Annotated in this window: 56 protein-coding genes and 2 pseudogenes (2 of these 58 only partly in view); 16 read left to right on the top strand and 42 right to left on the bottom strand. The window is 62.7% G+C overall.

Annotated elements, in window-relative coordinates:
- Positions 1-417, top strand: partial view of an IS21 family transposase gene (istA, locus tag ACVMB1_RS08175; RefSeq protein ID WP_083715045.1) — the end only. It extends 1,122 nt beyond the left edge of the window; the window shows 417 of its 1,539 coding nt (coding positions 1,123-1,539); the start codon falls outside the window, past its left edge; the stop codon is at positions 415-417.
- An 11-nt stretch (positions 418-428) separates the two neighbouring features.
- Positions 429-1,172, top strand: coding sequence for an IS21-like element helper ATPase IstB (gene istB / locus ACVMB1_RS08170; protein ID WP_076828398.1), 744 nt, complete (start codon positions 429-431; stop codon positions 1,170-1,172).
- A gap of 247 nt (positions 1,173-1,419) precedes the next feature.
- Here istB and ACVMB1_RS08165 read toward each other — a convergent pair whose 3' ends face one another.
- Positions 1,420-2,178 (bottom strand): competence protein CoiA family protein, encoded by a 759-nt coding sequence (locus ACVMB1_RS08165; RefSeq protein WP_456849888.1) that lies wholly within the window; start codon positions 2,176-2,178, stop codon positions 1,420-1,422.
- A 171-nt stretch (positions 2,179-2,349) separates the two neighbouring features.
- Complete coding sequence (locus ACVMB1_RS08160; RefSeq protein ID WP_456848427.1) at positions 2,350-3,804, bottom strand: P-loop ATPase, Sll1717 family; 1,455 nt, start codon at positions 3,802-3,804, stop codon at positions 2,350-2,352.
- Positions 3,805-3,839: 35 nt separating this feature from the next.
- Here ACVMB1_RS08160 and ACVMB1_RS08155 point away from each other — a divergent pair, with 35 nt between their 5' ends.
- Positions 3,840-4,931, top strand: a complete 1,092-nt coding sequence (locus ACVMB1_RS08155) for an IS5 family transposase (protein ID WP_069276043.1) — start codon at positions 3,840-3,842, stop codon at positions 4,929-4,931.
- Complete coding sequence (locus ACVMB1_RS08150; protein WP_057019377.1) at positions 4,931-5,275, top strand: hypothetical protein; 345 nt, start codon at positions 4,931-4,933, stop codon at positions 5,273-5,275. The genes ACVMB1_RS08155 and ACVMB1_RS08150 overlap by 1 nt, the downstream gene beginning before the upstream one ends.
- 5 nt (positions 5,276-5,280) lie before the next feature.
- Here ACVMB1_RS08150 and ACVMB1_RS08145 read toward each other — a convergent pair whose 3' ends face one another.
- The 5 genes and pseudogenes from ACVMB1_RS08145 to ACVMB1_RS08125 all read right to left on the bottom strand — a co-directional run bounded on the left by ACVMB1_RS08145 (position 5,281) and on the right by ACVMB1_RS08125 (position 10,999).
- Entirely contained in the window at positions 5,281-6,165 is an 885-nt protein-coding gene (locus tag ACVMB1_RS08145; protein WP_456848425.1) for a hypothetical protein, read from the bottom strand.
- Between the two features lie 684 nt (positions 6,166-6,849).
- Entirely contained in the window at positions 6,850-7,530 is a 681-nt protein-coding gene (locus tag ACVMB1_RS08140; RefSeq protein WP_168856805.1) for a cupin domain-containing protein, read from the bottom strand.
- Positions 7,531-7,619: 89 nt separating this feature from the next.
- Positions 7,620-8,930 (bottom strand): tetratricopeptide repeat protein, encoded by a 1,311-nt coding sequence (locus ACVMB1_RS08135; RefSeq protein ID WP_168856806.1) that lies wholly within the window; start codon positions 8,928-8,930, stop codon positions 7,620-7,622.
- Positions 8,931-9,087: 157 nt separating this feature from the next.
- On the bottom strand, positions 9,088-9,606 hold the full coding sequence (locus ACVMB1_RS08130) for a hypothetical protein (protein ID WP_156436194.1): 519 nt from the start codon (positions 9,604-9,606) through the stop codon (positions 9,088-9,090).
- 219 nt (positions 9,607-9,825) lie between these two features.
- A pseudogene (locus tag ACVMB1_RS08125) lies at positions 9,826-10,999 on the bottom strand (MFS transporter).
- Between the two features lie 184 nt (positions 11,000-11,183).
- On the opposite strand from ACVMB1_RS08125, the gene ACVMB1_RS08120 reads away from it, so the two are divergent.
- Positions 11,184-12,059, top strand: a complete 876-nt coding sequence (locus ACVMB1_RS08120; protein ID WP_168856807.1) for an AraC family transcriptional regulator — start codon at positions 11,184-11,186, stop codon at positions 12,057-12,059.
- Between the two features lie 134 nt (positions 12,060-12,193).
- On the opposite strand, the gene aspT (ACVMB1_RS08115) is transcribed toward ACVMB1_RS08120, so the two are convergent.
- Both aspT (ACVMB1_RS08115) and aspT (ACVMB1_RS08110) read right to left on the bottom strand, forming a co-directional pair.
- The gene (gene aspT / locus ACVMB1_RS08115) at positions 12,194-13,888 is read right to left on the bottom strand and encodes an aspartate-alanine antiporter (RefSeq protein ID WP_456849886.1); all 1,695 of its coding nucleotides are present in this window, start codon (positions 13,886-13,888) and stop codon (positions 12,194-12,196) included.
- Positions 13,889-13,914: 26 nt separating this feature from the next.
- Complete coding sequence (gene aspT, locus ACVMB1_RS08110; RefSeq protein WP_456848422.1) at positions 13,915-15,606, bottom strand: aspartate-alanine antiporter; 1,692 nt, start codon at positions 15,604-15,606, stop codon at positions 13,915-13,917.
- Between the two features lie 363 nt (positions 15,607-15,969).
- On the opposite strand from aspT (ACVMB1_RS08110), the gene aspD reads away from it, so the two are divergent.
- A complete protein-coding gene (gene aspD, locus ACVMB1_RS08105; RefSeq protein WP_168856808.1) occupies positions 15,970-17,595 on the top strand; it encodes an aspartate 4-decarboxylase in 1,626 nt (541 codons plus the stop codon).
- 105 nt (positions 17,596-17,700) lie between these two features.
- On the opposite strand, the gene ACVMB1_RS08100 is transcribed toward aspD, so the two are convergent.
- The 12 genes and pseudogenes from ACVMB1_RS08100 to ACVMB1_RS08045 all read right to left on the bottom strand — a co-directional run bounded on the left by ACVMB1_RS08100 (position 17,701) and on the right by ACVMB1_RS08045 (position 27,114).
- Positions 17,701-18,438 carry an outer membrane protein gene (locus ACVMB1_RS08100; RefSeq protein WP_456848420.1) on the bottom strand — a complete coding sequence of 246 codons (738 nt, stop codon included), beginning with the start codon at positions 18,436-18,438 and terminating at the stop codon, positions 17,701-17,703.
- Between the two features lie 214 nt (positions 18,439-18,652).
- Positions 18,653-18,883: a hypothetical protein gene (locus tag ACVMB1_RS08095; RefSeq protein ID WP_168856871.1), complete on the bottom strand. Its 231-nt coding sequence runs from the start codon at positions 18,881-18,883 to the stop codon at positions 18,653-18,655.
- Between the two features lie 233 nt (positions 18,884-19,116).
- Positions 19,117-19,410, bottom strand: coding sequence for an HdeA/HdeB family chaperone (locus ACVMB1_RS08090; protein ID WP_076826336.1), 294 nt, complete (start codon positions 19,408-19,410; stop codon positions 19,117-19,119).
- A gap of 23 nt (positions 19,411-19,433) precedes the next feature.
- Complete coding sequence (locus ACVMB1_RS08085; RefSeq protein ID WP_168856810.1) at positions 19,434-19,730, bottom strand: HdeA/HdeB family chaperone; 297 nt, start codon at positions 19,728-19,730, stop codon at positions 19,434-19,436.
- A 52-nt stretch (positions 19,731-19,782) separates the two neighbouring features.
- The gene (locus tag ACVMB1_RS08080; protein ID WP_456848418.1) at positions 19,783-20,211 is read right to left on the bottom strand and encodes a universal stress protein; all 429 of its coding nucleotides are present in this window, start codon (positions 20,209-20,211) and stop codon (positions 19,783-19,785) included.
- Between the two features lie 187 nt (positions 20,212-20,398).
- Positions 20,399-20,821, bottom strand: a complete 423-nt coding sequence (locus tag ACVMB1_RS08075; RefSeq protein ID WP_233475530.1) for a hypothetical protein — start codon at positions 20,819-20,821, stop codon at positions 20,399-20,401.
- 29 nt (positions 20,822-20,850) lie between these two features.
- Positions 20,851-21,783, bottom strand: a complete 933-nt coding sequence (locus ACVMB1_RS08070; RefSeq protein WP_253587207.1) for a DUF2950 domain-containing protein — start codon at positions 21,781-21,783, stop codon at positions 20,851-20,853.
- A pseudogene (locus tag ACVMB1_RS08065) lies at positions 21,780-23,512 on the bottom strand (DUF3300 domain-containing protein). Before ACVMB1_RS08065 ends, ACVMB1_RS08070 begins: the two are co-directional and overlap by 4 nt.
- Before the next feature lie 87 nt (positions 23,513-23,599).
- A complete protein-coding gene (locus ACVMB1_RS08060; RefSeq protein ID WP_210262741.1) occupies positions 23,600-24,910 on the bottom strand; it encodes a TAXI family TRAP transporter solute-binding subunit in 1,311 nt (436 codons plus the stop codon).
- A 103-nt stretch (positions 24,911-25,013) separates the two neighbouring features.
- Positions 25,014-25,427, bottom strand: a complete 414-nt coding sequence (locus ACVMB1_RS08055) for a hypothetical protein (RefSeq protein ID WP_229189524.1) — start codon at positions 25,425-25,427, stop codon at positions 25,014-25,016.
- A gap of 24 nt (positions 25,428-25,451) precedes the next feature.
- Positions 25,452-26,684, bottom strand: a complete 1,233-nt coding sequence (locus tag ACVMB1_RS08050) for an HlyD family secretion protein (protein ID WP_057017152.1) — start codon at positions 26,682-26,684, stop codon at positions 25,452-25,454.
- On the bottom strand, positions 26,677-27,114 hold the full coding sequence (locus ACVMB1_RS08045) for a hypothetical protein (RefSeq protein ID WP_194295332.1): 438 nt from the start codon (positions 27,112-27,114) through the stop codon (positions 26,677-26,679). The genes ACVMB1_RS08050 and ACVMB1_RS08045 overlap by 8 nt, the downstream gene beginning before the upstream one ends.
- Before the next feature lie 155 nt (positions 27,115-27,269).
- Here ACVMB1_RS08045 and ACVMB1_RS08040 point away from each other — a divergent pair, with 155 nt between their 5' ends.
- Positions 27,270-27,725 (top strand): hypothetical protein, encoded by a 456-nt coding sequence (locus tag ACVMB1_RS08040; protein WP_057017151.1) that lies wholly within the window; start codon positions 27,270-27,272, stop codon positions 27,723-27,725.
- A gap of 22 nt (positions 27,726-27,747) precedes the next feature.
- Positions 27,748-28,548, top strand: coding sequence for a polyphosphate kinase 2 (gene ppk2, locus ACVMB1_RS08035; protein WP_456780915.1), 801 nt, complete (start codon positions 27,748-27,750; stop codon positions 28,546-28,548).
- A 42-nt stretch (positions 28,549-28,590) separates the two neighbouring features.
- On the opposite strand, the gene ACVMB1_RS08030 is transcribed toward ppk2, so the two are convergent.
- The 3 genes from ACVMB1_RS08030 to ACVMB1_RS08020 all read right to left on the bottom strand — a co-directional run bounded on the left by ACVMB1_RS08030 (position 28,591) and on the right by ACVMB1_RS08020 (position 33,745).
- The gene (locus ACVMB1_RS08030; protein ID WP_057017289.1) at positions 28,591-29,025 is read right to left on the bottom strand and encodes a hypothetical protein; all 435 of its coding nucleotides are present in this window, start codon (positions 29,023-29,025) and stop codon (positions 28,591-28,593) included.
- 91 nt (positions 29,026-29,116) lie between these two features.
- A complete protein-coding gene (locus ACVMB1_RS08025; RefSeq protein ID WP_456848415.1) occupies positions 29,117-31,867 on the bottom strand; it encodes a decarboxylase in 2,751 nt (916 codons plus the stop codon).
- Positions 31,868-32,050: 183 nt separating this feature from the next.
- Positions 32,051-33,745: a SulP family inorganic anion transporter gene (locus ACVMB1_RS08020; RefSeq protein WP_076826321.1), complete on the bottom strand. Its 1,695-nt coding sequence runs from the start codon at positions 33,743-33,745 to the stop codon at positions 32,051-32,053.
- Positions 33,746-33,908: 163 nt separating this feature from the next.
- Here ACVMB1_RS08020 and ACVMB1_RS08015 point away from each other — a divergent pair, with 163 nt between their 5' ends.
- The gene (locus ACVMB1_RS08015; protein WP_456848413.1) at positions 33,909-34,796 is read left to right on the top strand and encodes an alpha/beta hydrolase family protein; all 888 of its coding nucleotides are present in this window, start codon (positions 33,909-33,911) and stop codon (positions 34,794-34,796) included.
- A gap of 27 nt (positions 34,797-34,823) precedes the next feature.
- Positions 34,824-35,405, top strand: coding sequence for an invasion associated locus B family protein (locus ACVMB1_RS08010; RefSeq protein WP_076826317.1), 582 nt, complete (start codon positions 34,824-34,826; stop codon positions 35,403-35,405).
- Between the two features lie 16 nt (positions 35,406-35,421).
- Here the strand turns inward: ACVMB1_RS08010 and ACVMB1_RS08005 are convergent, their stop codons facing one another.
- The 3 genes from ACVMB1_RS08005 to ACVMB1_RS07995 all read right to left on the bottom strand — a co-directional run bounded on the left by ACVMB1_RS08005 (position 35,422) and on the right by ACVMB1_RS07995 (position 38,147).
- On the bottom strand, positions 35,422-35,841 hold the full coding sequence (locus tag ACVMB1_RS08005) for a response regulator transcription factor (protein WP_456784541.1): 420 nt from the start codon (positions 35,839-35,841) through the stop codon (positions 35,422-35,424).
- A gap of 124 nt (positions 35,842-35,965) precedes the next feature.
- Complete coding sequence (locus tag ACVMB1_RS08000; protein ID WP_076826313.1) at positions 35,966-36,598, bottom strand: response regulator transcription factor; 633 nt, start codon at positions 36,596-36,598, stop codon at positions 35,966-35,968.
- A gap of 118 nt (positions 36,599-36,716) precedes the next feature.
- Positions 36,717-38,147 carry a sensor histidine kinase gene (locus ACVMB1_RS07995; protein WP_456848411.1) on the bottom strand — a complete coding sequence of 477 codons (1,431 nt, stop codon included), beginning with the start codon at positions 38,145-38,147 and terminating at the stop codon, positions 36,717-36,719.
- Between ACVMB1_RS07995 and ACVMB1_RS07990 the strand changes: the two genes are divergently transcribed.
- The gene (locus tag ACVMB1_RS07990) at positions 38,130-38,405 is read left to right on the top strand and encodes a hypothetical protein (protein ID WP_456848409.1); all 276 of its coding nucleotides are present in this window, start codon (positions 38,130-38,132) and stop codon (positions 38,403-38,405) included. The genes ACVMB1_RS07995 and ACVMB1_RS07990 overlap by 18 nt on opposite strands.
- Before the next feature lie 407 nt (positions 38,406-38,812).
- Positions 38,813-39,481 carry a helix-turn-helix domain-containing protein gene (locus tag ACVMB1_RS07985; protein ID WP_057017143.1) on the top strand — a complete coding sequence of 223 codons (669 nt, stop codon included), beginning with the start codon at positions 38,813-38,815 and terminating at the stop codon, positions 39,479-39,481.
- Positions 39,482-39,487: 6 nt separating this feature from the next.
- Here the strand turns inward: ACVMB1_RS07985 and ACVMB1_RS07980 are convergent, their stop codons facing one another.
- Complete coding sequence (locus ACVMB1_RS07980; protein ID WP_038374727.1) at positions 39,488-39,925, bottom strand: potassium channel family protein; 438 nt, start codon at positions 39,923-39,925, stop codon at positions 39,488-39,490.
- Positions 39,925-41,004 (bottom strand): AI-2E family transporter, encoded by a 1,080-nt coding sequence (locus ACVMB1_RS07975; RefSeq protein ID WP_076826310.1) that lies wholly within the window; start codon positions 41,002-41,004, stop codon positions 39,925-39,927. Before ACVMB1_RS07975 ends, ACVMB1_RS07980 begins: the two co-directional genes overlap by 1 nt.
- Before the next feature lie 404 nt (positions 41,005-41,408).
- On the opposite strand from ACVMB1_RS07975, the gene ACVMB1_RS07970 reads away from it, so the two are divergent.
- Positions 41,409-41,828 (top strand): hypothetical protein, encoded by a 420-nt coding sequence (locus ACVMB1_RS07970; protein ID WP_057017141.1) that lies wholly within the window; start codon positions 41,409-41,411, stop codon positions 41,826-41,828.
- Between the two features lie 36 nt (positions 41,829-41,864).
- Here ACVMB1_RS07970 and ACVMB1_RS07965 read toward each other — a convergent pair whose 3' ends face one another.
- Positions 41,865-42,182 (bottom strand): hypothetical protein, encoded by a 318-nt coding sequence (locus ACVMB1_RS07965; protein WP_456848407.1) that lies wholly within the window; start codon positions 42,180-42,182, stop codon positions 41,865-41,867.
- A gap of 440 nt (positions 42,183-42,622) precedes the next feature.
- Positions 42,623-43,267 carry an ATP-dependent Clp protease proteolytic subunit gene (locus ACVMB1_RS07960; protein WP_141342514.1) on the bottom strand — a complete coding sequence of 215 codons (645 nt, stop codon included), beginning with the start codon at positions 43,265-43,267 and terminating at the stop codon, positions 42,623-42,625.
- 617 nt (positions 43,268-43,884) lie between these two features.
- On the opposite strand from ACVMB1_RS07960, the gene ACVMB1_RS07955 reads away from it, so the two are divergent.
- Positions 43,885-44,007, top strand: a complete 123-nt coding sequence (locus ACVMB1_RS07955) for a hypothetical protein (RefSeq protein ID WP_256520575.1) — start codon at positions 43,885-43,887, stop codon at positions 44,005-44,007.
- Positions 44,008-44,037: 30 nt separating this feature from the next.
- Here ACVMB1_RS07955 and ACVMB1_RS07950 read toward each other — a convergent pair whose 3' ends face one another.
- From ACVMB1_RS07950 to ACVMB1_RS07905, 10 genes are all read right to left on the bottom strand, one after another.
- On the bottom strand, positions 44,038-45,030 hold the full coding sequence (locus tag ACVMB1_RS07950) for a formate dehydrogenase subunit gamma (protein WP_057017138.1): 993 nt from the start codon (positions 45,028-45,030) through the stop codon (positions 44,038-44,040).
- 41 nt (positions 45,031-45,071) lie between these two features.
- On the bottom strand, positions 45,072-45,668 hold the full coding sequence (gene fdh3B, locus ACVMB1_RS07945) for a formate dehydrogenase FDH3 subunit beta (RefSeq protein WP_011088224.1): 597 nt from the start codon (positions 45,666-45,668) through the stop codon (positions 45,072-45,074).
- Between the two features lie 13 nt (positions 45,669-45,681).
- Positions 45,682-48,624: a formate dehydrogenase subunit alpha gene (locus tag ACVMB1_RS07940; RefSeq protein ID WP_200844576.1), complete on the bottom strand. Its 2,943-nt coding sequence runs from the start codon at positions 48,622-48,624 to the stop codon at positions 45,682-45,684.
- Between the two features lie 2 nt (positions 48,625-48,626).
- Entirely contained in the window at positions 48,627-48,845 is a 219-nt protein-coding gene (locus ACVMB1_RS07935) for a twin-arginine translocation signal domain-containing protein (protein ID WP_028345027.1), read from the bottom strand.
- Between the two features lie 29 nt (positions 48,846-48,874).
- Positions 48,875-49,654 (bottom strand): Cro/CI family transcriptional regulator, encoded by a 780-nt coding sequence (locus ACVMB1_RS07930; RefSeq protein WP_141342512.1) that lies wholly within the window; start codon positions 49,652-49,654, stop codon positions 48,875-48,877.
- A gap of 129 nt (positions 49,655-49,783) precedes the next feature.
- Positions 49,784-50,401 (bottom strand): DUF3306 domain-containing protein, encoded by a 618-nt coding sequence (locus tag ACVMB1_RS07925; RefSeq protein ID WP_141342511.1) that lies wholly within the window; start codon positions 50,399-50,401, stop codon positions 49,784-49,786.
- Entirely contained in the window at positions 50,398-50,913 is a 516-nt protein-coding gene (locus ACVMB1_RS07920) for a DUF3305 domain-containing protein (protein WP_141342510.1), read from the bottom strand. The genes ACVMB1_RS07925 and ACVMB1_RS07920 overlap by 4 nt, the downstream gene beginning before the upstream one ends.
- The gene (locus ACVMB1_RS07915) at positions 50,910-51,917 is read right to left on the bottom strand and encodes a DUF6352 family protein (protein ID WP_141342509.1); all 1,008 of its coding nucleotides are present in this window, start codon (positions 51,915-51,917) and stop codon (positions 50,910-50,912) included. Before ACVMB1_RS07915 ends, ACVMB1_RS07920 begins: the two co-directional genes overlap by 4 nt.
- Positions 51,914-52,453, bottom strand: coding sequence for a DUF6505 family protein (locus ACVMB1_RS07910; RefSeq protein WP_456848403.1), 540 nt, complete (start codon positions 52,451-52,453; stop codon positions 51,914-51,916). Before ACVMB1_RS07910 ends, ACVMB1_RS07915 begins: the two co-directional genes overlap by 4 nt.
- On the bottom strand, positions 52,450-53,205 hold the full coding sequence (locus ACVMB1_RS07905) for a biotin/lipoate--protein ligase family protein (protein WP_246786816.1): 756 nt from the start codon (positions 53,203-53,205) through the stop codon (positions 52,450-52,452). The genes ACVMB1_RS07910 and ACVMB1_RS07905 overlap by 4 nt, the downstream gene beginning before the upstream one ends.
- A 152-nt stretch (positions 53,206-53,357) precedes the next feature.
- On the opposite strand from ACVMB1_RS07905, the gene ACVMB1_RS07900 reads away from it, so the two are divergent.
- Together ACVMB1_RS07900 and ACVMB1_RS07895 are read left to right on the top strand one after the other, a co-directional pair.
- A complete protein-coding gene (locus ACVMB1_RS07900; protein ID WP_456848401.1) occupies positions 53,358-55,328 on the top strand; it encodes a 4Fe-4S binding protein in 1,971 nt (656 codons plus the stop codon).
- A gap of 16 nt (positions 55,329-55,344) precedes the next feature.
- Positions 55,345-55,626, top strand: a complete 282-nt coding sequence (locus ACVMB1_RS07895) for a hypothetical protein (RefSeq protein ID WP_057017130.1) — start codon at positions 55,345-55,347, stop codon at positions 55,624-55,626.
- A 64-nt stretch (positions 55,627-55,690) separates the two neighbouring features.
- Here ACVMB1_RS07895 and ACVMB1_RS07890 read toward each other — a convergent pair whose 3' ends face one another.
- On the bottom strand, positions 55,691-55,905 hold the 3' end of the coding sequence (locus ACVMB1_RS07890) for a c-type cytochrome (protein WP_456849884.1). It continues 1,078 nt past the right edge of the window; 215 of the gene's 1,293 nt are visible here — the last part of the coding sequence; the start codon falls outside the window, past its right edge; its stop codon occupies positions 55,691-55,693.

The following is a 55,905-nucleotide window of genomic DNA, read 5'->3' as shown; positions in this document are numbered from 1 at the left end:
GGCGAGCGGATCGCCGCGCATCAGCGCATGAGCGGCAACCACAAGCACACCACCGTGCCGGAACACATGGCGTCCAGTCATCGGCGCTACGCCGGCTGGACCATCGAGCGCATTCGCAAGGAGGCCGCCACGATCGGGCCGGCCACCGCGGCGCTGTGCGACCTGATCCTCGATGAGCGGGCGCACCCGGAGCAGGGCTTCCGCGCTTGCCTCGGCATCATCCGGCTCGGCCAATCCTACGGGCAAGAGCGGCTCGATGCTGCCGCCATGCGGGCGATCGACATCGGCGCGCGCACCTACGGCTCGGTCAAATCGATCCTTGCCAACAACCTCGATCGGCGTCCTTCACCCAAGCGCCCCGCGGACAACGCGCCGGTCCTTCATCCCAACATCCGCGGGCCACGCTACTACAACTAGGAGATCACGCCTTGCTCACGCATCCGACCCTCGATCAACTCCACGCGCTCGGCCTTCATGGCATGGCCAAGGCCTTTGCCGACATCGAAGCCGGCGGCGATGCCGCAAGCCTCGGCCATGCCGAATGGCTCGCGCTGCTGCTCGAACGCGAAGCCTCGCTGCGACGCGACAAGCGGCTATCGAAGCGGCTGCAATACGCCAAGCTGCGCCAACAGGCTTGCGTCGAGGACATCGACTATCGCACCCCGCGCGGCCTCGACCGCAGCCTCCTGACGATGCTGGTCGAAGGCCAATGGATCGACGATCACGCCAACCTGCTGATCTGCGGGCCCTCCGGCGTCGGCAAGAGCTGGCTCGCCTCGGCGCTCGGCAACAAGGCCTGCCGCGACAATCGCTCCGTGCTCTACCAGCGTGTCCCGCGGCTGTTCACCGACCTCGCTTTGGCGCGCGGCGACGGCCGCCACCCGCGGCTCCTGCGGGCGCTCGGCCGCATCGATCTGCTCATCCTCGACGACTGGGGCCTCGAGCCGCTCGACGCCGCAGCCCGCCACGACCTCCTCGAGATCCTCGAGGACCGCTACGGCCGCCGCTCCACCACCGTCACCAGCCAGCTCCCCGTCGATCAATGGCACGCGCTGATCGGCGATCCCACCTACGCCGATGCCGTCCTCGACCGCCTGGTCCACAACGCCCACCGGATCGATCTCAACGGCGAGAGCCTGCGGCGAACCCGCAAACCCGATCGAAAGGCCTGAGCCAGTGGCGCTGTGGACATGCCGCTGCGCTTGGACAACGCAAAGAGCGTTGCCCACATGCCCACAGCAGACCAACAGCAGACGAAGAAGGGCCTCAAGCCGCGATTCAAGGTTGACCCCGCGGCTTCACCGATGCCAGAAACCAAACAGCCAGAACGCCTCGCGCCCCGGGCGACATCAAATCGGAATGGTGGGCGAGATCATCTCGGAATCCTGGGCGAGATCAAATCGGTACACCCGGGCGAGATCATCGGAATCCGCAGTCACAGCTATAACAGCCGTTGCTCATGAATCTTCGCTCTTGCGTTTGACTGTATCGCGACTTGATCATGCCAACGCGAGACCCACCGGGTATATGTTTCACACACAAGGCCAATAGGTCCGGAAAATTTGTTAGGCTGGGGACCTTAAATTCGCACCGATGCGGACCAACAAGCAATTCGATGAAGGTGACGATGCGCGTTCGTGCCCGACAGTTTGGCTTGTAACAGTCGAGCACGCCTGAATGAATGCGAACGGTTGTTCTCGCTCCCAGAGGAATTCCGTATCGAAGCCGTTTTGCAAATGCGGCATCCAAAAACTCGTTGAGGGGCATTGCTTGGTCGGGCAGCCGAGCCTCAAATCCCGTAGCGATGTCTCCACTGACGCAAGCGGCGGGCAAGTCCTTGGAGTTGCGAAATCCGGGGCGCCGAAACAGCCAAAGGCATCGAATGCCCGACTGCCGGTAGCGCTCCTGGCGATATAGGGTTTCCTCGTCCGTTTGACCCGACCATTGGATTTCAATGGCGATCTTGTTTAGTCCTTTCAGCGCCAGCACATCAGCAGTCCATGCCTCGCCTGATGGCGACGAGCCGCGTGCCTCTGTTGAGCAAGTCCATCCTGCTCGGCGAGCCGCCGCTGCCGCCAGCGCTTTCAGGACTAGATGTTCTTCGGTCTCTGGCGCACTCTGACAAGGTCCGCGCGACTTGTGGGCGAAAAAGTTGAGCCCCCGAGCGGATGTCTTCATGATTACTGAGGCATCACAGCAGGGCATTCGCAATAGCCTTGAACGGCTGTTATCCAGCCGCAACGCGGACCACTCTGCGTCGGTCAGGTCGAAAGACTGAATGGGGCCGTCTGGCCCGAAGCAGCGCAGCGGCATGTTGTGAGCTACCTCCGCGACCCAACAACCCTCGACCTAATCGCGCAAGCCCTCCAAGAATGCCGCATTCACGTAATACACTAAACCGTCCCCTAAGCGGTCGCGCTCGGCCTCCAATCGCTTGTAGTCGTAGTCCCGGTTATAGATGAAAACCGGCCGACCACGAGCGTCTGGAATTCCTAGAAACCCGTACCACAACAACAAGTCTATAATTTCTTCTGGTTGAAGGCCGTTCGCTTGCTTTCGAACTATTTCGGCAACTTGCTGGGGCGTTAACCGTTGCCCTTCCCCAATGAAGTCATAGAAGATGCTTTCAGACAGTCCAGAGACGTCCCTTACTTCAAGACCGAAGTCCGTTACCAAGTAGAGGGAATGCTTCTGCAATGCTGTCTTCACATCATCAACGGTGATCATCGGGTGCCCGCGATTTACAGCAATTGATAGCGCCTTCTCGGCAAGATCAATAAGAAATCGCGGACGCATCAATGATGCTCCAATCATCATCTCGACGGCTGTGCGCTTATCGTCCATCACAGGATTGATGGCATTCCACGCAGCATCCTCCTTGCCCTCGGGAACCGACGATATCACTCGCTGATGGAGCAAATGGCTCAATTGTTCAGCGTCCGACCAATCCACTTTAATCGGGTCAAATTTGCCCCGGTCTGCTGTGTTCTCGACCAGCCTTTCGTAAACGTCACCTCGCAAGAAAAGCAGATACTCAAAGTCCAATTGCTTTCTCGCAAGCTCGCGTTGGACCTTATTCATAACATTGATTAAGTGCTGCACCGTCCGCACATCGTGCTCTTCAACCCTTGTTGGCGGCCAGCCCTTGTCTACATTGTCGAACAGCAGGCTGATCGTTTTATAATCGGCGGCAAGTTGCACGACGGCGTCTCGAAGCTTCGAGATTTCATGCTCGAAGAGGACGTTCGTAAGAGTTTCTTTTGCCTTATTCGGATTCGGCGTTTCTCGAATGGCTTTGATGACAAGCTCTACTGCCGTCTCCAATCGGGAAGTAAAGTCGCCATAAACATGTTCGCTTCCCATTTTGAAGCGCTCTTCCACGCTCTCGATCTGCTTCAATTTTGAGAGATTGTATTTTGCTTTTGGTAGAATGGCCTCCCGCAACGAGTAGATGATTTCCATGTAGATGATGTATTGCCAAAAGGCTTCTATAGTGTGGTCAAAAAATCCTGCTGCCTTTACGTCTACCAAGTTCTGCCTCAACTCGGATAGCCGATGAGATACAGGCATTAGCGGGACGGTCAGGTTGCGCTTGTCCGACAGCTTCCTTTCCAGCGTGGCGAAGAAGATCGCTGTTTTTCCCGACCCCTTGCGCCCAACCACTATCCCGCCCTTCGCACGGCAAGCTGAGGTGAACTGGGCCGTGTGGACAAAATACTGATCTAGTCGCGTGGCCTCGTGCTCTGCCGCTGATTTCCCTAGCAGGCTGTTGAAAAAAGGCGGTCGCCGCCGACCGAGGATCATGATTCATTGGCTCCGACGAGATTCGGAGATGGTGCGTGCGCGGCGGCGACAATCGAACGGGCGAGCTGTTCAGCTACGTCGACCTGGAAGCAAGGGTGCGGCGTGATCATCCGCTGCGAGGGATCCGGACGATCGTGAACGAGGCGCTGGCGGCGCTGGAGCACGAGTTCGCCGCCCTTTATTCGCCGATTGGACGGCCGTCGATCCCGCCGGAGAAGCTGCTGCGGGCGATGCTGTTGCAGGCGTTTTATTCGATCCGCTCGGAGCGACTTCTGATGGAGCGGTTGGAATATGATTTGCTGTTCCGCTGGTTCGTCGGAATCGGAGTCGACGATGCAGCCTGGGACCATTCGGTATTCTCGAAGAACCGCGACCGGCTGCTGGAAGGCGACATCGCGGCGAAGTTCCTGGCGGCGGTGCTGGCGCAGCCCAGGGTGAAGAAGCTTCTGTCGAGCGATCACTTCTCGGTCGACGGCACGCTGATCGAGGCCTGGGCCTCGATGAAGAGCGTCAAACCGAAGGATAGCTCCGGCGAGCCGCCGGCCCAAGGCGGCGGGCGCAATGCTGAAGCGAACTTCCATGGCCAGAAGCGCTCCAACGACACCCATGCTTCGACCACCGATCCGGAGGCCAGGCTCTACCGCAAGGGGAAAGGCAAGGAGACGAAGCTGTGCTTCATCGGGCACGGGCTGATGGAGAACCGCCACGGCTTGCTGGTCGACGCCTGCCTGACGCAGGCCGGTGGGCATGCCGAACGGGTGGCCGCGCTGCACATGATCGAGCCTCGTGCCGATCGACCGACAGCGATCACGCTTGGTGCCGACAAAGCCTACGATGCAGAAGACTTCGTCAACGAGCTGCGCTCGATGAACGTGACGCCGCATGTTGCGCAGAATACCGGCGGCCGTAGCTCTGCGATCGACGGGCGTACGACCCGGCACGGCGGTTATGCTGTCAGCCAGCGCATCCGCAAGCGGATTGAGGAGGCATTCGGCTGGATCAAGACGGTCGCCGGGCAAGAGAAGACCAGATTCCGTGGCCGTGATCGGGTCGGATGGGCCTTTACCTTCGCTGCGGCCGCCTACAATCTGGTGCGGCTGCCCAAGTTGATCGCGGAGACCGGTTGATGGCCAAGGTGCCCGGCTTTGCCAAGGCCTTTGCCGGCCGCTGGCGCATCGTCGAAATGGACAACTGGGACAGCGACTTCCTCGATCTTGTCGGAGAGGCGCATCTCACCTTCCGTGGCAAGTCCGATGGCGAAATAGCGTTTGGGGCTCTCAAGGGCTTCCTGGATGCTCGCTACGGCACCCGCGACGGATCGGCCTGCGCCGAGTTCTCATGGGAGGGGCACGACGAGAATGATCCGTCCTGTGGTCGCGGATGGGCCATGATCGGCACTGCGGGCAGGCTCGTTGGCCACTTCTACATCCACAATGGCGACGATTCAGCCTTCGTTTGCGAACGCGGCTGAGTTCTTCAACGGCCTGCTAGGTCCACCTGTTCAAGCAAGGTGGGAGACCTCTTTCGGGCGGGCGGCTTACTTCTTTGGTTCAGGATCAGCGTTTGCTGACAGTAGTCCTCAACCTCTTTCGTTGTTTCCAGTCTCCCGCGAGCAGTCGAGATAAACTCCCTGAAATCGACCGGGGCCGGAACGTCATTGAACTGGATCAGGAGAGGCTCAATGCCCAATCCGTGCGCCATGCCCGCGAGCATGGATGACAACAGATTGTGTTTTAGGTCACCTTCGACATCTGGCCCAATCAAAGGCAGAATGAGGCCTGTCGATGCCGAAACCTCGGCAAAGGCATCATTGATAGACATAAAGTTTGTGTCGGTGGGATCGAACTGCCGCAACTCGACTTTGGAATTGGAAATCGCTGACGAGATGTATTCGATGAAATTCGTCCGCTTGAACGCGCCCAAAAAGAACAGCGGTTGATTGTAATTCCTGGGCTTAGGTGCGATAGGACGCCAATGGCTCAAGTCGATCTTGTCGATCTTTGAACTAAGCTCCTTGAAGTTCTGGTACCTGATTTGACCTGTCGTCGCAAAGAGCCCGGTCAGATCGACGTTGTCTTTCGATCCCTTCAAAGAAAAATCCACGGTAGGGACGACAGACTTGCCAGAGCCTATGCAATATCCGATCTCGTAATAGACATTGAAATTGGGGATCGTTATGTCGGCCAGAAGGAAGTCAGCCGCGTCGATCTGCTCTCGGATGAGATCATCTAACCGATATCCATATGTGTTCATATGCGGCCAAGGCGTAACGTGGACCTCTTGGACCTCACGTACGGCTTCATCGGCTGTCGAGTTGATCGGCTCTGATGACGGATAGGCAAAAAAAGCAGTTTTAGACATGATCAGCTCTCGGCTACCGAGAGTTGCAGCCTTACACGCGCAACCGTTGTTCGGAAAGAAAGGAACTGTAGTTGTCCCCGCATGCTATCGCGCGAATGATTGGGGGAGCCCGGTGAGAACCCGGCCGATGATCGCCTGGAAGGATCAAACCAACGTCAGCCCGCCAAGGATCGACCTGTGCTGACTTTGGGGATCATTTTGGGGACTGACGCCTAATCTGTCTCAGAAAATGCAATAATTGCAATAGAGTGCGCTGAATTGCTGGCGGAGAGAGTGGAAGTCAAACCCACGGTTTTCGACCATTCCGCGTCGAACAGCTGAGACCGCACTTAAGCACTCGCCTCGCCCTGCCCTCGGAAGTTCAGATCCAGGCACATGCGCCACAGGCCTGCGCACGTTGGCTGTGTTGAGATTTTTCTCGATCTCCCGGTGCACACGTCGTGCACACGCCATCATCTAACCGGTTGAAAAGCTTAAACTCTCGCTCCAATCCATCATCGGGGCGACGGAAAATTTCCATGTCATCTCAATTGCCTAGCCGCAACATCGGTTCAATGCAACATGATGTTTCGGAGCGCTGCCCGGCCGAAACAGGCCGGCCCAACCAAAATATCGAAAACAACCCCATGCAAAGTAGCTTCGCCATTGCAGGGAGCTCAACGGAGGCGGTCAGAACTGTACCGGCTACCCGGGAAGTCGACAGACATCCGGATGCAGCAGCGGCGCCTCCTTGACCCAGATTTTCGCGCCCTGCGGGCCCACCGTCGCTTTCAGGTCGACGCCGGCGGGTAGCCGACCCCAGCCCTGCGGCTGCAGCGTCTCGCCCCCGATCGTTAGTCCCCCCGATAGAACAAAGAACTCGAGCCCGCGCGCGTTCGCAAGGCTGACGATTTCACCCGGCCGCCAGTCTTCAAGGCGGACCTCTTCGTGGCCGTCGTCAAATAGCACGCTGACGTTGCTTGCACCGGGGCGCGGCGCAACCTGTTGGCCCTCACCTGGCTGACGCACGACCTGGGTCCGGTCCTCGTCCCGGAACTGCCAGAGCCGCACGAAGATTGTGCAGCCGTCCTTCGAGGCGGGAACATGTGACGTCCCCGGAGGGTTGCGGAAGTAGCTGCCCGCGGGATAGTCGCCATGCTCATCCTGAAAGGTACCTTCAAGGACGACAATCTCTTCTCCACCGCCATGCGTATGACGCGGGAAGGCGCTACCGGGAGCATAGCGCACGATCGAGGTGGCGCGCGCGACCTCGGCGCCAATGCGGAACAGCATGCGCCGATCCACGCCGGCCGACGGACTCGCCACCCAGTCCAGCTTCGAGGCGTGAACGATAACAGGCTTCGACAGATCATCGTTGATGCGCATCGTTACTCTCCCTCAGGCTGCGCTATCCGAAACCACCGCTTCTCCATTTCGGGTCTCTTGACCAGCGCAGGTCCTAAACCAGGACACGTTCAGAACCCCGCGAGCGGAACGCCGCTCGCCGCATTCTGCGGTCGTCGTGACGCGATCAGCCGCCGCGCCTCGTCGGCGCGACCACTGCGCAGCAAGGCGCAAGTCACGGAATATTCCAGCAGGTCGCGCTGCGCGCGGCTGCCTCCAACCCTTTCATGGGTTGCCAGGACGGGCGTTAGCTCATCGACGACGCGTGTCCAGTCGCCCTTGGCCAAACCATCGAACCCGCGCGCGATGGGCACCACCATGTCCGCGGCGGGTCCCTTCGGGTTCTCGATGATCCTGGCCAAGGCCTCCGCATCGCCGGCCATTGCAAAGGCGAGCGCGCTGTGCATGTCGGCAAAGATGATCCCCGAGTTGGGAAACCACTTCGCCGCATACTGGCTGATCTCGCTCCACAGTTCCGGATATCGCGGCTCGCCCGCCATCTCGGCGCGCGCAAGGAACGAGGCGCAATCGGTGAGGACATTGATTTGCGGCCCCCACGAGCCGCCCGGATGCAGCGCCTCACGATAGATCTGCCAGGCTTGATCCCGCCTGCCGGTCTCCAGCGACCACAGGGCAAGATGCCAACTGATATGGCAATGCAGTTGCGCCTCGCGCGGGTAAGCGGCGTTCCATTGCTCGAGATAAGCCAGCCCCTCCTCGCGCTGTCCCTTCTCATAGAACAGATGGGCCTTGATATGCGCAGCGTGAGCGTTGCGGGGACAACCACGAAGTGCGGTCTCGATATTCCTGAAACCACTGTCGAGCCTATGCAGCTCGATTTCGGCAAACGCGAGCACGGTTCGAAACCACCAGTCATCGCCGTAATGGGTTGCAAGCGGCTCCAGCATCGCCAGTTGCTCAACCTCGCGGCCGGACTTGCCCGAGAAGCCGATCAAGCCGAAGACACCGGTGGCCGGTGCCAGCACCATGGCATCGCGCGGCCAGTGCTTGATATGTTCGGCGATCGCCGAAACCGCCGCAGCGCCTTGACCACTCAGGATCTTGGCAAAGATCGCAATATGACCTTGCTCGCGCGAAGTCGTAGCAGGCGCCAGCGCGATCGCACGTTCGAGCGGCGCTTTGACTTCGTTGCCGCGACCGAGCAGTTGCAGGGTTCGCGCAAGCGCAATGTGCGCCAGAGCAAAACCTTCGTCGGCGGCGATCGCGTCGCGGAATGCCTGGTCAATCCCCGACCCAGCCGAGAGCAGCTTGTCGACGCCGGCGACATATGCGTCGCGGGCGGCGGCAGAGCTTGTGCTCAAGGGGTTGCCGTACCGGTCTTCAAGAACGCCCACCCGATTTCCCATCGAACTCTCGGTCATTTTGATGACACTCCCTCCATGGAAACCTGCTTGGCCTTGGCTTGCCGCCGGCGGCGCTCGTCACCCAGCTTGAGCAGCCGCTCGCGATCCTCTGGATTTACTCTTCCATACCGGGGCCGCCAAAGGGAACCCTCCTCCTTCCACGCAAATGGCGCTTTCACAGTCGTTCGCGGCGCCGTCGCCGTGTCAAAAAGGCGAGCGCCTGGCGCATGATTTCGCGCTGCATGTCCGGTCGCCAGGGATGCCCGCAAGGATTGCCCAGCGGGAAATCCGTGAAATAGAACCGTGGCACGCCGCAGTGCTCCACGACATCCTGCGCCGAGCCGACAATGACCGTCGGAATGCCGTTCGCTTCCAGATGCCGGGCCACCAAGCTTACGGTCTGATGACACACGGGGCAAAGGGGGCAAAGGATCGCAGCATCAGCCCCGTCTTTTCGAACCCGTACCAGGATTTCAGGTGCATCCTCCGCGTTCGTTTTCCGTTGGCTATATTCTGTCGGCACGCCGTGAAAGTGCCGGGTCAGTCCGACAAGGGCGCCCTCGCCGACCAATCCAAAAGCGGCTTCTACCGGCAGGAAGCTGCCCGGATCATTGGTGTGGGTCGATTCCTTGTCCCACGCAACGTTGTCGGTAAACAGCTTCCCGGGCGGCGGCGAAACCTCACCCGACCACACCCGTTTGACGCCGTCAAAATCCGGCGGACTGGCCGTGGTAATCAGTGCGATACGCAGGTCCGATGACAGTTTGGCAGGTTTGGTGAAAGGGACATCATCAAACCTCGCCCAGACATTACATAGTCGTTGTCGTAACCAAGGGCACGGTAATATTGGCGCGTTCGCTCCATATATTGAACCGGGGTTTCCGCTACGCTCATGTGGATTCTCCTCGAGACGCTAGCTTGGTCGTGCGGTGGGCCGGTATGAAAAGCCGATGAGTGCCAGCAATGCGGCGACGAGTGGTGCGAACGACAGCATCAGGACGGTCGACCAGCCGAAGGACGACAGCAGCCCGCCCGACAGGAAGGAGCCGACGGTCATCGTGCCGAAGACCACGAAGTCATTGAGCGACTGAACGCGCGCCTTTTCCTCGGGACGATGGCACTCCAGAACCATCGCGGAGGCGCCGATGAAGCCGAAGTTCCAGCCGATCCCGAGCAGGCTCAGCGTCGCCCAGAAATGCACGACATCGATCCCGAGCAGGCCCACCGACGAAGAGGCCGCAATCAATACCAGCCCGACCGCGACGATCGCGGATGCGCCGAAGCGCGTGATCAAGCGGCCGGTCCAGAAACTCGGGGCGTACATCGCAATGACGTGCCACTGCAGACCGAGATTGGCCGATTCCTGAGGCAGCCCGCAGAGCTTCATCGCCAGCGGGGCTGCGGTCATGAGGAAATTCATGAGCGTAGGAGACGACCCCGCAGATCACGGCCAGGATAAAGCGCGGCTGCCGGGCAATGACAGCGAGCGGCCTTCCGGCGTTGAGATGCGTTGCAGTCAGCGGAGGAAGCTCAACGCCCGCCAGAATAACCGCGGAGAGCGTCGCAACCACCGCCTGGCCGACAAACGTCGCGGCAAAGAGGTACGGCGCCCACAGATTCATGGTGTGCGTCACAAGCTGTGGACCGATCACACCGGCGAACACACCGCCAGCCATCACGGCCGAGAGCGCGCGCGGACGCCGTTCAGGTGCTGCGCAATCGGCCGCCGCAAAGCGGAACGAGAGCACCACGGCCGCGTAGACGCCGCCAAAGAAGGTCCCGGCGCAGAATAGCGGGAATGACGCGTTGAGTACCGCCAGGACCGCAATCAAGCCTGCGAGGACGCCGCTGCCTGCACCAAGCAGGAATGTCGTGCGCCGGCCATAGCGCTGCGCGACAACGCCCGCCGAAAGCGTGCACAGAGCCATGCCGACGACAAAAACCGAGACCGGCAGCGTCGCAAGTGCCTTGGTGGGCGCCAGCATGTCGCCGACCACGGCCCCGGTTGCGTAGACGACCGTGGAATTGGCGCCTGCGAGGGCCTGGGCGACGGCAAGCCTTGCGACATTGTTGCGCTCGCGGCGAATGGCGGTCGGCGCCTCATGGCTGGGAACGGAAAAATTGAAGTTCACGCTGCGGCTTGCTCCGCCGTTAGATGTCCGTCGACGGGACGTGGCCAATAGGACCGGTGGCCGGTCCACCGGGCCGTGGATCACCGCGTCGGAGTTAAGGAGAAATCGTTGGACTTTTCCTTCTACAGATTGCCAATTTATGTCGATGAAACGTCACATTTCGCCAGGGAATGCCGGCTGGAAGACGGTCGATGCCCCGCAGGGCATCGGATCACCGAAGCCTTTGATCGTACGGGTGCAGTCTCTTCCTGCGAGGAGCTACTTCGCCGAACACAGTCACAGCTGGAATCAGCTGGTCTACGCGATCTCGGGCGCGCTCACCGTGAAGGCGGATGGACGGAGCGTCGTCATTTCTCCGGAACAGGCCGTCTGGCTGCCGGCCGGTACGAAGCATTCGGTCGGCTCGCTGATGGGAGCGGAATTCCGGAGCCTCTGGGTCGCCGATGCTGCCAGCCAAGGCATGACTTCGCGCACGACCGTCATCCATGTCTCCCCGCTCCTGCGGACGCTCATCGTGGAAGCCGCGTCGCTGAAAAGCGAGGATCGTAGCTACGCCGACCGCGTTATCGCGCTCATCCTCGATCAGTTGCGGCGGGCGACGCCGATCTCGGCAGCGTTACCTTGGCCCACCCACCCGGGCTTGCTGGCCCTCTGTGAAACCCTCTACGCCGATCCTGCGAATCCGCGCCACGCCGAGAGATGGGGGCGTGAGATTGGCATGTCGCCGCGAACCTTGACGCGACACTTCGAGCGCGAAGTCGGCATGAGCTTGCGTGCATGGCGTCAGCGTCTCCGCCTGCTCAAGGCTATCGAATTGTTGGGCAGCGACCTGCCGATCACAGAGATCGCGTTGCGGCTGGGTTACTCATCGGCCTCCGCATTCATATTCATGTTTCGCTCTGAAATGCGCGTTAGTCCCCTGCAACATCGGCGCAGTCTGGGCCACGCGGCCAGCAGAGGGACTTCATCAAGGCATCGATCCGGATCTCGAGATTCGCCCCGCCGGGCGCGCTGACCCTTCAGCCGCAGGGACTCGTTGGAAACCGCGGTTCAGTTCGGAACAGGCGGAATACGGTCGTCCGGACCAGGGGGACGCTCGCTTGTGCGCCGCTCTCAAAGGCGAGGTAGGCGCGAGCCGTCCCTGCCCCGTCATCCAGCGAAAACAACGACCATGATCGATCCCCAGGTCGTCAGCAGAATATTGGAGATCGGATAGGCGGGCGTGTAGCCAAGCACCACCACGGAGCTGCCCGAGCGCTCCTGAATGGCCGCCATCGCGGCCGTGACCGTCTGAGCTCCAGTCAGCGCACCGAGCAGGAGGATCGGGTTCATGCGCAACACGAAATGGCCGAAGCAGAAGCCGACGATCTGCGGCAACAGGGTGACGATCATGCCGCCCAGCAGCAGCCCGATGCCCGACTCGCGTATCGCGGAAAGGAAGATCGGCCCGGCATGGATCCCGGTCAGGCCGACGAACGCAGCCAGTCCGAGCGATGTCATCAGGCTGATGGCGCCGTCGGGGATCCGGCCGAAATACGGCAGACGCGTACGGAGGTAGCCGACAAGAAGTCCGGCGAGCAGCGTACCGACGCTGGTGCTCAGCGAGATCGTGATGCCGCCAATCGAAAAGCTCAGGAGCACGCCAACGAGGCCGCCGAAGAAGATCGCGAGCCCCAGCACCACGAAATCGATCGTGGTGCTGGGCGCGACGATGACGCCGATGCTCTTGGCCGCGTTCTGCACCACGGTTTCAGGACCCACGATGCTCAGCAGATCGCCGCGCTCCAGAACCGTGCCCGCAGCGATCGGAAGCGCTTCACCGCCCCGGCTCACGGAGCGCAGATAAAGGCCGCGCGTCCAGTCTTGTTCAGACGCCTGCTGGAGGCTGCTGCCCGCGAGCTTCGCGTTGATCAGGAACACGTCCGCCGCGACCACGGGGATATCGAGGAGCTCCCGGTCCTCGACCTCCTCCCCGCGCGGTCCGATCAGTTCGACGATGATCTGGCGCGGCGCCGACAGCGCGACGACATCGCCTGCCGCCAGCACCGTTGCAGGCTCCGCCTCGAGGACGCGCTCGCCGCGACGGATGCGGTGGATGAATACACGCTGCCCGGGCACGCGCGTTTCGGCGGCCGCAACTGTCAGTCCGACGATCGCAGCGTGAGCATCCAGCCGGTAGGCGCGCAGTTCGAACTTGCGCCAGGCCGACGCGAGGCCGGGCTTGGCGCGCGTGATGCCCAGGGTCTGCTCCAGCTTGAGCGCCTCCGCCTTCAGATCGATTTTGAGCAGCGCCGGAACGACAATGGTGCAAAACGTGATCACGCCAGCATAGCCGAAGATGTAGCAGACCGCATCCGCGACCGCGATATGCGAGACAAACAACGCGCGCTGTGCCTCGGACACAGGCAGGGAATTGACCGCGTCGGTCGCCGTACCCATTGCAGCGCTCTGGCTGAGCGCGCCCGACAGGAGCCCGGCGGCAAAGCCGGGGTCGAGCCGCAGCACGCGTGCCACGACGATCGCCGCCGCAAGACCGGTGAGGCTCACGACAACGGCCATCAGCATGGGCTTCAGCCCGTCGCGCTTCATCGCCAGCACGAATTGCGGACCGACCGAATAGCCGACCCCGAACAGGAACAGCAGGAACAGGAACGATTTGGTCATGCTCGAGACGGGCACATGCGCGAAATCGCCGACCGCGAGTCCTGCGAACAGCGCGCCCGTCACCGGGCCAAGGCTGAAAGCGCCGATCTTGAAGCTCCCGATCCAGTAGCCCGCCGCGATCACCAGGAACAGCGCGAGCTCCGGATAACGAACGAGAAATTGCGCCAGCCAGCTCAACATCGTCTCAACACGGTCCCGGGCCGCGACTATGTCATCATCATCACCAGCACCATGCCCCAGATCGTCAGCAGCGTGTTTCCGACCGCGTAGGTGACGGTGTAGCCAAGACCGGGAATCTGGCTCTTCGCTCGGTCGTTGATCATGCCCAGCGAAGCGGTCGTGGTGCGCGCGCCGGAGCAGCATCCGAGCAGGATCGCGTCGTGGAAGCGGAACACGTATTTGCCGACAAACATCGCCAGGATCAGCGGCACGGTGGTCACGACGACGCCCCAAAGGAACAGGCTGAAGCCGAGCTTTTGCAGGCCGGCGACAAATCCCGGGCCCGAGGAGATTCCGACCACGGCAATGAAGACGTTCAGGCCGACCGAGTTCATAAACCACACGGTGGGTGACGGGATGCGGCCGAAGGTCGGGTGCACGGACCGGAGCCAGCCGAAGAACAGACCTGAGATCAATGCGCCGCCGGAGGTGGACAACGTCAGCGGCACGCTTCCGATCTTGTAGACGAAGGCGCCGACCAGGGCGCCGATCGCGATCGCAGCCCCGATGAAGGCGACGTCGGCAACATCGGTTGCACGGTCCGGCCGGCCCAGCATCTTTGTGGTGGCAGCGACATCGGACGTGCGGCCGACCAGGGTGAGGATGTCGCCCCGATTGATCTTGGTGTTCGGCAGGATCGGAATCTCGGTCGCGATCGCCCCCCGGACGATCTTGCGCAGGAATACGCCGCGAGCGCCCGGTTCCTTGGCCAGTTGCTCCAGCGTCTTGCCGTCGACGTCCTTGCTGGTCACGTAGACATCGACACCTTCGATCGGCACCGCCAGCAGCTCGCGATCGTCAACTTCCTCGGCCTGCTCGCCGATCAGCTGCACCAGCACATCGCGGCGCCCGGCGACGGCGACGACATCGCCGGCATGTATCACGGTGTCGGAGGTTGCCTCCACGATCTTGCCGGCTTGCCGGAGCCGGAGGACGAAGATTCGATGATCGGGAAGCAGCGCCTCGGCCTGCCCGACGGTCTTGCCGGCGACGGGTCCGCGCTCATGAACGCGATAGGCGCGCACATCGAACTGGTGCCAGGCCGTCCCTGGGCCGCCCAGCTCCTTCTTGCCGCCATGCTCCTCCTCGTATTTCTTGCACGCGGCTTCGAGATCGATCCCGAGCAGCGCCGGTCCGAGCAGCGCCAGCACGATCGCCGACCCAACCGTGCCGAAGATATAGGTCACGGCATAGGCGACCGGCATGGCATCGAGCAGCTTCTTGGCTTCGTCCGCGGGCAGACCAAGGCGATTGATGGCGTCGGTCGCGAGTCCCATCGACGCGGAGATCGTCTGCGAGCCGGCATAGAGCCCGATCGCCGATCCGACGTCGTAACCGGCGACCTTGGCGCCGAGATAGGCGGACAGCAGACAGAAGACGCAGACCACGGCCGCGAAAATCGCCTGCGGGACGCCGTCCTGCGCGATACCGCGCACGAATTGCGGTCCGACACCGTAACCGATTGCAAACAGGAACATCAGAAAGAAGAACGGCTTCAGCGGCCCTGATATGGTGATCCCGATCTGGCCGATGATGACAGCGGCAACCAGTGTCGCGGTGACCGCGCCCAGTCCAAGCCCCTTATAGGTGAAGGAACCGAAATAGTAGCCCAGGGCCAGCGAGAGGAAGATCGCAATTTCGGGATAGGTGCGGAGCGTCTGGAAGAGCCAATCGATCATGATGTCACCCGTTCATGCTGTCCCGGGGCTTCGGCGTGCGACCGCTTCGATCTCGTGCGGGGGGTGCCGAAAAGGGCGAGCAACCGTATCGGTCGACATCAGACGGCGGTTGGCGAGCAGGATGTTGATCTATGTCAACCGCAGCTGCGAGAGCCTCGCGATTTCATGATCTTGCCGACACCACACATGTGCCGCGCACTCGCATCGTGAGCGACTATCCGTCGCAGCATCGCATCGCCTGCGCGTGACCGTTGACATAGATCAAGGCTCGTAACCGGTCGCCGATCATGCTGCGCGCGATTGCGCAGGCAACGGAGCCTGTCGCCTCCATTCCAACAGCACGCATCGCCCCGGGAGTGTCAAATGGCCGATCTTCTGACCCTGAAGAAATTCGAGGCGTTGAGCCCCTTCGAGATCAAGGACGAGCTGATCAACCTCGCCAAGAGCAATTCGAAGCGGAGCCAGATGCCCTTCCTGAACGCCGGGCGGGGCAATCCGAACTGGGTGGCCACGACGCCGCGCGAAGGCTTCTTCCTGCTGGGACAATTCGCCATCACCGAGAGCAAGCGGGTGATGGAGCACCCGGCGGGCATCGGCGGCATGCCCCAGGCAAGCGGCATCGCCGGCCGGTTCGAAGCCTGGCTCAAGCAGCACAAGGACATGCCGGGTGCGAGCTTCCTGACCGAGATGCTGCCCTTTGCGGTCAAGAAATTCGGCTTCGACCCGGACGCCTTCGTCCACGAGCTGGTCGATTCGATCATCGGCGACAATTACCCGGTGCCGGACCGCATGCTGGTGCACAACGAAAAGATCGTGCACGAATACCTGATGTGGGCGGTTTGCGGCGAGCCCCGGCCGGCCGGAAAATTCGACATCTATGCGGTCGAGGGCGGCACGGCGGCGATGTGCTACCTCTTTAAGTCGCTGAAGGCCAACCGGCTGCTGGTGCCCGGCGATACGATCGCGTTGGCGACGCCGATTTTCACGCCCTACATCGAGATGACGCACCTGGAAGACTACGACCTGAAGGTGGTTCAGATCAGGGCTCCGCAGGAGAACAAGTTCCAGTTCACCGACGAGGAGATCAAGAAGCTGGAGGATCCGAAGATCAAGGCCTTCTTCGTGGTCAATCCGTCCAACCCTCCGGGGATGGCGTTGAGCAAGGAGACGGTTGCCAAGCTGGCCAATCTGGTCAGGACCAAGCGCCCCGACTTGATGATCCTCACCGACGACGTCTACGGCACCTTCGTGCACGGGTTCCGTTCGCTGCTGGGCGAGCTGCCGCACAACACCATCGGCGTCTACTCCTATTCGAAGTATTTCGGCTGCACGGGATGGCGGCTCGGCGCGATCGCCATCCACGAGGACAACATCTTCGACAAGATGATCGCCAAGCTCCCGGACGAGGCCGTCAAGGCGCTCGACAAGCGCTACGGGCCGCTCACGCTCGAACCGCGCAAGCTCAAGCTGATCGACCGCATCGTCGCCGACAGCCGCGACGTGGCGCTCAATCACACTGCGGGCCTGTCGTTGCCGCAGCAGGTGATGATGAGCCTGTTCTCGCTCGCGGAGATGATGGACGAAAAGAAGGCCTATCAGGCCGCCTGCATGGAGATCGTCAACAAGCGCCTGTGGTCGCTGCTCGATGGCCTCGGGCTTGCCGACAAGCTGACCCCGAATCCGAGCTATGATGCCTACTACGCCCTGATTGATTTCGAGTTCTGGGCCCGAAAGAATATCGGCGACGAGGCGGTTGAATACCTGAAGAAGAACGTCCATCCGCTGGACCTCGCGTTCAGGCTGGCTGAAGCCCATGGGATCGTGCTGTTGAACGGCGGCGGATTCGATGCGCCCGAATGGTCGCTTCGCGTCTCGCTCGCGAACCTGCCCGACGATGTCTATGACGATATCGGGCGAGGCGTTCGGACCATCGCCAGAGGCTATCGCGACGCCTACGAAGCAGCGAAGGGCGCAGCCGCAAAGCGCTGACAGCGGCGCTTGCCGCGCATCGGGCATTTGGTCCGGTAGCCGCCAAAACTAAAAGAAAGGCCCCGGCAAGAATGCCGGGGCCTAAATTACATCCATCCAGGACGATCAGTATCTGGCGACGACCGGCCCGCCGAACCGATAGTTCAGGCGGATCGTCAGCAGATCCACATCCTGTCCGATCCGGTTGGCGGCGCCGGCCACGATAGGATTGACCACCGAGAACGTGTTGTTGGCATCGCCCATGAAAAGACGGTCATATTCGAGCCCGATGGACCAGTTCGGGGTGAACCCGTACTCGAAGCCCACGCCGACGGTACCGCCCCAACGGGTCGATGTCGCCGACGCGACCCCGATTCCGCCGACCGTGGTAAAGATGTCATAGCGATTGCTGGTGACCGCTGCACCACCCTTCACGTAGAACAGCGCGGCATCCCAGGCCCAGCCGAGCTGGCCGGTGAAAAGGCCCAGTCCGTCGGTCTTCGTTGTCGTCGAGAACCTCGGATCGATCAGGCTGAGGCGCGAGCTCTTCAGGTCCGCCCAGTCACCCTGCCCTTCCAGGCCGAACACGAACTGGCCTGCCTGCCAGCGATAGCCGAGTTGTCCGCCGAAAACGCCACCGGAGCGCGAGCTGCACCCGTCGGCCACGACACCTCCCAGGGCGGGGAGGAAATCCCAGCAGGTGCGGCTCTCACCCCAACCGCCATTCGCACCGATATAGAAGCCGGTCCAGTTGTAGACCGGCGGAGGGACCGGCACAGGCGCCGCCTTGACGGCCATGTCAGCCGACAACGCCGGCGTGGCCATGCCGATAATCGCGGCGACAGAAAGCAAAAATCTCTTCATGGAATGATCTCCGGGTCTCTTCGCGTTAATCGAGAAAAGCAGTCCTTGCGCTCGCCCGATCGGGGCAGTGATCGAAGCCTAGATGTGAGTCACGAAAAGGCGCGTGCCAAAATGGCAACACTCAAGGGCAAACCAACACCGTGCTTGGGCTGTGCTTTCAACATTCGGTGCAGCACGAAGCTCGTGCTGCCGGAGAGGAAGCACCGGAGCCGACTCACTGTTCGACGAGCCAATCGGCGATGTTCTGCGAGGGGATCAATTGCCTGGGGAGGTGCGGATTGATGGTGCCGGCAAACACGACCAGCCCTTCGTCCAGTTTTGACCGTGCGAACGCCTTGGCTTCCGATTCAGTAGCAAATGTCCTGGTCTCGCGAGGGCTGCGCGCCCTTCGAGCCAGCAGACCACGTCGGCGAATTTCATAAGTGACATACCAGATGGCCGACACCGCGACACCGGAGAGAGCGAACAGCCCTAGCGACACACCATCTGGCCAGTGGCCGCGCCTTGACCTCGGTCAAGCGCCCGGACCGTACAAATACGGGAGCCGCGGCCCGCATTGAGGGACAGCCGGTTCGATCGGAAGCGCCAGCGAACCGCGACGAGCCTGCCGACCGTCGGCATTGCCGACGCGAAGGACAAGAATGCCCTCCAAGGCTCGCGCGATCGCAGCGACGATGATCAGCGCCAGTTCTTTTGCATCGCATTCATCACGGTGTCCGCCTTGTGCGACTTGCAGTACTTGCCGATGACCTTGCCGTTTCGCTCGACGTAGCGAAAATCGACGACGGTCAGGTTCTTCGATGCGCTGAAATAGCCTGACATCCAGGAGCTGATCAGCGTTTGTCGTTCCTGATCCGCCTCCAGCAATTGCTTGCAGGTAATGAGGGACAGATCGACGACGACTTGCGCTTTGGCCACGACGCTGGTGGCGAGGAGTGCAACGGTCGCAACGGCAAGGATCGATGGTTTCATTGTTATCTTCCAACCCTGTTTGATCACTGGCCGGCCGTAGAGCGCTCAAGGCCGGCCATCACGGTCTGAGTGGGATTAATCGCGCACCATGCCTTTACGCTTGCGACATTTCGCGCATACGCGTTGAGATCGACAAAGACGTATCCCTTCTTTTGATTGAACCAGCCGCTCATCCAGGCAGAAAATACGGAAGAATCGCCCGGGGACATGGCGAGGTATTGCGAGCAAGTGATCCGCGCCATATCGATGCTGGTCTGCGCTTGCAGCGGACCCGACAACGCCGCACCGGCAAGAGCCAGGCACACAGTGATTTTATTCATTCGATTCTCCCAAGCTCCGTGCACAGTGATTTCTATCCGGCGATCTGCGCCCTCACTGACAGACAAGGACCGGAGTCCTTGCTTGCGTCAGCACCTTGTTTGTCACACTGCCGATGAGCAGCATGGAGAGCCCGCTGCGCCCGTGCGATGACATAACGATGAGATCGCAGCCCTTATCCTCGGCTGCCGCGATGATGGCTTGATGGGGTTGCCCGCTCTCGGCCTGGCTTGTCTCGCAGGGAACGCCGGCCTCCCTGGCCGCGTGTGCGGCACGATCCAGCGCGCTCGTGGCCTCTTCCTTGCGTATCTCGGCAAATCTCGCGAGCAGCTCACGGTACCGTCCTCCGATTTCAGAGAGCGGCTCAACGACGAAGATGACCGATACCTTGGCTCCGACGGATTTCGCCAGCGCCAACCCGTGCTTCACCCCATGCTCCGCCAGTTCCGACCCATCTGTCGGAATGAGAATGTGCCGGTACATGCTTAGACCTCCCGGTTATCTGGATGACGTATCGCGCCCCGTCAGGTGCAAGCTGCACCTGCGCCTCGGACCCGGCCTTGAGATAGATCAATCCATCGCTCGGCGCCGCACCCCGGACGCCGGTCGTCGCTCGGCGGAGGCAGCTTCCACCTGCGGCCATCTGAGGCAGGGCGAATCGAGCCCGAGCTCAGCGCAGCGAAATCGTGAGCCCGCCCAGATTGGCGGCAAATTCCAGCCCTGCCTTCGGCCCTTTGAGCATCAGAACCACGCCGTGTTCATTTCGCAGGCTCACCCCGCCTACGCCACCAGCCCATGCGCCACCTGCTCCGACCAGCGCGTAGCTGCCGGCGAAATCGTTGACGTCCCTGATGCCTGAGGCGGTGCCCTCCAGCCAGGTCACCGACGCACCGGCACTCACGCCGAGGCTGAAGCCGGACGCGATGAACCGATAGTGCCGCCCGCGGTAGGTCAACGTGCCGCTGCCGCCGCCGCCGCCCACGACGAGCGCCGCCTTCACGAACTTGACCTGGACGTGGCCGACGGCCTGCGCGAAGCATGGCGCGACCAAGAGGTCCATCGCGACAAGCGCCAGTACGACGGAACGGATCATGGATCGCGTCAACACAGCCCCCTCCTCGCTCAGGGATTTGCCGGATCCACTTTCTTCCAGGTCTGATCCGGATCGAAAACGATCATGCGCTTGGCGAGGAAATCGGTGCGTGAGCCGAGATCCTTTTGATAGACCGTGCCTGCGTGGTTGACCAGGAAGGTCATGACGCCGGAATTGCCGTATTCGGCGGGATAGGCGACCAGCGCGAATCCACCGATCATCTTGCCCTTCACGACATAGTTCAGCGCGCCGCCCGGGGCGTCGGAGCCCTGTGCCTTCAGAATCCGATAGTAGTAGCCGTGGTACGGCATGCTCTGCTCGCCGACCTTGTAGCCTTCCGCGGCGGCCTGGGCCGCCAGCTCGCCGAGCGGGCTTGGATCCTTGTCGTCGCGCCAGAACAACCCGTCCGTCTTGCCCGGCCTGCTGACGATGCGCTGGGCATAGGCGCCCACACCCTCGCCGCGATCCTTCTCTGCGTATTCGTTCTGTGCGTCGACATAGGCAAGACTGGTCTGGATCGCGGCCAGCTCATTGCGGCCGATCCTGCGGTAGAGGATTTCGCGCCGCCCCGCGGCGGCGTCGAAACTCCAGCCGTCATTGTTGTTGACGAGCGGGATCGGGAACGGGAAATCGTCCCTCCCCAAAATCAAGGTGGCCTTCTTGTTGCCGTCAGCCTTGATCGAATGCTTGGCGTCGTAGGCAGAAAGAAAGCTCTCTCGCGCATTGGCGTCGGCGACATCGTCGCCCGACTCGATGATATCGGCGGCATCGCGGCCCAGCACCTTCAGCATCGCCCGACTGGTGCCGGCCTTGACCGCGGTTGCCAAGGCGGACGCCGCGTCTTCCGGATTGGGGAAGCCTTGCTGGGCGCCTGCCGGAGACAGCAGCAGAGCAAGTACAGTTGCCGTGGCCACGCCGATGGAGGCAACACGATCCAGTCGCGAGTCCGAAGAGCGTGTCATCGTGATGCCTCCGACGGGGATGGAATCTTCGCGCCGGCGGCAAGCCAGTCGTTGTAGCTGCGGAACTTGAGCCCAAGCTTGTCGTAATAGACCCTGAGATAGCCGTCGGCGCCGCGCGTCACCGCCGCCGGCATGACCTGCTCGACCTCCTGCGCCATCACGCCGACATAGGCTTTGCTGCTACCGAGATAGCTGAAGCGATAGTAGCCGAGGCCGTTGGCGAGATGTCCGAGCAGCTCGATATCGTGCTTGAGCGCGATGTCGGAGCGTCGTCCACCGCCGCCGCCGCGGAAGCCGCCACCTCCGCCACCACCGCGGAAGCCGCCTCCGCCGCCCCCGCCACGGCCGGCAAAACTTGCGCCGCCGCCGCCGCGCGTGGCATGCTGGCCATGCTCGATCGCCCGCGCGCCGATGCCGCCGCAGCTGCCCGCCCGGACGATACGTTCATGGCGCCACCGCGACTGCCACCGCCACGATTCGCCGCTGCTGCGCGGTTACCGGCATTGCCGCGGTTGGCGGCCTTGGCGCGATCGCCACCGCCCTTGGCCTTGTTGCCGGCACCGGCGCGGTCGCCGCCCTTGGCGCGATTGGCGGCACCGGCACGGTCACCGCCTTTGCCGCGATCGCCCGCACGGTCTCCGGCGCGGTCGCCTCCACGGTCTCCAGCGCGATCTCCCGCACGATCTCCGGCGCGATCACCCGCACGGTCGCCGCCGCGGTCTCCTGCCCGGTCACCTGCGCGATCTGCACCCTGGCGATCGCCCGGATTGAGAACCTGCTGACCGTCACGGCCGCGAAAGTTCATCCGATCGCTGGCACCGGCGCGATTGGCGTTGCCGCCGAAGCGCTGCTGGACATTGCTGTTGTTGTAGCGAACGCCCTGGCGATGCGCCGGATTGTGCTGCCAGCCATTTGCGATGTTGGTGGTCCGATGATTGACATAGACGTTGCGATTGCCCCAGTTGAAGCCGCCACCCCAATAATTGCCCCAGCGCCCGATCGCCCAGCCGGCGCCGAAAGCAAGACCTGCCGCGACAACACCGGCGCCGATATAGGACGGATAGCCGAAATAGTACGGCGGGTACGCGGCATACGGCCACGCGCCGTAGACCGTGGCGGGATCGTAATAGGGCACATAGACGGTGTTCGGATCGGTCTGCTCGATGACGATGACCTGCTTGTTCTCCTGGGTCTGGACGCTGACCTTCTGCTGCTTGGTCGTCACCAGCTTGTTGTTGGCCTGCGCCTTGCTGCGCAACCGCTGGATCGCATCCATGACGTCGGGCTGCTGCGCCAGCACGGCATCGCCCAGATTCTTCGTCCAATCGATCTTGTCGCTCATCATCGCGAGCACGTCGGCGGTGCTGGTGAGCGCCTTCACGCTGTCATCCCAGGCCTGCTTGTCGACCTCGGCCTTCAGCGCATCCCCTTTCAGGCTCTTGCGCTCCTTGAGCCAGCGATCGGCCTGCACGACCTCGAGCGGATAGGTCGACGCCGCCAGCACGTTGGCGAGCAGCGAGTCCGGGTAGAGCGCGATCGGCGCCACCAGGGCTTCCAGCTGTTCCGGCTTCAGGAGCTGATCGGTCGGCTGGGTTGCCGCAGCCGGCTGGCTAGCCTGGGCGGGCGGGCTGGTCTGGGCGGGCGGCTTGTCAGCCGTCTGCGCGAATGCGGCAACGGACGTCACCGACACCAGCACAACCGCGAGCAGAATCTTGCCCCAACGGAACATCGCGACCTCCATCGACACCAACGGTCGACAGCATCGGCCACGATCCCCTCCCCTCCTTGATCGAGATCAAGGAAACTGTCCTTCGGCTCAGCTTTCGACCTGGCTTCCGGCCTGGCCCGGCTGTCGCGACGCAAGGTGGATGCGGCGGTCGTGAATCAGGTTCTCGAGCCGATGGGCCGCAACGTTCACCGCCGTGACAGCGCGCTCGGCCTTGTCGTCCGCGACCGGCTGCTCGCGCTGCGTACGCAGCACCTGATCGATTTCGCGCTCGATCTCTTCGAGATCCGACACACGCCTGGCCATCCGAATTCGCCCTGCCAGTGCATAAAGCGTGTCGAGCGCCTCCTTCCGGCTCGGTGCCTCGCTCGAGCGGAGAAATTTCCACGCCGCCGCGAGCACCGACGCAAGCCCGCCTGCGATCATCGGCGCCAGGAAGATCGCATTGCCCCATTGATCGAGAAAGCTCTCCCTGGTCCCCTCATAGACCGCAGCCGCCCCGGGATGCACGGGAATGTAGGCGCCCGCGTCGGTATCAGGCGTAGCGATCTGGGAGAGCGCCGGCAGTTCGGCGAGCAACTCTCGCCGCGCGTTCATGATCGACTGCGTCAGGTCGCTGATCACGTCATTCCCAAGCTTCTTCTGTGCCACCAGATAAAACGACGTCTGGAGCGTCGTCAGGTCATCAGCAGGAACAGGCGGCGAGCCGCGCAGGGTTCCCTTGGGTACGTCGAAGCTTTCGTAGGCGCGCTCTTTCTCGGCGATCGCTCCGGCGGACTCGATGGCGATCATCACCGGGCCGGCTCGCGTGGTGCGCGCGAAGACATTGCGCAGCAGCGAAAGATATTTTTCAGTCAAAGGCATGACGAGCAGGATCGCCCGTACCTCCTTGGTGTCGAGCGCCCGGCGCGCATCCGCGGGGGCGAGCGGCTTGAACGTCACGCCCGCGCGCGTCAGATCGTATTCGTCGGTCAGCACCTTGATCAGCTTCTGATTGGCTTCGGCGCCGATCACACCGATCGCGACGCGTTTCAACTCCGCCACGTCAGATATCGCAGCGCCGGGCGGCGCGACCAACAGGACGGTGGCGTGGGCCAACACGATCACGGCCTGGGCCTGCGATAGATCGCCGACGTCTCCACGGACGACCGCGAGGTCCACCTTTCCGGACGCGAATGCCTTGGCGGACTCAAGCGGTCCCGGCGTCTGGACCAGGCTGAGCCGGACTGGTGCTTTCGATTGGGCGAACTTTCCTGCGATCGCCGAGACCAGCCTCCCGGCCTCGCCGTCCAGCGACCCAACCGCGATCGTCAGGGTCGTCGGCCGCTCGTACCAGCGATAGGCAAACAGGCTTGCACCCCCCGCCAAAAGCACAAGGCCGGCCACCAGGGCGATGCGCAATGACCTCGGCAACCTGCTGGGATCCACGGCGCATCACTCGATCGGTTCGGCGCCAGCCGACAACGGTCCGGCGGCGCTGAGCCAGCGCGGGGAGCGGATGCCTCTAGATCTTGCAACGATGATAGTTGACCTCCATCCCCTCGATACCCGGGAATTGGCGCGTAATGGTATCGTCGTCGACGGCCTTAAGGAAGAACTGCACATTCGATACCATGATTCCGGACGCACAACCGACGATGATGTTGATGGTCTGGCCGTCGTCCTTGCGCGATTTGATCTTACAGTTCTCGAACTTGCTCCGGAGGCGATCGGGCTCGGCGATGAATCCGCCGCCATAGACGCCTGAGAAGTTCGTGAAGGTCAGCTGGTTCGCCCTGCCCTTGTGGGCGAACACTTTCCGGCATTGCTCGGCGCTCGTGGCCCAGGCACCCGTGAGATCGAAAGCCTGCGCGTAACCCGGCAATCCGAAGATCATGCCCGTCGCCACGATTGCGCGAAGCTTACGGACCGGTTTCATCTGCTGTCTCCCTGTTCGCACCCGTCAGTGGCCACTAACCACCAGCGTCTTGATCGGCAGCAGCAGAGCCTGGATCCGAAGCAGCAATGCATGAACGAGTGCAGTCGCGTCGACGGCGTGCAGGGCAAAGCCTTTCAACGCCCCGGTTTTCGGATCGGAAATCTCGTCATGGTTGCTGGTGTAGGCATTGACGATGCAAGTGCTGCCCGGCGTCACGCCGTCAAGGCCGCCCTTGTAGAGCGGCTCGAGGAACACGAGGATCGAACCAGGCTGTTGCAGATTCTGCGGGTCGATCAACAGCTCGCTGGCCCGAAACTGGCCGGCGGCGATGAAATCCTGCACGCTGGTGACGACCAGTGGAATGATCACCCAGGGTTTCGACATGCAGGTGGCTTCCGCGACCATGCCGGGCTTCATCACCTGGGCCTCGATCTGCCCGAATCCCGCCTGCAACCTGTTGCGGCCCGCTTCGTCCGGTATCAGGATTCCGGCCGGCCGCATGATCTGGGCGACGAGGTCCCCGGGGCGAACGAGGAATTGCTCGACGCGGCCATCGACGCCGGCACGGACGAAGGTCTTGTCGAGATCCACTTGCGCCTGCGCCCGCGCAGCCTCGGCGCTCGCCTTCTCGGCCGGCAACAGCGTCGAGACGCGCAACGTCGCCGACTCCCTGGCGGCGCTGGCGGCATCGACGCCGGACTGCCGCTGATCAACCAGCACCTGCAGCTTCTCGATGTCACGTTGCGGCACGATGCCGGGATTGCGGCGCTGCAACTCGCTCTTCACCTCCAGCTCGTCCTTGGCCTGCTGCAAGGAGGCCTTCGCCTCCCCGATCTGCGCGTCCGCCTTTACGACGTCGGCCTGCGCCGCGATCAACGACGCATCCACCTCGGCGATCTTTCGCTTGGCGGTCTCGAGCGCGGCCTCCTGCTTCGAACTGTCGAGCCGGAACAGAACGTCCCCCTTCTTCACCGGCGCGGTGAAGCCGACATTGACCTCGACGACACGTCCGGAGCCTTCGGGCAGGATCGGCACGGTCCTGAAGTAGATCGCCGCCGAGGTTGTCGAGGGATGAAAGTAGAAGATCATCGTGATCAGCGAGATCGTGAGCATCAGGCAGCCGGTGATCCCCCATCTCAGTTCATACCAGACAGAGAAGAACGTGATCTCCTTGCCGAACCGCTTGCCTTGCCGATAGCGGCGGTAGAGGTAATCCGGCAGGATCGTCACCAGCGAGCAGATCATCAGCTCAAGCATGGTTGTGCACCTCTTGCTTCGCGGGCGTCCGGACATCGGGACCGCCGCCAGGTCCGGATTCGGCTACCGGTTCGGCAGCGCCCGGCGTGGCGTCGGCTATGCGCTCGACGGAATCTGCGATGCTGCGCATCGGCGTGCCGAAATCCGGCAGGTCGATGAGTGCCAGCAACAGGCCGGCGACCCAGAAGATATGCATGTGGGTGAAAAGCGATATCAAGCCGAGAACGGCGACGATCTCAAACTGAAGTTTCTGGCTCTTGTGCGCCATGCGCTCCGGCAGGCTGTGCAGCTTCCAGTACAGAGTGCCAACCCACAAGACGGTGGCTACGAGGAAAATGCCCATCACCACCATCAGGGTGTCCGACCCGTCGGCGCCGGGAATGAAAAACGGCAGATGATGGGGGGCCGCCGGATGCATCTGTTCGCTCAAGCCAAGTCTCCCGGTCGCAATAACACCGCAGGCGAATCCTGATCGACACTGCTGACGATCCTATCGCGCTTGCTTGATCTGGATCAAGGAAGCCGGTCGGCTCATCCCTACCGTTCCGGGGGCAAGGTGGAAGATCGGGTTAGGAGTCCCCAGCCATGCGAAACAAGATCGATGACCTGATCCCGAAGGCGCACGAGATCCAGAAGCAGGCAGCGCTCAAGGAAGCGGAGAAGGCCGAGGAGCATGCCAAGCGTGCGGCTGCTATCGAAGCCGAGAAGCGCGCGTTGATCGAGCGGCTGAGCAAGCCCTCGGGGCTTACCGAGGACGAGAAGGTCAAGCTGGCGTCGACGGTGATTCAGCGGGCGGTGCGCAATGGCTTGAGCGAGGTCCAGGTCTATCGCTTCCCGAACTCGCTGTGCTCCGACAAGGGGCGAGCGATCAATCAGATGGAGGCCGGCTGGGAGAAGACGCTGACGGGTATACCTAAGGAAATATACCAGCTCTGGGCCGACTACTTGCAGCCGCGCGGCTACCGCATCCGCTATCAGATCGTTGATTACCCCGGCGGCATGCCCGGCGACATCGGCATTGTCATTGCCTGGGGTGATTAGTTGAAACGATGGACGGATATCCATGGCGAAAGACAAGCCGACCGAGAAGATGAAGCGCAAGGACTATGAGGAAGAGCTGCAGAAGCTGCAGGCCCAGCTCTGCCAGCTCCAGGATTGGGTACAGGCGAACAAGCTCAGGGTCATCATCCTGTTCGAGGGACGCGATGCGGCCGGCAAGGGCGGAACGATCAAGGCCCTGACCGAGAAGGTCAGCCCGCGCGTGTTTCGCGTGGTCGCCCTGCCCGCGCCCTCGGATCGTGAGAAGTCCCAGCTCTTCATCCAGCGCTACATGCAGCAGTTTCCGGCGGCCGGCGAGATCGTGATCTTCGATCGCAGCTGGTACAATCGCGCGGGCGTCGAATATGTGATGGGGTTCTGCACGCCGGCGGAGCACAAGCGATTCCTTTCCCTCTGCCCGCAGATGGAGCAATACATCATCGAGGGCGGCATCATCCTGATCAAGCTGTGGCTCGAGGTCGGGATGGAGGAGCAGGAGCGCCGCTTCAGGGCGCGGATCGACGATCCGATGCGGCAATGGAAGCTGAGCCCGATGGACACGGAATCCTATCGCCGCTGGTATGATTACTCCCGCGCGCGCGACCTGATGTTCAAGGCGACGAGCTCGAAGCACGCGCCCTGGAACGTCATCCGTTCCGACGACAAGCGGCGGGCGCGGCTGAATTGCATCTCGTTCCTGCTGAAGACAATTCCTCACGGACGGGTCAGGCGCGACAAGGTCAAGCTCCCCAAGCGCTCCAACAAGGGTCGCTACAACGATCAGGCCGGACTGCGCGGAATGAAGTTCGTGGAGGAACGCTACTGAGAGGACAGGCCGCGCAGGGCGCGCGGCCGGCCTCCCTTGGACCTACTTCAAGCGGATGGAAACCCCGCCCACGGCGGCCGAGACTTCGGCGCCGACCTTCGGGCCGCTGAGCTGCAGGATCACGCCATTGGCGTTCTGAAGCTGCACGCCGCCGGCGCCCGCGGCGATCGCCCCACCGGCGCCTGCCGCGCTGTAGGAGCCTTCGATCGAGGCAGGCCCTCTGAGATTGAGGGCGCGCCCGACCAGCTTGGTGGTCGAGGCGCCGATCGTGAAGCCGACGCTCATGCCCGACACCGTGAACGGATAGTGCTTGCCGCGCAGCGTCAAGACGCCCTCGCCGCCTCCGACACCAACGATGAATCCACCCTTGGTGAAGATGACGGCGACCGAGCCGGTTTCAGCCAGCGACGGCGTGCTGAAGCCGGCCAATCCAATGGCCAGCATTGCGAGAGCTCCGATCAAACTCACTTTCCTCATCATGTCCCTCCAGGAACCGGTTGCGTTACGCCTCGTTGCGCAAGACTCATCGCCGCAAGAATGCGAAGACGCCTTGCGGACTCTCCTTCGTCTATGATGCAGCCTTGAACTTCGGCGCGGCCGCTCGCGGCTTGCCCATCCTGCCCAATGCCTCGGTCGTCACCAGCTTCAGGCCCTCGGCCGCGTCGTAGCCATGGATCTCCTTCACATCCAGCTTGCGCATGAAATCGATGGTCTCCTGCGTGATGACCTGGCCAGGGACCATGATCGGGAAGCCCGGCGGATAGGGAATCACGAAGTTGGCGGAGACGAGAGCGGGCCCGTTCTTCAGACGCCTGTCGATCTCGGGATCGTGCAGGCGAATATATTCGCATCCTGCCGCGTCATAGGCCGAATAGAATCCGCCGCGGATGTCGCCCTCATTCGTCTTCGCGCCGGCATCGCCGCGATAGGCGTCGTGGAAATGCGAGAAGTTCGGCAAGTCGGGGACATCCTTCATCAGGCTGTTGACCCGCATGTCGAAGTCGACCCTGGCGTTCGCGCCGCCCTTGGTCAGGCCGCGATCGATTTCACCGGAGATTTCGGCCAGCACCCGGACGAGATGCGCGACGTCGCTCCGCGTATTGTTGATATTGGACTGGATCAGGACCGAGTTGCGCGAGGTCTTGTTGACCTGGATGTTGTAGCGGCTGGCGAGCAGCCCCTTGAACGACGTTCCGTCGTACCCGGCGGTGCCGCAGACCAGCGTCATGCGGGTCGGATCGAGGCAGAACTCGTCGTCGTTCAGGCTCTTCAGGGCGCTAGCCCAGTTGGTCCCGGCCGCCAGATAGTCGGTGAATCCGCTCTCGCGGTATTGCTTCGGCACCATGGCATCCGCGCCGAGGACGCGGAAATATCTCGAAATCAACGGATTGGTGTTGACCGCGTTGCGGATGGCGAACGCGATCTCCATGGCATTGGCCACCAGTCCATAGCCCTCGAGTTCCATCTGCCGGCGCGAGACGTCGAGGCTGGCGATCAGCTGCTGGTTCGGGCTGGTCGAGGCGTGCGTGAATACGGCCTCCTTGAACTGCGCTTCGACGGTGTGGAATTCGATGTCCTTGACCGCCAGCATCGAGCCCTGGCGGATCGCCGACATCGACTTGTGCGTCGAGTTGGTCTGGTAGACGCGCAGCCGGATCTGGCGCGGATCGGGGATCAGCCTGGTCTTGAGCAGAACCTCGTCGGACGGATTCTTGCCGAGCTCGGCCTGCTGTTTCTCATAGGCGGCGACCGATTTGGGATCACGCATCCAGGCTTCGATCTCGTTCGCCGCGCCCATCGCGGTTCGCCGCCGCAGGAACGGTGAAAACCGCGCGAAGCCGAACCATGCCTCGTCCCAGAGGAAGATCAGGTCAGGCTTGATCGCGAGGCATTCCTCCATCACCCGCCGCGTGTTGTAGATGTGGCCGTCGAAGGTGCAATTGGTCAGGTCGATCATCTTGACCCGATCGAGCCGGCCATCCGCCTTCGCGTTCAGAAGTGCCTGCTTGATCGTCTGCAACGGCACCGCGCCATACATCGAGTATTCCGTCATCGGGAATGCCTCGACGTAGAGCGGCTGCGCGCCGGCCAGCACCATGCCGTAGTGGTGCGACTTGTGGCAATTGCGGTCGACGATTGCGATGTCGCCGGGACCCAGCAGCGCCTGCACCGCCATCTTGTTGGATGTCGAGGTGCCGTTGGTCACGAAGTAGACGCGGTCGGCGCCGAGCGCGCGCGCGGCCTTCTCCTGTGCCTTCTTGATGTTGCCGGTCGGCTCCAGCATGCTGTCGAGGCCGCCGGTGGTCGCGCTGCTCTCGGCAAGGAACAGGTTTAGCCCGTAGAATTCGCCCATGTCGCGGATCCAGTCCGACTTGAACACGGACTTGCCGCGCGCGATCGGCAGCGCGTGGAAGGTGCCGATCGGCCGCTGCGCATATTTCTTCAAATTGTCGAAGAACGGCGTGTCGAAGCGATCCTGCACGCCCTCCAGCATTGAAAGGTGCAATTCGAGGATATCCTCGACCGAGTAGAACACGCGGCGCACCACATCGGCCTCGGGATTGCCGGCCAACTCCTCGACGTCGCGGTTGGACATCAGGTAGAGGTCAAGCTCGGGACGCACCCGCTTCAGGATATGGGCCAACCGGAGCGCGGACGCATCGGACTCCTCGCTGAGCCCCATGGCGCCGGTCATGGCACGAAGCACCGGCGCATCGTGGCGCGAGCGCAGCCCGAAGCCTTCATTGATCACCACCGCCGCAATATTGGGGTTCAGCATGGCCGCACAGAAGGCGTCCTCGAGGTTGCCCACGACCACGGGCTCATAGATGAAGGCGTCGACCGGACGCCGCAGCTTGCGCCACTCCGCCAGGAGTCCCGGCCAGTTGCTGGCTGGCACTCCGGTCACGATCAGCGTCTCGAAATACGGCCGTCTCGCCGCCGATTGCCCCAGAGTTGGCGGAAGCAGATCGGGAACGTCGCCATTGCCCTCGTCCTGCGTGCTCCAGTCACCTGCATGCTGGCGGAAGGATTTTGTCTGAAGCGCCTGCGCAATCCGCGTCGCAAGCATATGCGAGGTGGCGGCGTCGCCCGCCGCCGCAGCTTCCTTCAGCGCCGCCATCAAACGAAGGCCCGGATAGCCGTGAAACTCCTCCGTCACCGCAAGCGCCGTCAGCGCCGCGTCATACGCCGCACGGTCGCCGCCCCTGCTCCACACCTTCGCCGCCTCGACCAGATCGCGCCAATTGTCGGCACGTCCGCCGGGCCCGGAGAAGAACTGGTCGATGCGCTGCTGTGCCGGCTTCGCCTCGTTGGCCATGAGTGTCTCCCGATCTCGTGATCTCAGCGCTGGTTCTGTCCAATCGTACAAACCGGGCCCATTGCGCCCTTTGATCCAAGTCAAGCTGCAAGCTGGATTAAGACAGCCCCCAAGCGCGCCTGATCGCGACGTCTTGCGACGCAACAAGGCTGGAATGCCGCGGCGTCCATGCGGCCGCGCACGCTAGATGCTTGCCTCCGGCTTCCTGTTGCTCAATACGCTGTCGAGCGTACGCGTCCAGTCACCGCTGTCGGTCTTGTCCGCAAGACCATCCGCCCGAAGCAGATCCCGCAACTGCGCGTGCGCGCCCACAATGCAGAATGTGATCTGGCGCGATGCGAGCTCCTGATGAAGGTCGTGCAGCATACGCGAGCCCGCAAGGTCGATGAACGGAGAGGCCGACAGGTCACAGGCCACCAGCCTGACGTCGGGCGACATCCGAAGCGCCGCCAGCACCGTTTCGAAGATCGTCTCGGCATTGACATAAAGCAGCGAGGTCTCCGGGCGGAACGCGATGATCCCGGTCAAGGGCTCGACGTCATTGTGTCGCGCCCGGTCGGAATAGCGCCCACTGCCGGCTTGACGGCCCAGAAACGCGATATTGGGCTGCGACGCCCGCAACAGCAGCAGGAAGATCGAGGCGACGGCCGCCAGCAGCACGCCCTGCAATATCCCGAGGAACAGCACGGACACCACGGCGATGATTGCGGCATAGAAATCGATTCGGCTGATCCGCCACATTCTGGCGAGCGCCGCAATATCGACCAATTTGTAGACGGCTGAGAAAACGATCGCGGCGAGCACGGTCTTCGGCAGATTGGTCAAGAGGCCCGTGAAGAACAGCAGGCAGAGCGCGAGGGTTGCCGAACAGAACACCAGCGCCAGCGGCGTGCGTGCGCCGGCGGCGTCATTCACGGCCGACTGCGACAACCCGCCGGCAACCGGATAGCCATGCCCGAAGGCTACGGCGAGATTGGCCGCGCCGAGTCCCAGAAACTCCTGCCTGACATCCAGCGGGTAGCCGTGCTTTGCCGCAAAGCTTCGCGCGGCGGACACCCCTTCGACATAGGCCAGCACCAGGCATCCGGCGGCGATCGGAAAGAGATCGTCAAATTCAAGCAAGCCAAACGTCGGGAACGACATCGTCGGCAACCCGGTCGGGATCGGCCCGGTCACCGGAAGTCCCAATTCTGCGAGCCCGAATGCACTAGCCGCGAGGACGGACAGCGCGACCACTGCCAGCCCAATGGGTTTTCCGGGCAGTCTCTTCTCACCGAACAGGAGCAGCACGATCGCAGCCACACCAATGCCGAGCACCAACGGCCTGGTGTCGCCGAGCTGGCCCGCTAGCTTGATCGCGCGGTCGAAGAAGTTGTGGCCGCCTCCAGCGACGCCGAACAGGCTGGGCAGCTGGCTCATGATGATGGTGAGCCCCGCTCCGGCCTTGAAGCCCACCAGAATACTGTCGCTGATCAGCCGCACCAGCAGGCTGAGCTTGAACAGCCAGGCAATCAGGCAGAGCACAGCAACGCTGAAAGCCACGAGGCTGGCAATCTGCCCGTAACGGGTGGCGTCGCCGCCGGCCAATATGCCGACAGCGCCGGCGATCATCAGCGAGATCGCCGACGTGGGTCCGACCGCGAGCTGCCGGGACGAGCCCAGCAGGGCGTAGCCCACGCCGCCGAGCAGATAGCCATAGACGCCGATCTGCGGCGGCAGACCCGCGAGCCCCGCATAGGCCAGCGACACCGGGATCGCGTAGGCTGCCAGCGTGACCCCGGCGATTGCGTCCGCCCCGAGCCCGGATGCCCGGTAGTCGGCGAGCCAGTTCGCCGGCGGAAACCAGCGCATCCAACTCGTCTCTGCCTGGATCGACATCAAGCCCGCCGTATGACGAACAATGGTCGCATGTGGTTGCGCCGGCGGGCCCGATGCGCGTTGATTCAGATCAAGCCTCGAAGTGCTCAAATGTGCTTCTGATCTTGCGCGGCTCGATCGTCGTGACCTGCAGATTTGCCAGATGACTGCCGGAGCGCATGGCATGCGTCAGCACCGCTTACGGACCCTCGCAACCGCAGCGCTGCTGTTGCTTGGCCTGATCGCTCCGGCGCGCGCGGAGGACCAAGACACGTCCCAGCGCATCCAGGAAGAGATCTGGGCGCTGCCTACCCCGCTGCCGATGTTCGCTTATCTGGTCCGTCCGCTCGGCGATGGCCCTTTCCCACTGGTCATCATGAACCACGGCGTGTCACTGAATGCCAGGGATCGCAGCTTCTTCCCGCTGGTCGAATTTCGCGATGCCGCAATCTGGTTCGCACGGCGCGGCTATCTCGTGGTGGCACCGGTCGGGACCGGCTATGGCGCGGCGGCCATCGATATTCCCGAACGCGGTCTTTATGGCCCGTTCTTCTCCAAGATCGGCAAATGCACCAATCCGAATTTCCTCGATGCGGGCCTGGCCGTCGCGCAGGTCGATCTCTGGATCATTGATTACATGGCCGCCGAAAAGCGCACCTTGCCGAAGGACGTCATCGTCGTCGGACAGTCGGCCGGCGGCTGGGCTGCGATCGCGCTGTCGAGCCTCAACCCGCCGCAAGTCAAGGCCATCATCACCTTCGCGGCAGGCCGCGGCGGCCGTGTCGACGGCAAACCCAACAACAATTGCGGCCCCGACAGACTGGTCGAGGCCACCGGCATGTTCGGCCATACGTCGCGGGTGCCGATGCTGTGGTTCTATATCGAGAACGACACATTCTTCGGCCCGGCCCTGTCGAAGCGAATGCACGAAGCCTTCACGCGCGCCGGCGGTCGTGCCGAGTACCATCTTTTGCCGCCGTTCGGTGACGAAGGGCATTTCCTGATCGGCTCTCCCAATTCCATTCCCACGTGGTCGCCTTTGGTCGAACGATTTCTCGACAAGGTTCGCTAGGCGGCCGTTCGCGCTGGAGGAGCATCCATGGTCCGATATGGTGCCTTGGCGAAGTTGGCGCTGTTTGCGGCCGGCATCAGTGCTGCCCACGCTCAACAGACGTCCTCACCGCCTGCTACGGTGAAAGACGGCGGCGAAGTAGCCCCGCGGGGGGCACGTCAGCCGGTGCGGGACATCAAGTATGGCGAGTGGCGAAAGGTCTGCTTCAACGCCGCCGGCGCCAAGACGCTATGCCGGACGACGATCACCGGCACCTTCCCCACCGGGCAGACGGCCGTTCGCCTCGATCTGATCGAGCGAGAGGACGGCAGCAGCCGCGTCCAGCTATTCCTGCCGGTCGGGATGTATCTACAAGCCGGCGTCAAGCTATCGGTCGACCAGAAGGCGGTTCATCGGCTGCCCTACACCTGGTGCGCGACCAACATGTGCATCGCGGCCGATGTCGCCGATCCCAAGCTTCTCGAGGACATGGATGGCGGAAAGACGCTCTCGATCGAGGTCGTCGACACCAGCATTTTGACGATGACGACATCGGTGCCGCTCGACCGCTTTGCAAGCACGCGCAAGGGCGCGCCTGCGCTGACGCTCGATCAAGTCATCGATGAATGATCGAGACCGGCAACCGCTAGACCACGCCGGCCAACAGCCGTTCAATCGGCTGGATCAGCGAATTGGCAGTGAATGGCTTGGTCAGATAGGCCACGCATCCCGATGCCGTTGCCGCCATGCGCGTCGCCGGATTGTCATTTCCGGTGATGTAGATGACGGGGATTTCGATGCCCTGATCCGCCAGGCGGTGCCGCAGTTCGATCCCGGACCCATCGCTGAGATTGATGTCCAATATCAGACAGACCGCGCTGTCAAAGCTGCCATGTCTCAGTAACGCACCGCCGGTCTCGAATAGCCTGGATGCAAATCCGCACGCCCGCAGCAGACGTCCGATTCCACGAAGCATGGAAGGATTATCATCCACAACGAAAACGAGTTTCGCGGTCGGCAAATCCTGAAGCCTCACCCTATCGCTGAATGACCTTCGCCCACGCATGGATAAAGGGCACGTCAAGCGGCTACCGGCGCGCAATATTCTCGCGGCCAAGATCGGAGATACGCCGCGTCACAGAGCTTTCATATTGTACCATGGGACAGGAGGGGCAGAGCTGCCCGGCCGATCAAGCCTTGACCTCGCCACCGGACGCGCGCGTGCCGAGCTGCTCGGCGATCGAAACCAGCTCGGCAAGCGACTGCACCTGCATCTTCTCCATGACCTGGTGACGATGCGCCTTGATCGTGCGTTCGGTCGTGCCAAGCTCGTGAGCAATCTGCTTGTTGATCCGGCCGCACACAATCAGATCGAACACCTGCCGCTCGCGCGGGGTCAGCTTCGCCAGCAGCGCGCGCAGCGAATCGAGCCTGGTTCGCCGGCCGCGGGCCAGCTCGTGCCGCGCAAGGGCGCGATTGATCGCCTCGATCAGCTGCTCCGACGCGATCGGCTTGGTCAAAAAATCTTCGGCACCTGCCTTGATCGCCTGGACGGTCGTCGCCGTGTCGGCATGTCCGGTCAGGAATACGATCGGGAGCGTCGACCCCAGCTCGTTGAGGCGGCCCTGCAGCTCCGGACCACTCATTCCGGGGATGCGGACGTCCAGCAGGATACAGCCGGCCCCTTCGTCGTCGGGCAATTGGTCGAGCAATTCCCGGGCCGATGCGTAGGTGACGACGCGATAGCCTGCGAGCTTGAGCCGGCGCTCGAGCGCTGCGCGAAACGAGGCGTCGTCGTCGACTATGTGCACGTAAGCGTGCATTGCTGCTCCATCGCCGGGTGATCGCCGCTACCTGTAGAATGTCCATCAGCGGCGATCTGAAAATGCTGCGTTCGTCGTAAATCGAACCTTGCACTCCGGCAAACAAGACCCAAACGCGCTACGCGGCCAGCGGCAGCGAAAGGTGGAATACCGCCCCTCCTCCGGACTGATTCTCGGCCCAGAGCTGGCCGCTATGCGCCAGAACGATCGTCCGTGCGATGGACAGGCCGATGCCCATGCCCTGCTCCTTTGTGGTGAAAAACGGATCGAAGATATCGTTCAGCCTGTCCTGCGGAATTCCCGGCCCGGAATCGCTGATGGAAATCACCGCCGACGCGTCCCCATTGACTTCCGTACGGCCGATGATGGTGCGCCCGTAGGGCATTTTGGCCATCGCGTCCATGCTGTTGACGACGAGGTTGAGAATGACCTGCTGCAACTGCACCGGGTCGCCCTTCACCCGCAGGGTCTGCGGTGAGGTCTGCAGATAGATTGCGACGTTGCGCGTCGAGGCCTGCAGCTTGAGGAAATCAAATGCTTCCCGCATGGTCTGGTTGAGGTCGATCTCCTTCTTCTCAAATGGCGCACGCTTGAGCAGGCTGCGCATCCTGCGGATCACCTCGCTTGCGCGCAGATCATCACGCTTGATGTCGGAAATGATTTCCCGCACCTCCTGAAGGTCGGGCGTCGGCGAAGCGAGGATCAGCTCCGCGCTCTCGGCATTGGTCAGGATCGAGCCCAGCGGCTGGTTGAGCTCATGGGCGATCGAGGACGAGAGTTCTCCGGCAGTAGCCTGCCGATTGATATGGGCGAGCTCGGACAGGCGACTGCGGGCTTCGACCTCGGCACTCCGCCGCATGTGACGCTCGTGGAGCAGGAACGCAATCAGCGCGGTTTGAACCAGCAGCGCCACTGCCAGCGCAACAGCCCGCCAACGATATTTTTCCAGGAAGGATGGCTCACGGAAGCGAATTTCGCTACCTTTTGGCAGACTGGCTTCGCTGACGCCCCAATGCTGCATCTGCCGCCAGTTGAAGATCGGCTTCACCGCATCGATGACCGACGGTGGCAGGCCTTCGGGCGCCTCGCCATCCAGAATGCGCAGCGCCCTTCCCGCAGCCTCGGCACCGATCAGCGACGGAACTATGACGAATCCGCCGATGCCGCCCGCCCCGAGGAAGGTCTCCGCGGCGACGACAATCGGACGATTGGCTCTTGCCGCGACAAATGTGAGGGCATCCGACGGCGGATAATAGTTGCCTTTGCCGTCGCTATAGAGGCCCGTGTAGATGATCGCGCTATGATCGGGGAGCGCCGCGACCCGCTCAACGATCTCGGGCATCGGACGTCCGATGATCTCGATGATGTCGAGGCCCGGAATGCCGGCCGCTGCCTGGTCTTTCCAATTGCGAAACAGAACTTGCCGGTCCCAGTCCGCGCCAACCAGCACGACAGTCTTGAGGCCTGGCATCATGGCGCGGGCAGCCGTGACGGCATCCTTGAGTTTCAAGTTCACGATGCCGCCGGTAACATGGGCCGGCGGCTGCAATCGCTTGAAATCAGCCTCTTCGACCAGCGAAAACACGATTGGCGTGTCGGGCCAGAGCTGAGGGCGCCAGCGGAGCGCAAGCTCAAGCGCAGCCGCGCCAATGGTGACCACCACGCCGATCGGCCGATCGCGATATTTCGCCTCGAGGAATCGCCGGAAATCCTCCTGATAGGCCTCGCCGCCGAAGCGATTGAGATCGAGGCTTTCGGTGTAGACGGTGGTCGGCGCGTGCCCGTGAGCGCTCACCGCATCCCTTAGGCCAACGAACACCTGGTAGTAGAAGGGGCCACGTCGATCGGACTGGTCCAGCACCAGCATGGAATGCGGGCGCGTTTGTTGCGCCCGGAGATCAGCCGGTGCCAACAAAGCAGCCAGCAGGATGATCAGGCCAGAGAGCCGAATTGCACTGCCCATAACGTTCGGAGCCGGAGACCAACGGGTTCAAAACCTAGCACCCGGTTGTCGCCGAGAAAATTGAAAAGTAATCTAAGACTGTGCGCACCAATTTACGAACAAATTGCCGCATTTTGCGCACCCTGTCCTTTAGGACAATGACCTCAAGACCAATAGAGACCGGCCGGACTCCGTCGTAGTCATTGCGCGCGGGACAAGCATTTCGAGCCGCCGCGGACGCTGCACCAGTCGTTACCCGAGAGAGTTAGTCCATGTTCGCTCGCGTCAATGTCAGACCGGCCAATGTGCCGAGCATCCTCGGTGGGTTGACCGTCCGGCACGCCAACTGCATCACCAGCGAATTCCACTACAGGAAAGGCACCGAGATCTACGGGGAGAAGGAGCCGGCAGAGTACGTCTACCAGGTCGTTTCGGGGGCGGTCCGCAGCTACAAGCTGCTTTCCGACGGACGCCGCCAGATCGGTGCCTTTCACCTCGTCGGGGATATTTTCGGCCTCGAGAATGCCGAAACCCATCGCTTTACCGCGGAAGCCATCGTCGACACGAACGTGCACCTGATCAGGCGGATCAGCCTCGAACGCGTGGCCGACTCCGATTTCGCCCTGGCTCGCAACCTGCTGGTCATGACGACCAGCAACCTGCGGCATGCCGAGGAGCACATGCTGCTACTCGGCCGCAAGACCGCATTGGAGCGGGTTGCGGCTTTTCTGCTCGAAATGGATCGCCGGCTGACCGGAGTCGGCGTCGTCGCCTTGCCGATGTGCCGGCGTGATATTGCCGACTATCTCGGACTGACGCTCGAAACCGTGTCACGTGCGCTATCCAAGCTGCACGCCTATGGCGCGCTCAACTTCCTTGGCTCGAACCAGCGCGAGATCATGCTGGTCGACCGCGACCAGCTGTCCAGGCTGGACAACTAGCCGACGTCAGGGAGATTTCGTCAGCGCCGCCTGGCGCTCGATGGTCTTTTGCAACACCTCGAACAAGACCGCGGTCGACCACCCGAACATGAGAATGCCGTTCATGGCCGCCATCGGTCCGATCAACAGCCACTGCTTGACCGGGATGACGTCGCCATAGCCGAGCGTGGTGTAGTTCACAAAGGCGAAATACAGCAGATTGCTGCCGGCGGGCGCGGCGCCGAGCACCCAATAGGCCAGGCTCCACACCACGATCTCGAGCGTGTGAGCCAGCATCAGCGCAAGCGCGGTTGCGACCATCACGCCGCTGAGCTGTAGCCCCGCCCGGCCGGCCGCGCTCAAGGCAACGTTGCGAAGCAACCCGATCGCCGCGACGGTCCACAGCGAATGGATCGCGATATTGATCGCGCTCACCGCCGATCCCACGAGGAGCTGAAACAGCATTATCGCTCTCCCGCCAGCCGGGCGCGGTCGTCCCGGATCCATGCCGTGAGCAATTCCCAGGCGACCGCGAGAATGATTGGACCGATGAACAGGCCCACGATGCCGTGGGCAAGCGTGCCGCCGATCACGCCGACAAAGATGACGAGCGCCGGCGTGGTCAGGCCCCGCCCCATCACCAGCGGCTTCAGCACATTGTCGAGGACGCCGACGACCAGGAAGAAGAACGTGAGGGCGAGTGCGGTCGTGAAATCCTTGGCCGACCATAGCCAGATGATGACCGGAAACAGCACAATTGCCGCCCCGATCTGCACGATCGCGAGCAGCATCACGACAAACGCCAGCAGCCCCGCGCTCGGGATCCCCGCCAGCTTGAAGCCAATGCCGGCCAGCAGCGATTGCAGGACGGCGACGCCGATGACGCCGCGGGAAACCGCCCGGATGGTCGCACCTGCAAGGTCGAGGAAGTGCTCGCTCTGCTCCGGCACGATGCGGGACAGGAAGCTCCGGCACGCCGCCGCAAGCTGCAAGCCATAGGGAAACAGAAACCCTGCCACGACGACCGCCAGCAGAAACTTCAGCATCCCGATCCCGGCATCGCTGGCAAATGCAAACAGGGTCCCGGCCAACGGCTTCAGTTGCGGCACGACCTCGCGCAGCACGGCACGCAGATTGGTCGACGCCCGATCCCAGATCTCATGGAGTGGGCCGCCGATCAGCGGCCAATCCTTGATCTCGGGCGGCGGCGACGGCACGACAACGTGGCCGGCGCCGAGTTGTTCGGCGAGCTCCCTCACCCCCTCTACCGCTCCAATTCCGAGCCAGGTCGCCGGCCCGATGACGACTCCCAGAGAGATCAAGGTCAGCACGAGCGCCGCGACGCCGGTATGGCCGCCGAGCATTGCTGCGAGCCAGGTGAAGACGGGATAGAGCGCGACCGCGAGCACGACGCTCCAGGCCAGGATCGGCACGAACGGGCTGACCAGAACGAACGACCAGTAGATCAACAGTGCCAGCAATCCGAGGCGAATTGCGAGCTGGACGAACTCGTCTCCGGTCACGAGCTGGCGAAGGGTTTTCAAGAGCGTGCTTTCGAATCGAGCATCAGCAGCTACGCGGGAAGCGATGCCATCGCCTTGCTGCGCACGGCTTGATTCAGATCAAGCGTGACGCGTCCAGACTTTCACCGAGGAAGCGGCCCGGTTCGGGGGCAGGAATCGGGGGCCGCTCCGACTTCGCCGGGATGCATTCGCGCTCGGGATCACGAGCGCGATCGCGCCCCATCAGGCGGCGTCCTGCCTATCCGCGGCAATTGTCCCAAGCGCAGGATCAATCGTCCGCACCGCCCTCTTGCCACTTTGATTCAAATCAAGCTTCGGGCCGGCCGCGGCTGACAGGCTCGGCGTCCTCATGGATCGGAAAGCCGCTCTCGATTTGGCTGCCTTTCGGTCGCGACTGCCTGTGTCACCCCGATGTGGAGGACGTCATGAAGAACACCAAGACCCTGCCGGCCTTGATCCTGCTTGCGAGCATGGTCGGCATTGGCGCGAGCCAGGCGGCCCCGTTGCCGACCAACGTCGCGGCCATGAAGGGCATGGTCGAGAGCAACACCGCCCTTCAGGTCCGCTGGGGCGGCTGGGGCGGCTGGCGCGGCGGCGGCTGGGGCTATCGCGGTTGGCGCGGCACCGGCGGCTGGGGAGGCTATCGTGGATGGGGCTATCGAGGCTGGGGCGCTGCAGCCGCCGGTGCGATCGTTGGCGGAGCCATCGCGAGCTCGGCCTACTATGGCGGGTATCCCTACTATGGCGGTGGATACGGCTATGGCGGCGGCTATGGCTACGACTATTGCCCGCCGGGCGGAGGCTACGGCTATTACGCTCGGCCACGCTACTATGACGGATGGTAGTGCCGGCTTTACGTGACAGGCCGGCCTTCGGTGATGTCACCGAAGGCCGAGCAGCGAACGCCGATAGCCGCTCTCGCGCGCTTCATTCCTGCACACGAAGGCGCCATCGAAGCCCCTGGCATAGCGGCTTTGCCCTTTGAGGTAGTAGCGTCCGCGCCGAAAATCGAGCCAGACCACGCTATCGCCGGGGCAATGCCGCTGAGCCTGGGCTTCATAGCGGAAAGGCGTCAGCGGCAGCGCGGCCGTCTGTTGCGCGCAGCAAAACAGGAAGGTCGCGGCGCAGGTCCCGACGCCCAACCTGGCCGCCAGACGGTCTCGACGTCCGCTCGATTTTTCAGCTAATTCGAAGTGCATTCATTGCCGCCGGGAATGATCCGTGTCGTGCTGAAGACGATATCTCATCTTGTCAGAGCTTCACGGGCGGAGCACCTCAGAACGACAATTCCAGCATCACGCGCGGCAAACAAGAGGCGCGCTCAGGACGATAGCAATCCAAAGGCGATCGCCGCGGTCGACAGCATCCCGGCCGTCACGACCACGACCTTGAAGGCAATATCGCCGTCGGCCTCTTCAAGCCAGCGACGCAGCCAATTGCGAGCGCCAGCCGGCTGGCTTGCGCCACGCACTCGCCGAAATCTGTCGCTGGTATACCCCATGGCTGCGATTGTAGATCGCGGTGGAATGGAGAGACCAGTGCAGCTTGTGCCAAGCAGTCAGGGTCACGTGCGACGGCTTGACTGACCCAATTGGGCTATACGAGCCGGTTCGGCGCCAAAGCCCGCTCAACCAGCGCCCTAGCTTCCCTTCGAGCCGGCGGCGTTCCGCATCGGACGTTGCTCCTCCGACGCGCTCTTCGAGGGCGCCGCGCCGCACATGGAGCCACTCCTTGATTCCGCGGTCGCCGTGCGATCAAACGGATTCCGCTCCATGACCTTCAGCGAAGCGAGTTCCTCCTTGTTCAAATAGGAGATCTTTCCCGGCGGAGTCATGACCATCCTGCCGATGGCCGACGGAGGAATACGGAGCTTGGCCGACAACCTCGCAAGCTTGATCGTGTCACGAATCGTTCGACTGTCCTCGTTGCCGTGTAAATTGGAAACCGAATGGACGCCGATCTTGGCATTTGGCGCCACATAACGCTTCCTGCTCGCCAGGAAAATGAAAGCGCATGCCGAGTCGCATTCTCCGGAAACGTAACTGGCGATTTGCCTCTGGTGCGCGAGCATGGCGATTCGGAAGCCTTCGTAGAGGGACCCACCTCGGGAATCGAGATCGAGGCCAACGACCCGGCGCTCAGTCGCCAGATATCCGCGAAAACGGACAAAGTCCCCATCCCTGATATCTCCACTGAGCTTCAAGACATCTCCAAAGCACCCCTGGACACGGGAGAACTCCATCGCGAGACAGTTCGTCGAGGTGAGCACGACCGCGATGCTCAAAACGCATCCTGCAATCCGCATCGACCCATGCGTGGCGCTCCGGCTGTTTGCGTCGCCATCGATAAATGTCGCGCGGAGGACCCTCAAAGCGTGCTTCCAGGCTGCCACGGCGCTCCCCATTGGACCCGGTACCTCACACGATAAACAGAGCATCGACGCGCTTCGTGGGTTGATCTGAATCAAACCCAATTCAGCAAGCGCGCAGGCGGGAGCGCCATTTTGACGTCTAGAAGCGCACGCTCTGTGCCGAGAGCAAACATCATCTACCGTGACCTTGAGATCAGCCAGTCCAATCCAGCATCGGGGCCACCGACAATCTCCACCTTAAGTCATTCATTTCATTTCTTTCTTTTTGCCCCCGATCCTTGAGGGGCCTGGACCGCCTGAGGAATCCCATTAAGGCTCGACATGCGCGATCAATCCACGCTCCACGCGAACTGCTGGTCGCCAAGGCAACCTAACGCGGGAGCGCCTCTCGATGGTGCAGCGTCCAGAAAGCCGCCGCTTGCGCCCCATGGCTTGAGCCATGGCCGCCCACACGCGCCGGACAACGCTGTCCGCGACGCGTCATCTTGTGTAAACTCCCACGGCATCCCGATCGATTTGGGAGAACGACAATGAAAGTCTTCTTGCTCGCCTGCGTGGCCGCCGTCGTCGTGTCGGCATTCGGGGCCCTGGCGCTAAACCGGGTGCAAGAACCGGTCGCACAGGCCTTTGCAACGACGGGCGTACGGCTGTAGCAAGTTCGCGTTCAACGGCTGCGCGCCCCCCTACTCCGCCGCGGTGACGGAGGGCTGGGGTCGCGCATCGCGCGCATTCTCCTCTTCCAGCCAGAGGCTGTGGTGCTCCCTGGCCCAATTGACATCGACGGTGCCGCTTCCCATCGCCTCGAACGCGCCTTCCATGCCGATCGTGCCGATATAGATGTGCGCCAACATCACTGCCGTGAAGAGCATCGCTACGATGGAGTGGACGATCTGCGCGAGCTGCATCCCTTCGATGCCTGACAGGTAGAAGGGGAACATCAGCGCATATCCCGTCGCTGCCACCAGACCTCCGCCGATGACCACGATCCAGTAGATCGCCTTCTGGCCGGCGTTGAAACGATAGGCCGGCGGATGATCGTGCCCGACGATGCCGCCGCCGCGCTTGATCCAGTCGACATCCGCCTTGTTCGGGATATTGCCGGCGATCCACATCAGGAAGATCAGCACGACGCCGATGGTGAACGGGAAGCTGAGATAGTTGTGAACATATTTCGCCCATTGCGACCATTCGGAAAACGCTTCGTGGCCGATCAACGGCAGCAGCAATGGACGTCCAAAAGTGACGTTCAACCCCGAGATCGCCAGAATGATGAAGCAAGTCGCCGTCATCCAGTGCACGAAGCGCTCGAATGCGGAAAAGCGCACGATGGTCCGGCCGGAACGACCGCTCTGCAGCCGCACCATCCCGCGGCTGAGATAGAAGATGACCAGCGCCGCGAGCATGCCAAGAATGGCGATGCCGCCGATCCAGCGCAGCGTCACGTTCCGGAACTCGCGCCATTCACGGCCGGCCGGCTGTTCGAGAACGCCCGAGCGCTGGTCGGGTATGCTGACGCGTCCCTGCACCCGGTTCAGTTCCTGCAGGAGCTGTTGCTCCTTGACCGCGCTTGCGGTCGGGTTGACCTGCTGGGCTACGGACGGGGAAGCCGCGGAGACGAGCAGCAGGAGTCCAGCCACGCCGATGACGAGCCGAACACATCGTGCAAAACACGCCATAAGGTCCTCCCGATATCGACGCGACCCGCGCCAGGTCGTCGTCAGGACTCGATCGTCTCGCGATAGGCGGTCTTCCAGCCCCATGCGCCTGAGCCGTAGCCGCGCTTCAGCACGCGCTCTTTATAGATCTGGGCAATGATCTCGCCGTCGCCGGCGAGCAGCGACTTGGTCGAGCACATCTCCGCGCACAGCGGCAGCTTGCCTTCGGCAAGCCGGTTCGCGCCGTATTTCTCGTACTCTTCCTTGCTGCCATCGGCCTCGGGACCGCCGGCACAATAGGTGCATTTGTCCATTTTTCCGCGCGAGCCGAAATTGCCGACCTTCGGATATTGCGGCGCGCCGAACGGACAGGCGTAGAAGCAGTAGCCGCAGCCGATGCAGAGATCCTTGGAGTGCAGAACCACGCCGTCGGCGGTGGTATAGAAACAATTCACCGGGCACACCGCCGCACAGGGCGCGTCCGTACAGTGCATGCAGGCCATCGAGACCGAGCGTTCGCCCGGCTTGCCGTCGGCGATGGTGACGACCCGGCGGCGGTTGATGCCCCAGGGCACCTCGTGCTCGTTCTTGCAGGCCGTGACGCAGGCGTTGCACTCGATGCAACGGTCGGCGTCGCAGAGAAACTTCATACGTGCCATCGTCGTTGCTCCCTTATGCCGCCGCGATCTGGCAGAGAGTGACCTTGGGCTCCTGCATGCCCGTCGCGGGATCGTATCCGTAGGTGGTGATCGTGTTCGCGCTTTCGCCGAGCACGATCGGATCGGTGCCCTTCGGGTAGTTGCCGCGAAGATCCTTGCCCGCAAGCCAGCCGCCGAAATGGAAGGGCATCCAGGCGACGCCCTTGCCGACCCGCTCGGTGACGAGCGCCTTCATCCTTGCCCTGGAATTGTTCTCGGCGCCGGTGACCCAGACCCAGCCGCCGTCCTTGACACCGCGATCGGCGGCATCAACAGGGTTGATCTCGATGAACATGTCCTGCTGCAACTCGGCGAGCCACGGGTTCGTGCGCGTCTCCTCGCCGCCGCCCTCATATTCGACCAGACGGCCGGACGAGAGGATGAGCGGAAACTGCTTTGCAATGCCCTTCTCCACCGCGGCCTTCTGCACCGAGAATCCGATATTGGGCATCCGGAACTGCTTGGCGTCGGGCAGCGTCGGGTATTTGGCGACGAGATCGACGCGTGGCGTATAGATCGGCTCGCGGTGAACCGGGATCGGATCCGGCAAGCCGAAGGCATTCATGCGCGCCTTGCCGTTGCCGTAGGGTACGCAGCCGTGCGCCAGCGCGACGCGCTGAATGCCGCCCGACAGATCGAGCGACCACGACACCGTGTCCGGATTGGCCGGATTGATCTTGTTGATCACGGCCATTTCCGCTTCGGTGAGCTCGCTGTCCCAGCCGAGCTTCTTCAGGCTCGCCAGCGTGAATTCCGGATAGCCATCCTGGATTCCCGACCCCAACGAATACGAGCCGTCCGCGAGCAGGCTTACCTTCCGCGTCGTGCCGTCCGGCAGCTTCTCCTCACGCTCGACGCCGAACCGCGGCCGGAACGTGCCGCCGCCGTCCATCACGTGCAGATTGGTGTTGTAGAGCAGTGGCGTGCCGGGGTGCCTGACCTCGGGTGATCCCCAGCACGGCCAAGGCAGGCCGTAATAGTCGCCGCCAACCTCGGGATCATCCTTTGGCGCCCGCATCGTTAGCATGTCGAACTTCGCCTGGTTCTTCATGTGCGCCTTGAGGCGCTCGGGCGATTGTCCGCAATAGCCGGTCGACCAGCTACCGCGGTTCATCTCGCGCAGCACGTCCTCGGCCTCGGGCAGGTTGTTCTCGACCTTGATCTTCTTGAACATCTGATCGGCGAAGCCGAGCTTCTTCGCCATCAGATAGATGATTTCGAGATCGTCCTTCGACTCGAAGATCGGCTTCACGATCTGCTCGCCCCATTGCAGCGAGCGGTTGGAAGCGACGCGCGACCCCTTGCACTCGAACTGGGTGGCGACCGGGAGAATGTAGACGCCTTCGGTGCGTCCCGCCTCGACCGCGAGCGAGGCCCAGGTCGTCGGATGCGGATCGGCGATGACGAGCAGCTCGAGCGCCTTCAGGCCGTTGAGGGATTCAGGGATACGGGTGATGCTGTTGGAGGCGTGTCCCTGCACGAACACCGCCTTCACGTTGTCCTTCTGCGCAACCTGCTCCTTCGGCAACGTCACCGCCTCGAACCAGCGGGTCAGCGGAATGCCGGGGGTTTCCATGATCTGCTTGGAATCGAACCGCGCCTTCAGGAAGTCATAGTCGACCTCCCAGACCCGCGACCAGTGCTTCCAGGCGCCTTCGGCAAGGCCGTAGTAGAACGGCAGCGTGACGATATCGAGCCCGACATCGGTCGCGCCCTGCACGTTGTCGTGGCCTCGGAAGATGTTGGCGCCGGCGCCGGCCTTGCCGACATTGCCGGTCATCAGCAGCGCGATGCAGCTCGCCCGCACATTGGCGGTGCCGACGGTCTTCTGCGTCTGGCCCATGGCCCAGATCAGCGTTGCCGGCTTCTCGGTGGCGAACATCTTGGCGACGCGCTTGAGCTGCTCGCCGGGAATGCCGGTGACGCGCTCGACTTCCTCAGGAGGCCATTTCTCGACCTCCTTCTTGAGGTCGTCGAAACCGTAGACGCGCTGCCGGATGAACTCCTTGTCCTCCCAGCCGTTCTGCAGGATGTGCCACATCATGCCGTAGAGCACCGGAATGTCGGTACCCGGCCGCATCCGCACATATTCGGTCGCGTGCGCGGCGGTGCGCGTCAGCCGCGGGTCGATGACGATGAAGTTGGCCCTTTGCAGCTCCTTGCCCTCGAGCAGATGCTGCAGCGAGACGGGATGCGCCTCGGCCGGATTGCCGCCCAGGATGACCTGCGTCTTCGCATTGCGGATGTCATTGTAGCTGTTGGTCATCGCGCCGTAGCCCCAGGTGTTGGCGACGCCGGTGACGGTTGTTGAATGGCAGATGCGGGCCTGGTGATCGGTATTGTTGGTGCCCCAGAACGCACCGAGCTTGCGGAACAGGTAGGCGCCTTCGTTGGTCATCTTGGCCGAGCCGAGCCAATAGACGGAATCGGGACCCGACTTCTCACGTACCGCCTGAATCTTGTCGCCGATCTCATTGATCGCGGTGTCCCAGGAGACGCGGGTCCACTGCCCGCCCACCAGCTTCATCGGATAGCGCAACCGCCGCTCGCTGTGCACGAGCTCACGCACGGAAGCGCCCTTGGCGCAATGCGAGCCGCGATTGATCGGAGAATCCCAGCTCGGCTCCTGGCCGATCCATACCCCGTTCAAGACCTCGGCCGTCACCGTGCACCCAACCGAGCAATGCGTGCAGATGCTCTTGCGCACGGTCGCTCCCGCCGTGAGCGGACCGGCCGCCGCGGCTTCCGCCTTGCGCACGCTGCCGAGCGGCAAGGTGCCGAATGCGGCAAGCGCGCCCCCGGCAAGACCGGATTTGCGCAGGAAGCTGCGGCGGTCGAGGCCACCGGCCTGATCTGCAAGGGAGCTGGCGGCGGAGCCTTGGCGCAGGGAACGCTGGTTTGTTCGCTTGATCAGCACGGTCAACCTCCCTTGGCCGGATAACGATTGACGCGGTAGAACGCCTTGACGTGATCGGTTTCCTTGTAGCGCGCCTTGCGCTTCTCATCGTTGGTTTCGCTGTCAGCCTGCGCAGCCCCGACCAGCGGCGTTGCGAGGGTCGCGCCGGCGCCCACCGTGCCGACGCCGACCTTGCGCAAGAAATCGCGGCGCCCGACTGTGGTTGTCCTGTCTTCACTCATCGCATCTCTCCTGGACCTGCGGATGCAGGTCAGTTCGCGAACGTGAATGCTTCTGTCTCGATCTCGACAAAGGCGCGACCAAGCGCACCGACCGCACGATAGAAGACGGCGCTCTCCGCGCGCTCGATGTCGACGAACAGCCGCCCCATCCAGGGCGCGACGTGTTTGCCGAAGAAGGCACGCTGCGTGTCGAACGGCGCCGGGAAACGCCCTCCCGCGAAACCTGCCATGATCTCGCACAGGATAGCCGCGTGATCTTCCGGCTCGGAATTGTTCGCTATGCGCTCGATCCCGGACGCAGCGAGGTCGGCGCGCAGCCTCGACAGCGGCCGCTCGTTGAGAAAGCCGGTCAGATAGTAGGAGGCGTAGGGCAAGAGTTCGCCGCGGCCGAGACCTGTGAACAGATCGAAATATTCGCGTTCGACCGTCGCCGCGACTGCATTGGCGGCGGATTCGGCCAGCGCGGCATGCGCGCGCCCAAGCGGCGTGGCATCGGCGGTCAACGCAGCCAGTTGATCGAGCAGTTTCTTCGATGGTGCGGCGGACAACAGTGTCGCGAGCAGCAGATATTCCTGCGCACGCGCGACATCGACAGAATCGATCGGCTCTTCGGAGAAAAACGGCTCGCTGTACAGATCAGGCCGCAAATTATCGCGCGAGATGCCTGTGGCGGCTTCGACGGCGATCACCCGTTGCGCGGGCACCTTGTTCCAGTTCGAAACAGAGGGCTGGCTGATGCCGATTTTGCGCGCAAGCTCTGCAACGCCGCCGGCAGCGTCAATGGCTCGCTCAAGGCCAGCATCGCGCACGTGGACCTCCATCCAAGTCCCGGGTGCTGATTTTGCTTTTCTTACAAAGCGCTAGCGAAGCCTAGTCCCAGCCCAACGAGGGGTCAATCAGCTCGCATAGTCTGAGGCTATGGCCTTTCGTCGCGGTCCCTAGCGAGGCAGCGCGCTGCCGTGCGTGCGGCGCTCAACCGGCACCTGTTCGCCGTCGGAGCTTTCGGTGAGCGTTCGTTGCGTTGCAGCAGGATCAGGTGCGGTTCCCGTGGTCGCGGCTTCTTCGGCGCCGATGCCCGGCAACTCGACCTCGCGCAATTGCTGCGAAGAATCCGCGACTTCAACCGAACGCTCGGGCGGTGCCTGGGCCGGCTTGCCGAGGCCGCCGACGATTCTGTCGATGAGCGCGGTGAGCTCAGCCTCGGAGCAATCCAGCGGGCCAAAGCCCGGCATCGCGGTCGGGTCGTTGAAGTCCCAGGCATTCTCGGCAAGCCCGACAAAGTCGCGAATGACGGGATCGGCGCTCCAGGCGCGACGAAGCGCCGCACGCCTCAGCTCCTGCGGGATTCCCTTGCGCAGGAACGCGGTGATGTCGGTCGCCGAGGTAATTGTGTCAATCGAAGGCAGGCTCGCAAGGTCGAACTCCGCGTCGTCGTCTTTGACGGCTGGCGGCGGCGACTGCATGTCGTCGCGCATTGCCGGATCCGGTGGCGTGGCGTTCGCCTTTGCCTCCTGCTTGCGGCGGGACCAGCGCGTCAGGAACTTGTCCTCACTCATTCGTGTCCGCCTTCATGCTGCCGGCGCGCGAGCGCCTCGGGATCGGCCTGCCGTCGCTTGCGCTTGAAGAACTCACGTTCGACGTGGAGCTCGGCCACGAAGCTTTCAATCTGCTCACGCAGCATCTCCGGCATGGGGACGGCCTCGACCAGATTCGCACCGGCCTCCGTGAACGCCTCGCCCTCCGAAGGATCGGCGGTCGCGGCAGCCACCGAGTAGGGCCAGGCGCCTTCCGCCGGCGACAAGACGGCCCAGATGGCCGGACTGCCCGAGGCGAGATTGTCGCGATAGCGCGCCGTCTCGGAACCATAGAGATCGACCGTGGCGCTGCCGGCATAAAACAGCGTCGTCCCGTTCTCGTCGCGAAGCACCGTCCAGGGTTTGGTGTCCGGCTCGTCGGGCAGAACGGCAACCGCGCGCCAGACGAAATCGGTCCACGGCGAGTCCGCCTGATGCCGTTCCACCACGACGCCGACGGGAACACGCACAAGCGGCAGCGCGGCCGGACTCATGTCGCCATCTCCAGATGTTTGACCGGCAGCCCCGTCAGCAAGTTCTGCGGCTTCATCCGGAGCTTCTGGTCGGCGTTCATCGACAGAATGAGATAGACCGGCTCGGCCCGCATCTCGTCTGCGGCCACGCTGGCGTCCGCAAACGTCAGGCGGAACAATGAGAGCACGCGTCCGGCGCTGCGGTCGTCGAGCTGCTCGCCATGCCAGAGACGGTCGCCGAGCCTGGTCGCATCGGCGTCGAGCCCGACATACCAGGTGAGACGTGCATCACGCAGTTCGCGCAGCGGCTCAATGCTGACGTCGATCCCGAGCAGATGGGAGATCCAGCGCACCATCGCCTGCGCCAGCGCCGCCGGCCCGCGGCCGCCTGCGGTGAGGTCGAATGCCATGTCGAATTGATCGCTCCGGCGCCAGTAATCGCCGGCATTGTCCTCGCGCAAGACGTCGAGCTCGGCATCGGTCAACGCCCCCAGCATCGACATCAGCGAGAGCACCGGGGTCGGACTCTGTCCCCCGACGATCTCTTCATCGCCGAGCAGCAGGGCCTGCTCCTGCGGCAGGATGCGCTGCGGGCGGAAGAACAGTTCGGCTGCGCGCAGCACGAACGGATCATCGCAGCCATCGAGCGCATTGCGCAGGATCACGTGCACGAGCTGATTGACAAACAGCGGCGGCAAATCGTTGGTCCCGGACCGGACGGTTGCAAGATAGGCCTGCTCCAGCGTCGGATGCCGCACGAGGAGGTCGCGGAAGGCAAGCACGAGCCGCCAGTTCTCCCGAGCATCCGCATCGACGATCGCGTCAATCTCTTCGGCGCCGACCGGCCTGCGGGGAGCCGCGAACAGCGCGCGGTGCAGCCGCCGCTCGACCGGGCATGCTTCGTCCGGCGGAACCAGCTCCGGACGAGCAAAATAGGCCTTCAGGAACTCGTCGGTGACGCAAAGCCCCCCGCTCCCGTCGCGATCGAGCAGATGGTGGCCGCACGCGATCCAGAAACCATTCATCGGTGCCGCGACTCCCCGCTCATATCGGCAAGCTTGAGATCAGCGTCAGGCTCGACATCGTCTTCGACTTCCATGAACGAGAACGCCTTGCTGTGTCCCTGACCCTGGCGCAGTTGCAGCCTGCGGAACGACTCCCGGACTTCGCCGTCGCTCACCGAACGGTGAACGGCAATGAGCGAGCTGACCGGATGGTTGCAGAGCGACTGCGCGAAGGCGACCTCCTCTTCCGCCGCCACCCGCGCGGTCGCCAGATCCGGCGCACCGAAGCGATCGATCAATTGCCTCGCGAGGCGGTCGATCAGCGCGCTGCAATCGTTCTCGGTGGCAGGCACGATCTGCACCAGCGTCGACCAGCCCCAGGACTGCACCCCAAGGAAGCCACTGCGGAACGCGACGCGGGCCTTGCCGGTCAGCTTCGTCGGATCCTGATCGCAGAAGCGGAAGGCGCCGGAGACGGCCCATTCGCCCGGCTCGGCCGCCACATCGAATACGAAGGTGTCGGAGGGATCGAGCGCAATGCTGCGGAGCAGTTTCACAGTCGCGGCCCTCCGAGCTTCGGATCGAACCAGGACGGCGTTCCGACCGCCTTGACGAGTACGCTGCGTTCAATCCTGTCGGCACCGACGCGGCGCGTGAGGAGATCGCCGCCGTCATCGATCCGCAGCACGGTTCGCCGCTCGCGGGGGATCCGGCTGAGATAGTCGCGCGCGAGGCTGCCAAAGCCGTCGGTCTGCCAGCTTTCGATCGCCCGCATCAGGTGCCGCGCAAAGCTCTCGGTCACCTGCACGGCTCCCGCTTCGCCAAACCCCTCCTCATCCAGCGCGGACGCGAGCGGATGGACGCCCGGTCCCTGATCGGCCATTGCGACCGTCCGGATCATGGCGCCGAACACCAGCCAGGCAGGCGGCTCGTCCTCGCGCGCTGACGTCGGCCATCCCATCCGTCCGCCGCCGACCAGCCCACCGTCGATCGCGACGGTGTCGGGCCAGCCGATCGCGACCGTCTTGTGCGGCGGCGCATAGGCGCGCAGGGCGTCGGTGAGCGCGACCATGCCGGCATAGAAGGCGCGCCGTGCGGTGGCCAAGGGCTCGCCCGGCTCGAGCACCACGGCGAATTCGGCAAGATCGAACCGCCCGACATACACCAGCGTGCCGGCACCGCTTTTGGGTGCAATGCGGCAAGCGTGAGCAAAGGCGTCTCCGCTCTCACGCAACCGGACGAGCGTGAATGGCGGCGGCAGATGGATCGCTTCCGTCACGGAGACGCGGCTGGTCGGGGTCGACCGCAAGGGCCGTCCTCCACTTTCCTTTTCCTTCCGATAGTGAATATCTATACGAGGTGAAGGAATGGCGCGAGTCCGCAAGACGGCGCCGCACCCGCGGAGGGATCGACCTGGAGCAGCCAGCGAAGACCGTCCTGATCTGCTCGTGTGAAGACACGATGCGCCTTGACGTGGCCGCGATCCAGCGTGGATGTCCCAACTGCGAGATCAGGAGCCATCGTCATCTCTGCGGCGCCGAGCTCGAAGATTTCCGCAGCGCCGCGAAAGCCGACGGCCCGTTGACCGTCGCCTGCACGCAGCAGGCCGGCCAGTTCACCAATGAGATGGGCGAACGCGCCGGCCCGATCAGCTTCGTCAACATCCGCGAGACGGCGGGCTGGTCGCGCGACGGCGCGAAGGCGGGCCCGAAGATGGCGGCACTGCTTGCGGCGGCGGCGGTTCCCGCGCCGGACTATCCGCTGGTCACATTGTCGAGCGATGGCATCATCCTGATCTATGGGCGCGACGAGACCGCGATCGAGGCCGGCCGGCTGCTGGCGGACCATCTCGACGTCACGGTCGTGCTCAGGAAGCCGGCGGACGTCGTGCCGCCTGCCGCAGCCGTGTTCCCGATCGTGAAGGGCACGATCCGCAATGCGCGGGGGCACTTTGGCGGCTTCGAGCTCACGATCGACGATTACGCGCAGCCACGCCCGTCCTCACGCGCCCGCTTCGAGTTCGAGGCCCCGCGCAACGGCGCGATCTCGCGCTGCGATCTCGTGCTCGACCTCTCCGGCGAGCCGCCTCTGTTTCCCGCACACGATCTGCGAGACGGCTATCTCCGCGCGGATCCGAGAGATCCCGCGGCCATGCTGCGTGCGGTGCTCGCCGCCCGCGATCTCGTCGGAAGCTTCGACAAGCCGAGATATGTCGACTTCACACCCAGCCTCTGCGCGCATTCCCGCTCGAAGCTGATCGGATGCCATCGCTGCCTCGATTTGTGCCCGACCGGCGCGATCACGCCGGACGGCGACCATGTCGCAGTCAACGCGGAGGTGTGCGCAGGCTGCGGGCAATGTGCGGCCGCCTGCCCCACCGGAGCGGCATCCTACGCGCTGCCACCCGCCGATACCCAGTTGCAGATCCTCCGCGCCATGTTGCGCGCCTATCGCGAGGCCGGCGGCACACATCCGGTCCTGCTGCTGCATGACAGCCAGCACGGCACGCCGCTGATCGATGCGCTCGCCCGCCATGGCGACGGATTGCCGGCCAATGTGCTTCCCCTCGCCGTCAACGAGCTGACGCAGGTCGGCCTGGAAGCCATCATCGGCGCCTTCGGCTATGGCGCGGCTGCCGTGCGGCTCCTGCTGCGCGCCAAGCCACGACACGACGTGACCGGATCGTTGCTGACGATCCGGATGGCCGAGACCATTCTCGCCGGACTCGGATTTGACGGCCGCCGCGTGAGCACGATCGAAACCGACGATCCCGACACTCTGGCCGAGCAACTGACGGGGATTGGCCCCCTCGCCGGCCTCGAAAATCCCGCGACTTTCCTAACGGTCGGCAAACGCGGCGATCTGCTTCGCTTCGGCTTGAGCGAACTGCATCGCCTCGCCCCCAAGCCGGTTGACGTGATCGCCTTGCCTGAGGGTGCACCTATCGGTGCGATCACCGTCGACGTCGCCGGTTGCACGCTGTGCCTGTCCTGTGTTTCGGCCTGCCCAACCGGTGCGCTCCGCGCCGATCCCGACCGCCCTGTCCTCAAATTCGTGGAGGACGCCTGCGTGCAGTGCGGTTTGTGTCAGAGCACCTGTCCTGAAAAAGTCATCAGGCTCGCCCCGCAGATCGATTTCCGGGCAAGACGCGCGCCGGCGCGGGTGATCAAGGAAGAAGAACCTGCCCTGTGTATTCGCTGTGGCACGCCGTTCGGCGTCAAGAGCACGATCGATCGGATCGCGACCAAACTCGAGGGACGGCATTGGATGTACCCTGCCGGGGACCGTCGGACCGAGGCCTTGCGGATGTGCGCCGATTGCCGGGTCATTGTCATGAGCGAACAGCAGTTCGATCCGATCCAGGACGTGCCGGAACGCGCGCCGCCACGAACGACGGATGACTACCTGCGTCAACGCGAGAACAAGGACTAGCCGCATGCCTCGATTCATGAAGGTTCTGTCGACGTGCCTTGTCACCACGGTCCTTGGCGGCACAGCCGTCGAGGCCGCCGCCCTCACCAAAGCGGAAAAGGTTGCACTCAAGCAGGCGGTCGTCGCCTGCAAGGCCGAGGCGAAGGGCAAGAAGATCAAGTGGCTGTCCCGCCGCAAATACGTCAACCAGTGCGTCGTGGCGGCGCTCAAGGAACATCCCAGCATTAGTATCGCCCGCATGCTCAAGGAGAACCCGGAGCTGACGAAAATTCCGGTGGAGCAATGGCCGGGATATTAAAGTCTCATATCGCGGCTTGACGCCTTCGCTTGAGTATGCGCAAGGCGGCTAGCGCCAACTCGGGCTATTTCGACGTCGCACGCGCCAGGAAGTCCGAGAGCGCGCGGCGATCTTCGGCCGAGCCGATCTGCTGCTCCGGCATCTTCGTGCCGGGCGTATAGGCGTTCGGCCCGATCTCGAACAATTTTGAGACGGTCTCCGGCGTCCAGACGATGTCCATCGTCTTGAGTGCGTCGGAGAAGCGATAGCCCGGCAGCGAGGCGATCCTCCGACCGAACA

The sequence above is a fragment of the Bradyrhizobium sp. USDA 4504 genome, assembly GCF_054063995.1.
Note: the sequence above shows the minus strand (reverse complement) of the source record. Positions and strands in the feature narration are given on the sequence as shown.

Bases quoted from the DNA above. Each gene is read 5' to 3' on its own strand.
- ACVMB1_RS08165 (WP_456849888.1), bottom strand. From the start codon at position 2,178: ATGAAGACATCCGCTCGGGGGCTCAACTTTTTCGCCCACAAGTCGCGC.
- ACVMB1_RS08160 (WP_456848427.1), bottom strand. From the start codon at position 3,804: ATGATCCTCGGTCGGCGGCGACCGCCTTTTTTCAACAGCCTGCTAGGG.
- ACVMB1_RS08150 (WP_057019377.1), top strand. From the start codon at position 4,931: ATGGCCAAGGTGCCCGGCTTTGCCAAGGCCTTTGCCGGCCGCTGGCGC.
- ACVMB1_RS08145 (WP_456848425.1), bottom strand. From the start codon at position 6,165: ATGTCTAAAACTGCTTTTTTTGCCTATCCGTCATCAGAGCCGATCAAC.
- ACVMB1_RS08140 (WP_168856805.1), bottom strand. From the start codon at position 7,530: ATGCGCATCAACGATGATCTGTCGAAGCCTGTTATCGTTCACGCCTCG.
- ACVMB1_RS08135 (WP_168856806.1), bottom strand. From the start codon at position 8,930: ATGACCGAGAGTTCGATGGGAAATCGGGTGGGCGTTCTTGAAGACCGG.
- ACVMB1_RS08120 (WP_168856807.1), top strand. From the start codon at position 11,184: ATGTCGATGAAACGTCACATTTCGCCAGGGAATGCCGGCTGGAAGACG.
- aspT (WP_456849886.1), bottom strand. From the start codon at position 13,888: ATGTTGAGCTGGCTGGCGCAATTTCTCGTTCGTTATCCGGAGCTCGCG.
- aspT (WP_456848422.1), bottom strand. From the start codon at position 15,606: ATGATCGATTGGCTCTTCCAGACGCTCCGCACCTATCCCGAAATTGCG.
- aspD (WP_168856808.1), top strand. From the start codon at position 15,970: ATGGCCGATCTTCTGACCCTGAAGAAATTCGAGGCGTTGAGCCCCTTC.
- ACVMB1_RS08100 (WP_456848420.1), bottom strand. From the start codon at position 18,438: ATGAAGAGATTTTTGCTTTCTGTCGCCGCGATTATCGGCATGGCCACG.
- ACVMB1_RS08090 (WP_076826336.1), bottom strand. From the start codon at position 19,410: ATGAAACCATCGATCCTTGCCGTTGCGACCGTTGCACTCCTCGCCACC.
- ACVMB1_RS08085 (WP_168856810.1), bottom strand. From the start codon at position 19,730: ATGAATAAAATCACTGTGTGCCTGGCTCTTGCCGGTGCGGCGTTGTCG.
- ACVMB1_RS08080 (WP_456848418.1), bottom strand. From the start codon at position 20,211: ATGTACCGGCACATTCTCATTCCGACAGATGGGTCGGAACTGGCGGAG.
- ACVMB1_RS08075 (WP_233475530.1), bottom strand. From the start codon at position 20,821: ATGATCCGTTCCGTCGTACTGGCGCTTGTCGCGATGGACCTCTTGGTC.
- ACVMB1_RS08070 (WP_253587207.1), bottom strand. From the start codon at position 21,783: ATGACACGCTCTTCGGACTCGCGACTGGATCGTGTTGCCTCCATCGGC.
- ACVMB1_RS08055 (WP_229189524.1), bottom strand. From the start codon at position 25,427: ATGAAACCGGTCCGTAAGCTTCGCGCAATCGTGGCGACGGGCATGATC.
- ACVMB1_RS08050 (WP_057017152.1), bottom strand. From the start codon at position 26,684: ATGCTTGAGCTGATGATCTGCTCGCTGGTGACGATCCTGCCGGATTAC.
- ACVMB1_RS08040 (WP_057017151.1), top strand. From the start codon at position 27,270: ATGCGAAACAAGATCGATGACCTGATCCCGAAGGCGCACGAGATCCAG.
- ppk2 (WP_456780915.1), top strand. From the start codon at position 27,748: ATGGCGAAAGACAAGCCGACCGAGAAGATGAAGCGCAAGGACTATGAG.
- ACVMB1_RS08030 (WP_057017289.1), bottom strand. From the start codon at position 29,025: ATGAGGAAAGTGAGTTTGATCGGAGCTCTCGCAATGCTGGCCATTGGA.
- ACVMB1_RS08025 (WP_456848415.1), bottom strand. From the start codon at position 31,867: ATGGCCAACGAGGCGAAGCCGGCACAGCAGCGCATCGACCAGTTCTTC.
- ACVMB1_RS08020 (WP_076826321.1), bottom strand. From the start codon at position 33,745: ATGTCGATCCAGGCAGAGACGAGTTGGATGCGCTGGTTTCCGCCGGCG.
- ACVMB1_RS08015 (WP_456848413.1), top strand. From the start codon at position 33,909: ATGCGTCAGCACCGCTTACGGACCCTCGCAACCGCAGCGCTGCTGTTG.
- ACVMB1_RS08010 (WP_076826317.1), top strand. From the start codon at position 34,824: ATGGTCCGATATGGTGCCTTGGCGAAGTTGGCGCTGTTTGCGGCCGGC.
- ACVMB1_RS08005 (WP_456784541.1), bottom strand. From the start codon at position 35,841: ATGCGTGGGCGAAGGTCATTCAGCGATAGGGTGAGGCTTCAGGATTTG.
- ACVMB1_RS08000 (WP_076826313.1), bottom strand. From the start codon at position 36,598: ATGCACGCTTACGTGCACATAGTCGACGACGACGCCTCGTTTCGCGCA.
- ACVMB1_RS07990 (WP_456848409.1), top strand. From the start codon at position 38,130: ATGGGCCGGCGGCTGCAATCGCTTGAAATCAGCCTCTTCGACCAGCGA.
- ACVMB1_RS07985 (WP_057017143.1), top strand. From the start codon at position 38,813: ATGTTCGCTCGCGTCAATGTCAGACCGGCCAATGTGCCGAGCATCCTC.
- ACVMB1_RS07980 (WP_038374727.1), bottom strand. From the start codon at position 39,925: ATGCTGTTTCAGCTCCTCGTGGGATCGGCGGTGAGCGCGATCAATATC.
- ACVMB1_RS07970 (WP_057017141.1), top strand. From the start codon at position 41,409: ATGAAGAACACCAAGACCCTGCCGGCCTTGATCCTGCTTGCGAGCATG.
- ACVMB1_RS07965 (WP_456848407.1), bottom strand. From the start codon at position 42,182: ATGCACTTCGAATTAGCTGAAAAATCGAGCGGACGTCGAGACCGTCTG.
- ACVMB1_RS07955 (WP_256520575.1), top strand. From the start codon at position 43,885: ATGAAAGTCTTCTTGCTCGCCTGCGTGGCCGCCGTCGTCGTGTCGGCA.
- ACVMB1_RS07950 (WP_057017138.1), bottom strand. From the start codon at position 45,030: ATGGCGTGTTTTGCACGATGTGTTCGGCTCGTCATCGGCGTGGCTGGA.
- fdh3B (WP_011088224.1), bottom strand. From the start codon at position 45,668: ATGGCACGTATGAAGTTTCTCTGCGACGCCGACCGTTGCATCGAGTGC.
- ACVMB1_RS07935 (WP_028345027.1), bottom strand. From the start codon at position 48,845: ATGAGTGAAGACAGGACAACCACAGTCGGGCGCCGCGATTTCTTGCGC.
- ACVMB1_RS07925 (WP_141342511.1), bottom strand. From the start codon at position 50,401: ATGAGTGAGGACAAGTTCCTGACGCGCTGGTCCCGCCGCAAGCAGGAG.
- ACVMB1_RS07920 (WP_141342510.1), bottom strand. From the start codon at position 50,913: ATGAGTCCGGCCGCGCTGCCGCTTGTGCGTGTTCCCGTCGGCGTCGTG.
- ACVMB1_RS07915 (WP_141342509.1), bottom strand. From the start codon at position 51,917: ATGAATGGTTTCTGGATCGCGTGCGGCCACCATCTGCTCGATCGCGAC.
- ACVMB1_RS07900 (WP_456848401.1), top strand. From the start codon at position 53,358: ATGCGCCTTGACGTGGCCGCGATCCAGCGTGGATGTCCCAACTGCGAG.
- ACVMB1_RS07895 (WP_057017130.1), top strand. From the start codon at position 55,345: ATGAAGGTTCTGTCGACGTGCCTTGTCACCACGGTCCTTGGCGGCACA.